Genomic DNA, 43,447 nt, shown 5'->3' with positions numbered 1-43,447 from the left:
GAAGTTAAGCTCTTCAGCGCCGATGGTAGTAGGGGGCTTCCCCCTGTGAGAGTAGGACGTCGCCGGGCAAAGGCCATTCCCTGTGGGGGATGGTTTTTTTATGTTTAACAATATAACCGAAGGTTAACTATCTGTCGTATCGGTTCCTGTCTCGAACATGGAAGTTAAGTTCTTCAGCGCCGATGGTAGTAAAGCGGCGTAGCCGCTTTGCGTAATTTACACCAACGGTGCAAATTACGCAGGGAACAGGCTTCCCCCTGTGAGAGTAGGACGTCGCCGGGCAAAGGCCATCCCCTGTGGGGGATGGTTTTTTTATGTTTAAATTAATTTTTAAATGTGCTCTAATTGTCATTAATTTTAAATGTGCTCTAATTGTCAAAGACATTTGGCGCGACTTGGCAAGTTTCAAGCCATGGTGTTTTCCGCGGTAATGGTGACCTATTTCGCGGAAGGATAATGTATTCCAAGATCATCTGATATGCGCGCCCAATCCTTTTGACAAATTAAAATAACGTCCACGTCCAAAGCAAGCCCACCCGCGCCCAAAGTGCCTCCCTTCACGCCCAAAGTAAGCCCTCCCGCGCCCAAAGTGTCCCCCTTCGCGGCCAAAGCAAGCCCACCCGCGCCCAAAGTGTCCCCCTTCGCGCCCAAAGCGCCACCATCTCGCCCAAAGAAATCCTTCCATAGTCCGTATTTCCACAAAAACCGCGTTTCTCCCGCTTAACCCGCCCTTCCTCAATAAAATTCCTGTTAATTACACTAAAATCCTCTAAATGTCCCATGGTTCCACAACAACAATTCCTTGTAATCCATTGCTTTGCACGATACGATGGAGGTCAACCTAGTATTGGGAGGTTTGATGAAGAATGAAAATGGTATTGATCATATTTGTCATTAACATTGTATATGTATCTTTCTTTACGATCCGGATGATTCTAACTTTGAAGGGCTATCGTTATTCTGCTGCCTTCGTGAGTATGATTGAGATTGTCATTTATATTGTAGGTCTCGGATTGGTATTGGATAATCTGAATGAAATACAAAATATAATTGCGTATGCGTTAGGATACGGCAGTGGAGTCATTATCGGGACGAAAATCGAGGAGAAGATGGCGCTCGGTTATATTACGGTGAATGTCATTACGGCTGGCATCGATTATGAGATGCCGAGGCTGTTGCGGGAAAAAGGCTATGGGGTGACGGATTGGTCTGCGCACGGCTTGGAAGGGAGTCGTTCAGCGATGCAGATTTTGACGCCCCGTAAAGATGAATTGAAGTTGTATGAGACGATCAAACAGATTGATCCGAAGGCTTTTATTGTTGCGTATGAGCCGAAGACGATTCACGGCGGATTTTGGGTGAAGACTGTTAGGAGAGGAAATTTGTTCAAATGAGTGCGAAGAAGAAAACGGTATGGTTTGAAGTTGAAGAAGGCGAGTCAATTGAGGAGTGCTTGGACCGATTGGCTGCGGCAGGTTATCGTGTAGCGGGCCGAATGGAGGAGCCGGTCTTCATTGAGAAAAATGGCGAATATGTCCCAATTCGTCAGCTCATTAAGTTTAAAGGGATTCTAGATGAATAAAACAACCTATTATACGAACGATGGACATGTGTGATTGTTCATTGTTCGTATTTTTTATTGACGTATTCGAATTCAGTTGTTACACTGATTGTAGTTAGATAACCCACATATATGCTGAAGGATTGGCTTCAGCGTTTCTACCAGGACACCGTAAATGTCCGGACTATGCGGGAAAGCGATTTTTAGGATTCAGCGAAGGGTGTGCCATATCTAATGGATACGTTCATCTTAACGCTTATTGAATATCCTTGAATGAACTGCTTTCCATGCATTTGGAAGGCGGCTTATTCAAGGGTTTTTTTATTGCAAAAGTAAGTAAGGAAAATTCTTAAGTAGTCTACAAAAGGAGCGATTGTCTATGGGACCGAAAGTCGGCGTGATCATGGGGAGTAAAAGTGATTGGGAAACGATGAAGCATACTTGCGACATATTGGACGAGTTGGGTGTTGCCTATGAAAAGAAGGTTGTTTCAGCGCACCGTACACCGGATTTCATGTTTGAGTATGCGGAACAGGCCCAGGACCGTGGGATTGAAGTGATTGTAGCCGGTGCAGGAGGCGCTGCCCATCTTCCCGGGATGGTGGCTGCGAAGACTCTATTGCCGGTCATCGGCGTTCCGGTTCAATCGAAGGCGTTGAATGGAATGGATTCATTGCTTTCAATCGTCCAGATGCCTGGAGGAGTTCCAGTCGCGACGGTGTCGATCGGCAAAGCTGGCGCTACGAATGCCGGATTGCTCGCTGCCCAGTTTTTAGCCGTCCACGATTCTACGTTGCGCAGCCGTCTCAAAGAACGTCGGGAACAAATGCGGGATGCGGCATTGGAAAGCAGTGGTGAGTTGCAATGAAGACAATTTTACCTGGACAGACGATTGGAATTATCGGCGGAGGGCAGCTAGGCCGGATGATGGGTCTTGCCGCAAAGGAAGCCGGATTCAAAATTGCGGTGCTCGATCCGACGATGGATTCGCCGTGCGGCCAGATTGCGGATATTCGCATCGTCGCTCCGTATGACGATGAGGCGGCACTCGAAGAGCTTGGGGAAGTGAGTGATGTCATCACGTACGAATTTGAAAACATCGATTTCGAAGGCCTCGAGAGACTCAGCCAAATCGCTTATGTCCCTCAAGGTGCCGAACTTGTACGGATCACTCAAAATCGGATTGCGGAAAAAGCGGAAATCAAAGCATCCGGTGCGCCGGTCGCAAACTATGTCGTTGCCGCGTCATTCAGTGAATTAATAAAGGAAATCGATAAGGTCGGCTTCCCATGTATCGTGAAAACTGCTTACGGCGGTTATGACGGTAAAGGGCAAGTGAAGCTTGAGTCGGCAAACGACCTCGAGCTAGCGGAATCGCTCTTCGCCCATTCAGCTTGCATTGCGGAAGCGTTCGTCCCTTTCAAGACGGAAATATCCGTCATCATCCAGCGTAATCCGGCGGGGGAGTCCTATTGCCTTCCGATTGCCGAAAATATTCACAAGAATCATATATTGCATGAATCAATCGTTCCAGCAAGAGTTGCGGATGCAGTCGTCGAGAAGGCGGAAGATGCGGCGAAAAGAATTGCAGATCATCTACAACTAGTCGGGACGCTTGCCGTTGAAATGTTCGTGCTGGAAAACGATGAAATTGTCATTAATGAGCTTGCCCCACGCCCGCATAATTCAGGTCACTACTCGATCGAGGCGTGCAACGTATCCCAGTTCCATCAGCATATCCGTGCGGTGTGCGGCTGGCCGCTGCGCAAGCCGAAGCTATGGGCACCATCGATTATGGTGAACGTGCTAGGGGAGCATGTCGTGCCTTTGAAGAAAGTGGTTATGAACTATCCTGATTGGTCGATCCATTTGTACGGGAAGGCCGAAGCGAAAGAAAAACGGAAAATGGGACATGTGACGATCATGACCGAAGATATAGAGAAGACATTGGAAGAAATCGATTCGACAGGCATCTGGTCTTGAAATTTGCAGCACCAATTCGATGACAAACTAACATCCATTCGGGAGGAAATTGACATGACAAAAGTGAACGTTTACGTAACATTACGCGAAAGTGTTGTTGATCCACAAGGAATTGCTGCACAGGAGGCCCTTCAAACATTGGGGTTCAATGAAGTCGAAAGCGTCCGCATCGGAAAGCTAATCGAGCTTGAGCTGTCAGGAACGGACAGTGAAATTGAAGCGCGTGTGAAAGAAATGTGCGATAAGCTTCTTGTCAATAAAGTGATCGAGGACTACAGCTTTGAAATCGGGGAGGTTGCGGGCAAATGAGGTTCGCTATTTTAAGTTTCCCCGGGTCCAGCTGTGACGTGGATATGTATCATGCCCTCTTGGATATCGTTGGAGTCGGTGCCGAAATCGTCAGCCATATGGATGCCGACTTACACAATTACGATGCTGTCGTCATTCCGACAGGAGCTTCCTACGGCGATTACTTACGCCCGGGCGCTCTTGCACAAAGCTCCAAATCGATTGACAGTTTGAAGGCATTCGCAGATTCCGGCAAGCCAGTGCTCGGCGTTGGTAACGGATTTCAAATCCTCGTTGAAGCCGGAATCCTTCCAGGCGCATTCTTGCGGAATAAAGGATTGAAATTCAGAAGCGGCAATGCGAAGCTCACGGTTCAAAATTCAAAATCTACTTTTACAAGCATTTATGAGCAAGGGCAGCAAATTACGCTTCCATTTGCTCATGAGTACGGCAATTATTTTGTCGAGACGGAAACAGCAGCGCTATTGAAAGAGCAGAACCGCATCGTGTTTGCTTACAATGACGGTAATCTTGATGGCAGTGTGGACGCAATTGCAGGTGTTTTGAATGAACAAGGGAATGTTCTCGGCATGATGCCGCTCCCTGAACGCGCGGTAGAGGAAATCATCGGGGGAACGGACGGTTTGCCTTTATTCCGATCAATTTTGAAGAACTGGAGTGAGAAGAATGCCAACCATGCATGAACCAACAGCTCAGCAAATCAAAGATGAAAAATTGTATCGTCAAATGGGAATGACGGATGAGGAGTTCGATCGTGCAGTCGAGATGATCGGACGTCTTCCGAATTACACGGAGACAGGATTGTTTTCGGCCATGTGGTCGGAGCATTGTTCTTATAAAAGTTCGAAGCCGGTATTGCGCAAATTCCCTACGGAAGGCGCACGTGTGTTGCAAGGTCCAGGGGAAGGTGCTGGAATCGTCGATATCGGGGATAACCAGGCGGCTGTCTTCAAAATGGAATCGCATAACTCCCCATCTGCTATCGAGCCGTTCATCGGTGCAGCGACAGGAGCGGGCGGTATTATCCGCGATGTCTTTTCAATGGGAGCTCGTCCAGTGGCACTTGTAAACTCGATGCGTTTCGGTGATTTGACGGATGAGCGCGACCGTTATTTATTTGAACAAGCAGTTGCAGGGATTGCGAGCTACGGAAATACGATCGGTATTCCGACGGTTGCGGGAGAAGTCCAGTTCGATAATTGCTATTCGAAACGTCCGCTCGTTAATGCGATGGCTGTCGGATTGTTGAATCACGAGGATATCCAGAAAGGTCTTGCTTCCGGAGTCGGTAATACGGTCTTGTATGTCGGCGCGAAGACAGGCAGGGACGGAATCCACGGCGCGACGATGTCTTCATCTGAAGTTGCGGTCGATAAAGAGGAAGAGCTGCCAGTCATGCAAGCGGGAGATCCGTATCTTGAGAAGCTGCTCATGGAAGCTTGCCTTGAATTAGTGAAGTCGGATGCATTGATCGGCATTCAAGACATGGGTGCAGCAGGACTTACTTCATCTTCAGCGGAAATGGCTTCGAAAGCTGGCTATGGCGTTGAGTTGAACTTGGATCTCGTTCCACAGCGCGAAGAAGGTATGACTGCTTATGAAATGATGCTTTCCGAGTCACAGGAGCGGATGCTCGTTGTCGTGAAGCAAGGACGTGATCAGGAAATCATCGACTTGTGCAAGAAATACGAGCTAGAAGCAGTGGCGATTGGGAAAGTGACGGACGACAAAATGCTTCGGCTTACACATAAAGGTGAAGTTGTCGCGGAAATCTTGGCAGATATTCTTGCTGAAGACGCACCTGTCTACCATAAGAAATCGGAAGAGCCTGCTTACTTCAGAGAATTCCAGGCAATGGACAATGAGGAGCCGGCTGTCGAAGATTTGAAAGGGACATTGTCAGCGTTATTACAACGCCCGACAATTGCATCGAAAGAGTGGGTATACAGCCAATTCGATACGCAGGCGCGTACGAATACGGTTGTAGCGCCAGGTTCATCAGCCGGTGTCATCCGTGTCCGCGGCACGAATAAAGGCCTTGCGATGACAGCGGATTGCAACTCCCGTTATATTTACCTCGACCCGGAAACGGGCGGGAAGATTGCGGTTGCGGAAGCGGCTCGTAACTTGATCTGTTCAGGCGCGGAGCCGATTGCGGCAACGGATTGCCTGAACTTCGGAAGTCCGGACAAGCCGGAAGTGTTCTGGCAAATCGAGAAATCGGCAGATGGCATTGCAGAAGCTTGCCGTACATTGAATTCACCAATCATCGGCGGGAACGTCTCGATGTCGAATGAAGTGAACGGGGTTCCGGTCTATCCAACTCCGACGATGGGCTTGGTTGGCCTCATACATGATTTGTCACAAGTGACGACGACGTCATTCAAACAAGCAGGCGACGCAATCTACTTGATTGGCGAAGCGGCAACAGAATTTGGCGGCAGCGAGCTTCAGCAAATGATCCATGGCAAAATTTTCGGGAAAGCGCCTGCGATTGATCTTGAAGTGGAGGCATCCCGACAACAATCGCTCCTAAAAGCGATCCAAAGCAAGCTCGTCCAATCGGCGACTGATTTGTCGGAAGGCGGATTCGCTATTGCACTTTGCGAGAAGGCATTCGATTCGGAAGGCCTTGGAGCAGATGTGACTGTAAAGGGATCAGCGGTGACGGCATTGTTCAGTGAAACACAATCTCGATTCCTAGTAACGGTGAAAGAAGAGCATACGACAGCTTTTGAAGCGCTCGTACAAGATGCAGTGAAAATCGGCACTGTAACCGATCAAGATAAAATCGTCATTACTGGCGATAACGATACAGTTCTAATCGACGGAACGGTGGAAGAATTCCGGTCCGCTTGGAAAGGGGCAATCCCATGCTTGCTGAACTCAGAGGCCTGAACGAAGAATGCGGAGTGTTCGGCATTTGGGGGCATGAAGATGCGGCGCAGCTGAGCTATTACGGCTTGCATGCGTTGCAGCACCGCGGGCAGGAAGGCGCAGGGATTGTCACGAAGAACGGCAAAGGACTTCATGTCGTGAAAGGCGAAGGCCTTGTGAATGACGTGTTTTCCGGTGACGCATTGAAAGGTTTGACGGGACATGCGGCAATCGGCCAAGTCCGCTACACGACGGAGGAAGGTCGGGGCGCGGAAAACGTGCAGCCGCTCGTCTTCCGTTCGATGACGGGAAGTTTGGCAATTGCGCATAACGGCAATCTGGTCAATGCGAAGGATTTGAAGGAAAGTCTTGAAAAGCAGGGCAGCATTTTTCAAACGCCGTCCGATACCGAAGTGCTCGCTCATTTGATTAAACGGAGCAGCGGCGGTTCATTGACACAGCGGGACCGTGTGAAAAAGGCGTTGTCGATGTTGAGAGGCGCGTTCGCATTCGTCATCTTGACGGAGGAAGGTTTGCTCGTCGCGCAAGACCCGAATGGTTTACGTCCATTGTCTCTCGGGAAATTGGGAGATGCTTGGGTAGTTGCATCTGAAACGTGTGCTTTCGACTTGATCGGTGCGGAAACGATCCGGTCGGTAGAGCCTGGCGAATTGATCGTCATCAACGATAAAGGACTGCATTCCTACCAGTTCGCGGAAGCTGCGGACCGGGCGATCTGCTCGATGGAGTATGTCTATTTTTCGAGGCCGGATTCGGACATCGACGGCATTAATATCCATATGGCACGGAAACGGTGCGGTAAGCAGCTTGCAAGGGAAGTAAAGATTGAAGCGGATGTCGTGACAGGCGTTCCGGATTCGAGCATCTCAGCAGCAATCGGATTTTCGGAAGAGAGCGGTATCCCGTATGAATTAGGTTTGATTAAAAACCGTTATGTAGGCAGGACGTTCATCCAACCGACGCAGGCGATGCGCGAGAGAGGCGTGAAGATGAAGCTTTCCCCAGTGCATCAGGTAGTCGAAGGGAAGCGTGTCGTAATGGTGGACGATTCGATTGTCCGCGGGACGACTTCAAGACGGATCGTCAACATGTTGAAGGAAGCCGGTGCGAAAGAGGTACACGTCGTCATCGCGGCGCCTCCGCTCGTGAGTCCTTGCTTTTATGGCGTCGACATTAGTACGGATTCCGAATTGATCGCAACAGGGCGTTCAGTGGATGAAGTGCGGGAATTGATCGGCGCGGATACACTGACGTTCCTATCGGCGGAAGGAATGCTTGCGGCGATCGGCAGACCGTCTGAAATGAAAAACTGCGGACAATGTCTTGCGTGCTTCACAGGTGAATATCCGACGGAAATCTATGCGGATACAGTATTGCCGCACGAAAAAGAAATCGGGCGATAAGGAGGAGTTCCCATGTCAAAGGCGTATGAAAAAGCGGGAGTGAATATCGAGGCGGGCTATGAATCGGTCGAACGGATGAAGTCGCATGTTGCGCGGACAGTACGTAAAGGCGTCACTGGCGCATTCGGCGGTTTCGGAGGTATGTTCGATCTATCTGAGCTGAATTATAAAGAACCTGTACTCATTTCCGGCACGGATGGCGTTGGCACAAAATTGAAGTTAGCGTTTATGGCTGACAAACATGACACAATCGGCATCGACTGTGTCGCGATGTGTGTGAATGATATTGTTGCGCAAGGCGCAGAGCCGCTTTATTTCTTGGATTATATTGCACTTGGAAAAGCAGTTCCTGAAAAGGTCGAGGCAATTGTTAAAGGAATAGCCGACGGTTGCGTACAGTCTGGAGCAGCGCTAATCGGCGGAGAGACGGCTGAAATGCCTGGATTATATGATGTAGAGGAATATGATTTAGCCGGATTTGCGGTCGGTGCTTGTGAAAAGAGCAACGTCGTAACTGGAGAAAAAGTTGTCGAAGGGGATGTGCTTGTCGGTATCGCTTCAAGCGGCATCCACTCGAACGGTTTCTCGCTCGTCCGTCATATCGTTCTCGAAGAGCAAGGGTATAAGCTGGATGAGTATATCGCAGGGTTCGAAGAGCTTGGCAAGGTAGGAACAGCTTTGCTTGAACCGACGAAAATCTATGCGAAGCCTGTCATGCAAATTCATGAGGAGCTCGACGTCCATTCGATGGGGCATATTACGGGCGGCGGTTTTTATGAAAACCTCCCAAGGATGTTCAGTGAAGGATTCGGCGTTGAAGTCGACCTCGGCTCATGGCCTGTGCTGCCTGTCTTCAAAATGCTGAAAGTGAAAGGTGAACTTTTGGATAAAGACCTGTACAGCGTCTTCAATATGGGAATCGGGTTCGTCATTGCCCTTCCTGCGGAACAAGCGAAGCGCGCCATTCAAATTGCTGCGGAGCACGGTGAAGAAGCTTATGAAATCGGTCGTGTCGTGCGCGGATCGGGAGTCATTTTCAAAGGAAGCCATGATGGGAGTTTGGCAGAATGAAGGAAAAAGCAAGAATCGCGGTATTCGCTTCCGGCAGCGGCAGCAACTTCGAAGCGCTTGAACAAGCATGCCGTGAAGGCGAGTTGGATGCAGAAATCGTCCTCGTCATGACGGACAAGCCAGCATCGTTCGTCATTGAACGGGCAAGGCAGACGGACATTCGGGTCGTCGCTTTGGAACCGAAAGCCTTTCCATCGAAGGAAGCGTATGAGGAAGCGGTGCTCGGCATATTACGTGAAGAGGACGTTGAATGGATTGTGCTTGCGGGATATATGCGGCTAATCGGAACGACTTTATTAGCCGCCTATCCTTCTCGCATCGTCAATATTCATCCATCCTTGCTCCCTTCATTTCCGGGCAAGGATGCAATCGGGCAGGCAATCGCTCATGGCGTAAAAGTGACGGGGGTCACTGTCCATCTTGTTGATGAAGGAATGGACACGGGTCCAATCCTCGCGCAAGCGGCGGTTCCCGTCGTTGAAGGCGATGCGGAAAAGACTGCACAAGCAATACATGAAGTGGAACATGTCATTTATAAAGAAACATTGCAGAAGCTGATCTTAACTAACGGAGGGGTTCATTCGTGAAAAAACGCGCATTGCTCAGCGTCTCGGACAAAAACGGAATTTTGGAGTTCGCACAAGCGCTTGTGAAATTGGACTATGAAATTCTGTCAACCGGTGGGACAATGAAACATCTGAAAGAAAACGGCGTCGCGGTGACGGCGGTCGACGAAGTGACAGGCTTCCCTGAAATTATGGAAGGCCGCGTCAAGACACTCAACCCGATGATCCATGGCGGACTGCTTGCAAAGCAGGACGATTCGGCACATCAAGCGCAAATGGCAGAACACGGCATCCAGCCGATCCATATTGTCTGCGTGAACCTTTACCCTTTCAAAGAAACGATTTCGAAACCTGACGTTGCCATCAACGACGCAATCGAAAACATCGATATCGGCGGACCTGCAATGCTTCGTGCATCTGCGAAAAACCACGCCTACGTGACGGTCATTGTCGACGCGGCGGATTACGGCCAAGTGCTTGAAGAGTTGCAGACGGAAGGGCAGACGACACTTGAAACACGCCGTCGCCTTGCAGCGAAAGTTTTCCGCCATACAGCTGCGTATGACGCGCTCATCTCTGGATACTTGACTGATCTTGCAGATGAAGAATTCCCTGAGCAAGTGACGTTTACATATGAGTTGAAACAGCCGCTCCGCTACGGCGAAAATCCACATCAGAAAGCGGCGTTCTACAGCCGTCCGCTCGGTTCGGATTTCTCGATTGCGAACGCGGAGCAATTGCACGGGAAAGAGCTTTCCTATAACAATATCCAAGATGCAAACGCAGCGATTCAAATCGTCAAGGAATTCAACCAACCGGCTGCAGTGGCAGTGAAGCATATGAACCCTTGCGGCGTCGGTACTGGCGAGACAATTGCGGAGGCGTTCAATAAAGCATACGAGGCTGACCCGGTTTCCATCTTTGGAGGCATCATCGCCTTGAACCGTGAAGTGGATGCAGAAACGGCGGAGAAGCTTTCGGGAATCTTCCTCGAAATCGTCATCGCGCCGTCGTTTACGGAAGAAGCGATCGCTTCATTGACGAAGAAGAAAAATATCCGACTGTTGACGATTCCGTTTGGTCAACAAAAAAAGGACAGTTGGAACACGGTGTCTGTTGAAGGTGGCCTTCTTCTTCAACAGCCTGACACATTCGGATACGAAGATGCCGACATCCGTGTTGCAACGGACCGGGAGCCGACAGAGGCGGAATGGGAAGCGCTCAAACTCGGCTGGGCAGTCGTGAAGCATGTGAAATCGAACGCAATCGTCGTTGCGGATTCGCATATGACGCTCGGTGTCGGAGCAGGGCAAATGAACCGAGTCGGAGCTGCTGCGATTGCATTGACACAAGCAGGCGAACGAGCAAATGGTGCGGCAATGGCTTCTGACGCATTCTTCCCGATGGACGATACCGTGGAAGCTGCAGCGAAAGCGGGCATTACGGCAATCATCCAGCCTGGGGGATCCGTAAAGGACGAGGATTCCATCAAGAAGGCGAATGAATACGGAATTGCAATGGTATTCACAGGCGTACGTCATTTCAAACATTGATCGAAGGAGAAGATACAGATGAAAGTACTCGTGATCGGCAGTGGTGGCCGGGAGCATGCGATTGCACGGCAGTTCAACGATTCACCGTCCATTTCAAAAGTGTATGTCGCCCCCGGGAACGACGGAATGAGAAACGATGCGGAATGTATCGGGATTGATGCGACTGATTTCGATGCGCTCGCTTCATTCGCTATCGAACAAGGGATTGACTTGACATTTGTAGGTCCTGAGCAACCATTAGCCGAAGGAATCGTCGATTTTTTCTCTGACAAAGGTTTGAGGATCTTTGGACCAACGAAGGCTGCTGCTCAAATCGAAGGCAGTAAGTCATTCGCAAAAGACTTGATGAGTAAATACGCAATCCCTACGGCTTCTTATGGCACGTTCACGGACGCGGAGGAAGCGAAGGCATTCATTCGACAGCAAGGAGCACCGATCGTTGTGAAAGCGGACGGGCTTGCAGCAGGAAAAGGTGTCATCGTCGCGATGACTATTGAAGAGGCGCTTCATGCGGTTGACGACATGATCGGCAATCAACGGTTCGGCGAATCTTCTTCCCGCGTCGTCATCGAGGAATTCCTTGACGGGGAAGAGTTCTCGTATATGTCGTTTGTGCATGACGGTCAAATTTATCCGATGGTCATCGCGCAAGACCATAAGCGGGCGTATGACGGCGATAGAGGGCCGAACACAGGCGGGATGGGCGCCTACTCCCCGGTTCCGCATATTCCGGAACACGTTATCAAAGAAGCGTACGAGAAAGTCGTCGTTCCGACAGTCCAAGCAATGACTGACGAAGGGACGCCGTTTACTGGTATCCTGTATGCAGGACTTATTTTGACAAATGAAGGACCGAAAGTGATCGAATTCAACGCTCGCTTCGGGGATCCGGAAACACAAGTTGTCCTACCTCGGATGCAATCCGATTTCGGGGAATTCATGATGGCGCTTATGGATAAGAAGCCATATGAATTGAAGTGGCACGAAGATGCAATGTTCGGCGTTGTCATCGCATCGGACCGCTATCCGGGGGACGTTGTGAAAGGGGCAAAATTGCCTGATCTCAATCAGTTGGTAGGGCTCGATGTATTCCATGCAGGCACAAAGGCAGAAGGAGATCACTTCATCGGCAACGGCGGCAGAGTATTGCTCGCTGCGGCGAAAGCAAAAACGTTGGAAGTGGCAAAGACTCAAGTATACAACAAGCTGAATCAAGCCGAATGGAATGGGTTTTTCTACCGGACGGATATCGGCTGGCGGGCATTCCAAGGCAAATAAGTACAGACCACACATCTACTTGTGTGGTCTGTTTTCATTCTACCGCTCCGGTGCTTTTCAGTTTTATATTCACTTTTACATTAAATTTGATTTCTGGATAAATACGATCCCATTCATCCATGATATCCTTTCGCGATAATCTCGTCGCCCGATAACGGAGCCCGAAACCAAATGGGTCGACATTGTTTTCTTGAAGGTGTGTCAACAGGTCAGTAATTGTCTTTTCGATATTTTTTGCCGCAATTTTATCGTATTTTTTCAAATGCTTATTGTCCAGACGCTTATTGGATTCGCCAACGAAACCGATCATCGTAACATTCATATCGACTCGCGGACCGCCATCATTAACGATTATTTTATAATTCATTCTGATTTCATTAAAACCCAATACTACGACAAGATCATCTTCTTCAATTTTATAACTGAATCCGTAAGCTTTATGCACGAGGGAATTGAAATACTTTGTTTCCTCTGGTGTCAATTCCAAATTTTGTTCTTTGTTTTTGAGGACGATTGATTTGTTAATCTTATATTCCTTGTTTTCTTCGTCAATCCCAATAATCGGCATAATTGTATCAATCCCTTTACCTAGTACCTCTCGCCTGAACTCATACAAAAATGTTGTTGTGACGAAAGGGCTCTCCGTTCCTGTGTTATCAAAATAGTTATACAAAGCAATTGATGCAGCAGATTCAATATCCGGTTCATAGGAGATGATCTCTTCGGCAGTCTTATCGGCTACAGCGACATAGGAAATCATTTGGATATCCCCACGCCGCGTGAAGAAATCCATGAACGTTTCTATATCTTTGTTTAGCAAATCTTTGTGTAGAATAATAATACGGTTATGCCCGAGGTCCAATACTTTATCGACACGTGTTTCCAAGTCATGGATTGCTACTGCTACGGAGTCGGCATCATGGGTTAAATAGGAATAGGTCGGAGCAGATTCTTGTTTGACGTTACCGATCGGTTTTGCTAACTTCAATGTCACCCTGAATCCGTTACTCACTTTTTCTGAAGGATCAATGCCGATTGCAACGACAAATATCCTTTTGTCGATGTCTTTGAATGCGCATCCCGATTCAAGGAGCATTGCGAGAAAAATGACTGCGGCGAGACATCCTTTCATCATTTTTTGTTTGCCCGCCATTTGGATGCAGCACCTTTCTTCGCGAATAATAAACAACCGACCAGCAGAATTAGCAAGACTGGCACGACAACGTCATCATACATTTTGACAATTCCAAAAAGGCCATTCGTTGTAAGCCGTTTCGTCATGATCATAGCAACAATCCAAAAGATGACGATGAATAGAGGTGTAGTCAAATTGACCGATTTCAATGTAAACCGTTTAAAATAAATAACGCTTGAAAGCAATTGCATTGAAATATGCCAATGCATGACCATACTAACGACGCCGAGCGCCAAAAAGGCACCGATAAAAATGAAAACAATCCTTTCAATGACTCCGTATTTCATGCGCATGGAATCACTTGTCATGATCCAAGGAAACAGAGAGTTTTTAAGAGCATCGAAACCTCCAAAGCCGATTGGAAGTAAATACGTGGTTGCAAGGACAAACGTGAAAATAGCCGTAAGAAGAACCATTCCTTTAGCTGACGGCTTTTTCAGGTTTGTAAATACACGATTGAAAATAACTAAATTTGCAGTCCCTACGACGATAAAGAGCGAAGACGTAAAAGCACTATAATCCGGCAGGTGATTCACATGCGTGAGAGCAACGCGTATATAATCCCAACCAAGCGTAGGGTCACTATATCCTTTTATTTGTACGAATATGATAAAAGGGACAACGAGAATAAAAATGATTTCACCCATATATAAAATATTTTTTGTCATCATCAAAACTCCATACGTGACGACAATGGCAAACGTCAACACAACAATATAGATTGACGTTTCAGGCGTTAAAAATCGAATGATGATAAACGTGTATATGATCAATGTGAAAAGGCCTGCGAAATACCACGTAACCGCCATAAATAGAAGAACTGGGGTTGCAACCCATTTAGGGGCGGTCGCTCGCAAAATTTCAGGCAAGCCTTGTCCAGGAAAACGGCTAAATAGATTTACGAGTAAATAAGTCAACGCAACTCCGACAATTATTACGAGAACTAATGAGAGAATTGTACCGCTATCACTTCCTAATATGAGGAGCCTCGGTGTTATGGATACCATATTTGTCAGCATATTTATGAGGATTAAATAGAGTAGGAAACGGTTCATCTCTTGTTCATCCCCAATTCACTATTCTTACCCTTCCATGGAATCCGCATATACGGTTCACCTAAGCTATCCTTGTTCGCCAAAAACATAATCATTCCGATGAAACCGAGCAACAATCCGACCAATCCGAAAAGTGTCGTGTAAATAATTAATAGAAACCTTACAACACGAACCGCAAAGCTCATTTCATTAATGGGAATGACGAATGTGGAAATGGCGACAGCTGAAATGATGATGACCATAATTGTTGAAGTGAGTGCTGCTTCCGTCGCTGCCGTCCCTAATATGAGCCCGCCGACAGTCGTTGCAGTCCCGCTGACCGCTTTCGGCAAGCGCATGCTAGCCTCCGTCAATAATTCCATGAAAAAGACCATGAAAATAACTTCGATAAATGAAGGGTAGGGCACACCGATCCTACTTCCTGCAACGGTAAGAGCCAGTTCGATTCTTAGGATTTCCGGGTTATATGATGTCATCGCAACATATAAACTCGGAAGTATAATACATGTGATCAAACCTAAATACCTCAGCATTATCGTAAACCCTGAAATGGCAGAGATGTGGTAATTGTCTTCCATCGATGACATGAAATCGAAGAAGACAATAGGCGCAACGATGACATTCGGGCTGCCGTCTATTGCAATAATGACTTTGCCGGCTACCAAATTATAGACGATGCGATCAGGACGTTCTGTTACCATCGTCGTAGGGAAGAAGGTGAATTTACTTCTATTAAGGAAATGTTGGAGTTCTCCCCCTGATTGGAATAGGGGCGTGTTGAGATTGCCAAGCTGCTCTTTTATTTTTTTCAAAACTTTTGGATTGACACTGTCACCATCATAAATTAAAGCGACGGCGGTATTGGTGACATCATCGGTAACGAAATCCTCAACTTTTAAAGTCGCTTTATGATACCGTTGCCTAATTAGGTTGATTGTCGTTTCAATATCCTCGCTTAAACCTAACTGCGGTCCATGGATCGTCGGTTCCATTGTCGTTTCCTGTACTGCATTGTTCTTAACGGTCCTGAGATCGAGTAGATACAATTGATCCCCAACGGCAACTACTACAGATCCGGAGCTAATACTAATAAGCAGTTTGTTTTTATCGGGTACTTCTGTTTGATTCGGCAATGATTTGATATAGGAAGCAAAATCTTCTTCGGACGCCATTTCAAAGAACGGTCTAATGACAGTCTGTTGTAGCTTATCTCCATCCACAACTGATTTCACATAGAATAGGAATGCGTAGTTGTCTTGCATTTGGAGAGGCGTTTGAATGATATCGCTCGACGGACTAAATTGTTTCGACAGTTCATCGTATAAAGGAGGGGCTTGTTCTTTACTCATATGACAACACTCCCTTCAAGTGAAGGTGAAAAAAAGTTTGTCCTTAGCGTTCCCGCAATAGCTAAAATAATACATAGATGGCCACTCGTTCCAAGGCGACTGAAATTTCATTCAAATGATGCAAACCCTCTATATTTCAAATGGATGCTATGCTACGATAAAATAATAAATAGAAAAATCTTCAAAAGGGGTTTATTGAAATGTGGGAACAACATGAAATTCAGCAACAGATCGGGGTCATCAACGGGAAAATAGCGCCGGATCTCATCATACAAAATGCAACGTATCTCCATTCCATCTTCAAAAAGTGGGTGACGGGCAATATTTGGATCAAAGGCGATCGGATCGTCTATGTGGGCGGAAGAATGCCGGCTATGACGGAAGGCGCGGAAATCGTCGATGCGACTGACAAAAAGATCGTACCGGGCTACATCGAGGCGCATGTCCACCCGTTCCAGCTATACAATCCTGAAACATTCGCTGACTATGCGGGCAAGCTTGGAACGACGACATTCCTATCGGATAACTTGACGTTCTTCCTGCTTCTCGGAAATGAAAGGGCATTTAAACTGATCGACCAATTGAATGAGCTGCCATTTTCATTTTATTGGTGGGCTAGGTTTGATTCCCAAACGGTCTTGCAAAATGAGCAGGAAGTTTTCAATTTAGATGCGATTGGTGAATGGCTGAAGCGCAAAGACGTCCTGATGGGCGGAGAGCTGACAGGATGGCCGCGCCTCATGAACGGCGATCCGGATTTGACGGCGGCTGTCGCCCGTGCGAAACAAGAAGGGAAAAAGATTGAAGGCCATTTCCCGGGCGCTTCCGAGCGGACGCTTGCAAGGATGAAGCTGCTAGGGGTGGATGGCGATCATGAAGCGATGACGACCGAAGAAGTGGAAACACGCTTATTGCAAGGATATGCCGTGACACTTCGCCATTCATCGATCCGTCCTGATTTGCCGGATTTATTGAAAGGTGTACTCGACAAAGAGTTGGACGTATTCGACCATCTTATGATGACGACGGACGGCTCGACGCCTTCTTTCCATATCGATGGTGTCATGGACAAATGCATTCAAGTGGCGCTCGATGCGGGAGTAGAGCCGATCGACGCGTATTTGATGGCATCTTATAATGTTGCGCGCTACTACGGAGTCGATGATAAGCATGGTATCATTGCGACAGGAAGATACGCGACGCTCAATTTCCTCGAGAGAGAAACAAATCCTGTGCCGTCGGATGTCCTGTCGAAAGGCAAATGGCTGAAACGTGAAAACGCGTCGACAGCACGATTCAAGCAAGTCGATTGGTCGCTTGTTCCGGACTTCGACCCGGACTTCGATTTGGATGAAAAGGAGTTTGATTTCAAAGATGCAGTTGGCATTGAAATGGTGAATGACGTCATTACGAAGCCGTATGAAGTGACGCTTGACGCATCTATGGACAAGCTTTCATATGAGCATGATGAAAGCTTCCTCATGCTTATCGACAGAAATGGAAAATGGCGGGTAAATACGTTCATTAAAGGTTTTGCAGATCGAGTTCAAGGTTTTGCATCCTCCTATTCCAACACAGGCGATATCATTCTCATCGGGAAGGACAAAAAGGCGATGCTTCTCGCCTTCCGGGAAATGAAGAGGCTGAAGGGCGGCATGGTGCTCATTGAAGATGGGGGAGTTGCCGCATCCATACCGCTTCCAATCGGCGGGGGGCTATCGGCGGAGCATATGGATGTTTTGATTGAACAGGAGAGCGCTCTTAAAAGAGCGTTGGCGGAACGGGGATACAAGTATGGCGATGCGGTCTATACATTCCTCTTTCTGCAGTCGACCCATTTGCCATACATACGGGCGACACAAGTTGGGCTTTATCAAGTAATGAAAAATGAAGTAATCATTCCGGCGACGGAAAGATAGGAGGAACGAATGAAAGGGAAAAAGAGAGGATGGCTGCTAGCCTTAGCCATCATGTTGCTGTTGCTGTCAGCGTGTTCAAAAAAAGAGAAAGCCGGCGCGGAAGAGATTGTACCGGAGCCGGAAGAGATAGAAGAAATCGAAGTTGAAGAGCCCGTAGAAGAGCCTGAGGAAGGGGGAGCGCTCCTTTACCGGGCGCCGTTCACCGGCGTGTCGACCGAGGAGGAGAACTGGGCAAGGCCTGTACTCGCCACAATCAACAACCACCCACATGCAAGGCCGCAATCAGGGATCAGTCAGGCGGATATTGTCTATGAATTCATGGCGGAAGGGAATGTCACGAGGTTTTTAGCGTTGTTCCAGAGTGAGCTGCCGGAGACGGTCGGCCCGATCCGAAGCGCGCGTGACTATTTTATTCATCTTTCAAAAGGGATGGATGCATTTTACGTAGCGCACGGCTATAGCCCTGATGCGCAGAAGCTGTTGGCGAACAGATATGTCGACAATGTGAATGGCATGCAATATGACGGAACTTTATTCAAACGATCCACTGATCGTAAAGCTCCCCATAATTCGTATATAACCGGTGAGAACATAATGGCTGCGATGGAGAAGGTCGGTGCATCCGACGAAATCGCGAAGGTTCCTCCATTTACTTTCCATGAATCGGTTGAGGATGCTAAAATAGAGGATAGCGCATCGATGATCGTCGTCCGTTTCAGCTCAAACAAAGATTTCATCAACACGTTTTCCTATGATCCGGGAACGGATACGTACAATCGGATGGTGAATGGAATCCTTACGATGGATAAAGCGAATGGAGAACAAGTCGGACTGTCCAACCTCATCGTCATGGAAGCGAACCACCGTACGATCGACAGCGTCGGAAGACAATCTGTCGATATTGAAAGCGGTGGAAAGGCAATTTTGTTCCAAGCGGGCTCTGTGAAAGAGCTGGAGTGGAAAAATGTCGATGGATTCCTCGTACCGATGGAAAATGGAGCTCCCGCAAAATTGGTTCCCGGCAAAACGTGGATTCATATCATTCCTACGAATTCCGGGATTTCAAAGTCTGTAACATACACACCTTAATACAGTGCTGAAAGAAAGAGGGGGAACTATGCAAATCGATAAAATCCGAAGTGAACAAACGGATCAGCTGTTCAAAGCCATTTTGGAATTAAAGGACTTGGAAGAATGCTATATGTTCTTCGATGACCTTGCGACGATGAGCGAGCTGCAATCGTTGGCTCAGCGTTTGGAAGTCGCGCATGCATTGAGGCAGAAAAAAACATATGACCGGATTCAAAATGAAACCGGCGCGAGCACTGCGACAATTTCAAGAGTAAGACGTTGTGTCGATTACGGATCCGGCGGCTACAACACCGTGTTGGACCGCCTCTATCCGGAGCTTGCTAATAATAATGAAAAGAAGTGATCGGGCGGAGAATCATCTGCCCGGTTCAGCCTGTTGACAAACGCTCGCATCCGTTGTTGCTCGTGTCGCTCGTCCGCTCATGAACTTTAGTTCTATTCGCGTCTTCGCTCCACTTCGCGCCTAGGCTGACAAGCGTTTTCAATCAGGCTGAGGAAATCCCTATATTATGGTTCAGTTCAACTAGATAGAGTGTAAACAAAGTCAAAAAACGACTTTGTTTACACTCTGGAACGGGCGGAGAAATCCGTCCGTTTTTTTGGTATACTGGTGAATAGCAGTCGCTCAAATAGTATCGAGCGCATTTAATAAGCAATCGATGAATTAGGTGGTAGACAAAATGGATTATAAAAATTGGCGCCACGCCTTTAAAGTGGACCCTGCAAAACAATTGACGGACGAAGAGCTCGAACAGCTTGCAGAATCAGGAACGGACGGCATTATTATCGGCGGCACGGATGGCGTAACTCTTGAAAACGTCCTCGACCTGTTGGCACGCATCAGACGGTACTCGGTGCCGGTGGCGCTTGAAGTGTCGACTGTTGAGTCGGTGTCGATGGGATTCGATTTTTATTTCATCCCGACGGTCCTGAATTCGACAGATGTTAAATGGGTGAACGGAACCCATCATGCCGCATTGAAGGAATACGGCCATATGATGGATTGGGATGAAGTCGTCGCGGAAGGCTATGTAATCGTCAACACTGATTGCAAAGCGGCGCATCTTACCGGCGTCAAGGAAGCTCCAGGTGAAGAGGATGTCATCGCCTATGCACGGATGGCGGAGCATCTGTTCAAGCTGCCGGTATTTTATTTGGAATATAGCGGAATGCTCGGGGATCCGGCCATTGTGAAGGCGGCCGCGCGTGTTCTTGACAATACACGGTTATTTTACGGCGGCGGAATCCGCAACGCGGAAGACGCAACAATGATGGCAAAGCTTGCGGATACAGTTATCGTCGGCAATATTATTTACGAAGATTTGAAAGCTGCCCTTTCAACGGTCGAAGCAGTGAAATCAGTATCCCATTGACATAGGTTTAGGTTATAATGAAGAACAAACGTTCTTTGAAAGGCGGTATGAAGTATGAAGGAAATCGCGCAAAATCTGCTTGTAGGCATGAATCCTGAACAAGCCCGCGCAGTGAAAAAGACGGAAGGGCCGCTGCTGATCATGGCAGGCGCAGGTTCCGGAAAGACGAGGGTGCTTACCCACCGGATCGCCTATTTGATCGTTGAAAAAGGCGTATACCCATCCAAAGTATTAGCGATTACATTTACGAACAAGGCAGCACGTGAAATGCGGGACAGAATCGACGGTCTGCTCGGACCAGGTACCGGCGAACGGATGTGGGTTTCGACATTCCACTCGATGTGCGTCCGCATCTTACGGAGGGATATCGACCGTATCGGAATTTCGAAAAACTTTACGATCCTCGATTCCTCCGACCAATTGACGGTCATTAAAAATGTGCTGAAAGAGCGCAATCTCGATCCGAAGCAGTACGATCCACGGTCAATGCTCGGGGCAATCAGCTCGGCGAAAAACGAATGCATCGACGCGGAAACGTATTCTGCGCAAATCAATCCGCATAATCCTTATGAAAAGACGATTGCAGGTATCTATGAAAGCTATACGAAAAAGCTAAGACAAAACCAATCGCTCGATTTTGACGACCTCATCATGATGACTCTCAAATTATTTGAACGCGTCCCTGAAGTCCTCGAGTTTTATCAAAATAAATTCCAATATATCCATGTCGATGAATATCAGGATACGAACAATGCACAATACCGCCTCGTTAAAATGCTCGCCGCGAAGTTCCGCAACCTTTGCGTCGTCGGCGATTCCGATCAATCGATCTACAGATGGCGCGGCGCGGACATTGGCAACATCCTTTCATTCGAAAAGGATTATAAAGATGCAACCGTCATATTACTCGAGCAAAATTACCGTTCGACAAAAACGATTTTGCAGGCGGCGAACGACGTCATCCAAAACAACCGGAGCCGCTATGACAAGAAGCTCCGTACGGAAAATGACGAGGGAGATTCGATCGTTGTGTATAAAGCGAACGATGAGAAGGATGAATCCCAGTTTATCGTTCAGCAAATCATCGAGCTGAAAGAACGCGAAAACTTGACGCTTGACCAGTTCGCGATTCTTTACCGCACGAACGCCCAATCCCGTGTCATCGAGGAATATCTCGTGAAATCCAATCTGGATTATACGATTGTCGGCGGCACGAAGTTCTATGACCGGAAAGAAATCAAAGACTTGCTCGCTTATTTGAGGCTCATAGCGAATAATGATGACGACTTGGCGTTGGCACGGGTCATCAACGAGCCGAAACGGAGCATCGGCGCGACCTCTTTCGAGAGGATGGCGCAATTCGCGATTGAAAATGAGCGGTCAGTTTTCGATGCATTGCAGGAAGTCCATTTCATGGGGCTGACAGCAAGAGCCGCGAACGAAGCGGTGAAGTTCAGGGATATGATCAACGGCTTCACGCAAATGCAAGAATACTTGTCCGTATCCGAGCTTGTGGAGCAAGTGTTGGAAAAGACGGGTTACCGTGACATGCTCTTACGCGAGAAAACGATTGAATCGGAAAGCAGGCTGGAAAACATCGAGGAATTCCTCTCCGTTACGGAAGCTTTCGAAAAGAGGGCTGAGGAAGAGGAAGGCGACCGTTCGCTCGTCGCGTTCCTGACAGACCTTGCTCTAATTGCCGATATCGATTCGTTGGATAAAGAAGAGAACCAATCGACGGAAAAAATCGTCCTAATGACAATGCATGCCGCAAAAGGACTCGAATTCCCGGTCGTATTCGTCATCGGCATGGAAGAGAACATCTTCCCGCACGCAAGGTCGATCGGTGACGACGAAGAAATGGAAGAAGAGCGCCGTCTTGCTTATGTGGCGATCACCCGTGCGGAGCGCAGGCTCTATTTGACGTGCGCATCGTACAGGACATTGTTCGGCCGCTCAAGTATTAATAATCCTTCCCGTTTCTTAAACGAGATTTCAGATGACATCATTGAAGTGACATCGAATCAACGTCAAGGATTTTCCTATGGCGGATTCGGATGGGAGAACAAACCTGTGCGACCAGCTGTGAAAAGGCCGGCTTATAATGCGAGCGGCGGAGAGAAGTTGGGCTGGAAGGCGGGCGACAAAGCGACCCACAAATCGTGGGGGACAGGCATGGTCGTGAGCGTCAAAGGGAAAGAAGACGATCTTGAGCTTGATATCGCCTTCCCGGAACCGGTCGGCATCAAGCGGCTCCTTGCCAAATTCGCACCGATAGAAAAAGCGTAGGGAGAGGAAAGAATGGATCGAAACATAGATCGAAAAGCAGTTGAAAAACGTGTACAGGAGCTCAATGATCTGCTCAAAGAGTATGGACATGCCTATTATGTGCTGGACCGGCCGATTGTGCCCGATTCCGTCTATGACAGCCTCATGCAGGAATTGCTCTCGATTGAGGCCGAAAATCCGGACTTGATCTACCCCGATTCACCTACACAGCGGGTTGGCGGGGAAATCCTCGAAAGCTTCAGCAAGGTAGTCCACGAATATCCGATGCTAAGCTTGTCGAACGCGTTCAATGAAGAAGACATCCGCGATTTCGACAGACGGGTGCAAGCGGGGACGGGAAAAGCCTCATATATTTGTGAACTGAAGATCGACGGGCTTGCCGTTTCATTGAAATATGAAAATGGGACGTTCGTCCAAGGTTCGACGCGAGGGGACGGAACGGTCGGTGAGGACATCACCGCGAATTTGAAGACGATCCGTACAATTCCGCTAAAGCTTTCCGAACCGGTTACAATCGAAGTCCGCGGGGAAGCGTACATGCCGAAGAAATCTTTCATGAGATTAAATGAAGCGCGGGATGAAAACGGGGAAGAGCCGTTTGCGAACCCACGGAATGCAGCAGCAGGATCACTCCGGCAGCTGGATCCGAAAATAGCCGCGAGCCGTAATCTTGCCGTATTCATTTATGGAATCGGCGGGGATGGCACGGCTTACGGACAGGATAGCCATTCCGATTCTCTCGATTATCTTGCGTCGATCGGCTTCGAGACGAATAAGAATAGCAAGCGGTGTAAAACGATCGAGGAAGTGCTCGAATATATAGAGTCTTGGCAGGAACGCAGACAGGACCTGGATTATGAAATCGACGGAATCGTCATTAAAGTGGACAGCTATGAAGATCAGGAGCAACTCGGCTTCACAGCGAAAAGTCCGCGTTGGGCGACTGCCTATAAATTCCCTGCGGAAGAAGTGCATACGAAGCTGCTCGACATTGAATTGAGCGTCGGCAGGACGGGGGTTGTCACACCGACTGCCATTTTGGAACCGGTCCGTGTTGCTGGAACGACGGTTGCAAGGGCTTCCCTCCATAATGAGGACCTCATCCGCGAAAAGGATATCCGGATCGGAGATGCAGTTGTCATCCGTAAGGCGGGGGATATCATTCCCGAAGTCGTCTCTGTATTGATCGAACAGCGACAAGGGGATGAAGAGCCGTATCATATGCCCGACAATTGCCCAGTTTGCGATTCTGAACTCGTCAGGATCGAAGGGGAAGTGGCGCTCCGTTGCGTCAATCCGCAATGCCCTGCACAGATGAAGGAAGCGCTCATCCATTTCGTTTCGCGGAATGCAATGAATATTGAAGGAATCGGCGAGCGTGTCGTCGATCAGTTGTATACATCCGGGCTTGTTCATGATGTGTCAGACCTTTACTGTTTGACGAAGGAACAGCTGTTGACGCTTGAGCGGATGGGAGAGAAGTCCGCAACGAATTTATTGACAGCCATTGAAGCATCCAAGGCCAACTCGTTGGAGAAGCTGCTGTTCGGCCTTGGCATCCGACATGTCGGAGAAAAGGCGGCACACATCTTGTCTGAGGAATTCGGAACAATGGATGAAATCGCAAAAGCGGATACAGAAAGACTAACATCTATACATGAAATCGGCGACAAAGTGGCAGATGCGGTCATTACGTTCTTCAACAATGAAGATGTGTTGGAAGTGATCGGCAAACTGAAGACGTACGGCGTCAATATGGATTACAAAGGAAGGACGCGCCAGGAGCTTCCGACTGAAGGTCCTTTCGCTGGGAAAACGATTGTGTTGACAGGCAAGCTATCGATACTGACGCGCAATGAAGCGAAAGAGCGGATCGAAGCGCTTGGCGGTAAAGTGAGCGGAAGCGTCAGCAAAAAGACGGATCTCGTCATTGCCGGGGAAGATGCCGGATCGAAGCTTGCGAAGGCGGAGGAACTCGGAATCACGGTATGGAACGAAACAGAGTTGGTCGACGCGCTCGGCGAAAAGGAGTAATTTTTAATGAAAAGGCTATTTGTATTATCCATCATCTCAGCCGTCCTTTTGTTGGGCGGCTGTCTACCGTCAATCGGGCCCGAAAAAGAGGAAGTCATCCAGGAAAATGAGGAACAAATCGAAGAAACCGTCATGATTCCCGATGTCCAATTGAATGACGATTTTTACAAGGTGCTCACCCCCCTCAAAAAAAGCGCTACCCGTGGTCTTGTCGTGAGCAATATATATACAAAATACGACATCCAGGAAGCTGAAGAAGGGCTGATCCGTTTATCCGCCCAGCATTTCGACACGAAAAACTATCTCTTCCAGGAAGGCCAGTATATTGACACAGCTACGGCGCGCGCATGGCTTTCCAGAAGCTCAACAAATAAAGAGGGCTTGAATCCACCTGAAGGTGAAGGGGAAGATGAAGAAGCGAACCCGATCTATTTGGCGCATATTATCGAGCAAAACTATTTGACGTTGACTGACGAGAAGAAAGTGCGTTTATCCGGAATATCAATCGGGCTTGCCTTGAATTCCGTCTATTATGAAAGAGGCGGGAAAGAGACGACGATATCTGACAAGGAACTTGAAAAGCAAGGCATCGCAATGGCGGACAAAATCGTCAGCAGGATGCGTGCGAAAGAGGGATTCCAAGATATTCCGATCGTAGTCGGCCTGTTTAAACAGGAAAAGAGGAATGCAATCGTCCCGGGCACGTATTTCGCAACTGCATTTGCCGACAAAGGAAAATCGACGCCGTCCGGATGGAAAGAAGTGAATGAGCGGTATGTATTGTTTCCCGCTCCTGCAGATATCGACAATTACCGTGAAATCAATACGACTTTCAGCAATTTCAAACAAGATATTGATGAATATTTCCCGAGCTTCGTCAATGTGATCGGGAAAGGTTTTTTCAAAGACAACCGTATGCAATCCATTTCTATCGACATACCGATTCAATTTTTTGGGAAGAGTGAAGTCATCGGTTTCACACAATTTTTGACTTCGCACATCATCAAGTATTTTCCGAATATCGATGTCGAAGTGAGCATCACTTCGGTGAACGGCCCCGAGGCGTTGATCGTCAAGGAAGCCGGGGACGATGAACCGTTTGTCCATATTTATGGATATTGAAGAAAGATGTCAAAAAGGCGACCGCGTCGATGCGCAATCGATGCGCAGTTGCTTTTCAACATACCTGTTAGGTGTTATGATTAGTCGTACAATTGCAATTGGGGAGGAAATCAAATGACGAAATTTACGACAGAAGATGTACAATACTTCGCGAATTTTGCAAGAATCGCCTTTTCGGATCAAGAGGCGGAGGAGTTTTCTGAAATCATTTCCGAACTTGTAGAATTTGGAGATGTATTGGAAGAAGTGGATACAACTAATGTTGAGCCGATGACTCATCCGTTGCAGCTTTTCAATGTGCTCCGAGAAGATGTCCCGCAAGACATCCTGGATCGGGACGAAATGTTGGCAAGCGTAAAAGAGCATGAAGACGGAATGATCAAAGTTCCAAATATCCTGTGATAACGGTTTTTAGGAGGAAGTAAGATGACGTTAATGAAAAAAACGGCAGCAGAACTTCAAGCACTTTTACATAACAGGGAAGTCTCTGTCAAAGAAGTGACCGAAGATTCATTCAAGCAGATTGCTGCATTGGATGGTCAAGTGCAAGCGTTCCTGGCGTTGACGGAAGAAGAGGCGTTAGCGAAAGCGGAACAGTTGGACAACGCACCGAAAGAAGGACGCGGACCGCTGTTCGGATTGCCGATCGGTATTAAAGACAATATCGTCACAAAAGGCACTGCTACAACTTGCGCAAGCAAAATGCTGGAGAATTTCGTTCCAGTCTATGACGCGACAGTCGTAGAAAAAGTGAATGAAGCCGGCATGATCAGCGTAGGTAAATTGAATATGGACGAGTTTGCCATGGGTTCCACAACTGAACGTTCGGCTTTCCGGACGACGCGCAATCCATGGAACTTGAACCGTGTACCTGGTGGTTCTTCGGGCGGTTCCGCAGCTGCAGTTGCAGCGGGCGAAGTTCCATTCTCATTAGGTACAGATACAGGAGGATCGGTTCGCCAGCCAGCTGCGTTCTGCGGAGTCGTCGGAATGAAGCCGACATACGGAAGAGTATCCCGAAGCGGTCTCGTCGCGTTTGCTTCCTCTTTGGATCAAATCGGCCCGATCACTCGGACAGTTGAGGATAATGCACTGTTATTGAACGCCATTTCAGGTGTCGATCATAGAGATTCCTCGTCTTCACCGCAGCAAGTACCTAATTTCCAAGCTGCTTTGACGGGCGATATTAAAGGATTGCGAATCGCCGTTCCAAAGGAATATTTAGGTGAAGGCATCGCAGAAGATGTAAAAGATAAGGTCCGCGCATCGTTGAAAGTGCTTGAATCACTAGGCGCAACTATAGGGGAAGTGACACTTCCACATTCCAAATATGCATCGCCGACATATTATGCGATTGCAACGGCAGAAGCTTCTTCCAACCTCGCGAGATTCGACGGAATTCGTTACGGATACCGCTCAGAGAATGCTAAAAATCTGGATGAGCTCTATACGCGTTCACGTGCGGAAGGGTTCGGAACAGAAGTGAAAAAACGTATTCTCTATGGCACATATGCACTAAGTGCAGATCAACATGAAGAGTTGTACGTTAAAGCGATGAAAGTCCGTACGCTTATCGCTCAAGACTTTGCATCCGTATTTGAAAATTACGATGTCATCGTCGGACCAACAAGTGCAACAACTGCATACGAAATCGGCGGTGTCGCGCAAAACCAATTAACATTGTATGCGAACGACGTTTTGACAGTGTCTGTTAACTTGGCTGGTATTCCTGCCATTTCAATTCCGTGCGGCTTTTCGAATGGAATGCCAGTCGGTCTCCAAATCATCGGGAAACATTTCGATGAAGCGATCATTTATAGAGTGGCACATGCATTTGAACAAGCGACCGATTTCCATAAAAGCACTCCATCTTTAGGGGAGGGTACTAACTAATGAACTTTGAAACGATTGTTGGACTTGAAGTCCACGTTGAATTAAAAACCGATACGAAAATCTTTTCACCGGCGCCATCCCATTACGGTGCAGAGCCGAATATGAATATCCATGTGTACGACTTGGCATACCCGGGAACATTGCCTACGTTGAACAAACGTGCAGTGGACTTCGGAATGAAAGCTTCACTCGCATTGAACTGTGAAGTGGCAAAGGTCATGAACTTCGACCGTAAGCACTATTTCTATCCGGATAACCCGAGCGCCTATCAAACTTCGCAGGACAAGCGTCCAGTTGGCCAAAACGGCTGGATTGAAATCGAAGTCGAAGGCAAAAAGAAGAAAATCCGCATCGAACGCGTCCATCTTGAAGAAGATGCAGGCAAATTGACGCATTCCGACAACGGTTATTCACTTGTCGACTTGAATAGACAAGGCACGCCGTTAATTGAAATCGTAACGGAAGCCGATATCCGCTCTCCGGAAGAGGCATATGCATTCCTTGAAAAGCTAAAAGCAATTATCCAATATACAGGTGTTTCTGATGTTCGTATGGAGGAAGGTTCGCTTCGTTGTGACGCTAACATTTCATTGCGCCCATTCGGTCAAAAGGAATTCGGAACGAAAACCGAATTGAAAAACTTGAACTCCTTCAACTTTGTTCGTAGAGGAATTGCGAATGAAGTCGAGCGCCAGGAGAAAATCCTTCTGTCAGGTGGAGAAATTCAGCAAGAAACACGCCGTTACGACGAAGCAACGGGTCAAACCGTGCTTATGCGTGTAAAAGGCAGCGCGAATGATTACCGTTTCATCAACGACCCGGACTTGCCGGAAATCCATATCGATCAAGAGTGGGTCGATCGGGTACGTGCCGAGATTCCGGAGTTACCAGATGCTCGTAAAGCAAGGTATGTCAATGAGCTCGACCTGCCGGAATATGACGCGCACGTCTTGACGTTGACGAAAGAGATGTCCGACTTCTTCGATGCAACAATTGCTGCTGGGGCAGATGCGAAACTCGCTTCCAACTGGTTGATGGGGGAAGTGTCCGCTTACTTGAATGCTGAACAGAAAGAGCTTCATGACACAGCGTTGACGCCGGAAGGACTATCGAGCATGATCAAATTGATTTCGGATGGCACGATTTCATCCAAAATCGCTAAGAAAGTGTTCAAAGAACTAATTGAAAACGGCGGAAATGCCGCAGACATCGTAAAAGAAAAAGGCCTCGTCCAAATTTCCGACGAAGGCACACTCCGCGCAATCGTGACGGAAGTGCTGGACGCGAACGAACAATCGATCGAGGACTACAAAAACGGCAAGGACCGCGCAGTCGGCTTCCTCGTCGGACAAGTGATGAAAGCGACAAAAGGACAAGCGAACCCGCCAATGGTGAATAAAATCCTCCTTGAGGAAATCAACAAGCGATAAGTCCAAACATGAATCGTCCTATACGGGTCTTGCGAAAGTCTCCCGTATAGGGCTTTTTAATTTGTTTCTACGTCCAGCTCCGGGCGCTAGCTGCTCGGGTCATAAGTCAAAGTTACTGCGTGGCAAAGAACGCCTCTCCGTACCTTTGCCTTATGCCTGTCGCAGCTGATCAAGCGCCCTCCGCTTTTGTTTGGCATCCTATTTGATTCGGACAACGAATAGCCTTACACTTAAGGAAAAGGTAATGTAAAAAGGAAGGTGTCGGAATGAAAACTGAAAAACAGTATTTTGATGAGGCGATTTCACTCGCGGACTACATGGATCGTATGGAGAAGCATAAAGAAAACAGCTTCGGCATTTACGAAAAGTTCGACGTGCCCCAAGACGACGCATTCATCGAAATAGCAAAAGCGAAAAAGCCCAATATACTAGTCATAACGGAAGATTGGTGCGGGGACGCGATGATGAACAATCCGATCCTGCGCCGAATTGCAGAAGCGGCGGACTTGGACGTGCGGACAGTCTATCGTGACGAAGATACCGATTTGATCGACAGGCACCTGACGAATGGCGGCCGTTCGATCCCGATTTACTTGCTTCTCGATAAAGATGGCGAAGTGCTGGCGAAATGGGGTCCTCGCGCCGCGGCGATCCAGGAAGATGTAATGGAGCGCCGTAAGCAGCTTCCAGCAAAAGACGCGCCAGATTTCGAAGAAAAGCAGCGGGAATTCATCGCTGAATTGATGAAGGAATATACGACTCAGCCCGAATTATGGCTCACCGTTTACGAAGACATCCGTAAAACATTCATGCCTGCATTGCAACAGACGAACTAATAAGCAGTTGCAGTCTGTAATACCAGCCGGCGCATGAACGATTTGGCGGATACGCAAAGCGTGCCAAGGAACTTTATAGCATGATGGATAGTCAAAGTAAGCGTCTATTCTTGGAACAGACGCAAGCTAGCGTTGCATTTTGTATGAATTGAGAGGGAACATGTATGAAGCGTGCAAGAATCATTTATAACCCGACAGCAGGACGTGAAATATTCCGGAAGCATCTCGCTGAAGTTCTGGAAAAGCTTGAGATAGCCGGCTATGAAACATCCGTACATGCGACCACAGGAGAGGGCGATGCGCAAGAAGCGGCGAAAAAAGCTGTGGAACGTGGCTTTGACGTCATCATCGCATCTGGCGGAGATGGAACATTGAACGAAGTCGTCGCCGGAGTCTCCCCTTTTGAAAAACGACCGACAATCGGACTCATTCCGACCGGGACGACGAACGACTTTGCTCGTGCGTTGCGTATCCCGCGGGATATTGAAGAAGCGATCGACATTATCGTCCGCGGAGAGACGATTCCGGTGGACGTCGGCCTCATGAACGACCGTCATTTCATCAATATCGCAGGCGGCGGAAGAATGACTGAGCTGACGTATGAAGTACCGAGCAAGCTGAAGACGGTTCTCGGCCAGCTCGCCTATTACTTGAAAGGGATCGAGATGCTCCCTTCCATTCATTCGAGTGAAGTGAAAATCGAGTACGACGATGAAGTGTTCGAAGGGGAAGTGATGCTCTTCCTCGTCGGCTTGACCAATTCCGTCGGCGGTCTGGAAAAATTGGCGCCGAACTCAAGCATTAACGATGGCAAATTCACGCTATTAGTATTGAAAAAATGTAATATGGCTGAATTCATCAGAATCGTCACGTTGGCACTGCGCGGAGAGCATTTGGATGACCCGCTCGTCATTTCCGCAAAGCCGAAAAAAGTGAAGATCACTTCATCTGAAGAAGTGCTTCTGAACTTGGACGGGGAATACGGCGGAACCCTTCCCGCCACTTTTGAAAACCGCTACCGTCATATCGAAATGTTCGCTCCGCTCGACCAATTGAGGGAGCAGGACCGGATCGACAATGAAAATGACAATGAAAATGACGATGAAAATGAAGAAGCTGCATTGGATTAAACATCCATGCAGCTTTTTATTTTTGACGAATTATAAGCTTCAATGAATCTCCCATGGCTTCCTAAAGAGGCCTTCTCAAATAATAAAATCTATCAGCTCGTCTTGTCCTGCAGCGAGCGCGGGCAAGTCATTCACTGGCATCCAGCGACAATGGAAAATCATGCCGTTATCTTTTCCGGTACTATTCACGCAAGTATCCCATTCATTTTCATCCTCACCGATATACGTGAGATGGAAGACATTCCGCTCATGAATGACATTTTTCCGATTTTCAGGAAAGTAATTCTTCTTATCCACTTTGCCATTCAACTGAAGCTGGTCGCGACGGATGCCGGTTTCTTCTTCAATTTCCCTGTAGAGCGCATCGATGAGAAGTTCGTCTTCTTCAATCGTTCCGCCTGGCACTTGCAAGCCTGCTTCCGGATTCCCTTCTTGCTCGAACACAAGGATTTTTCGTCCGGCATGATCATCCTTCGTAATATAAGCTAAAACTTTTCTTTTTATTTCCATTGTGCTCACCTCTCTTTAATCTCTTCATTATACATAACATTCTAAATTCTCTCAAGAGCAAAATTCCGGTTGAAAACATTTCACATTACTTGTGACAATCCTGTTATTTCGAACGTAAAAAGGGAAAAGTATAGAACAGTTATCTTATGATAGGGAAGAGAGATGAAATCCAAAGGCGGAGGAGGGCTCCCGTGTATAAGAAACAAGAGAAATGGCTCATGTGGCTTGTCTTTATCGTGGCGGGAATCATGTTGTTTTCCATTTTAGGAAGAATTTTTGGAAGTTAAGGAGGAAAAATAGATGGTAAATGAAGAAGCCGTATTTTATTCGCGTGTCTTGACGGAACTGACATTATCGTTCCATATCCTTTACGCGACAATCGGCGTCGGCGTCCCGCTCATGATCATGATTGCGCAATGGGTGGGAATACGGAAAAACGATGAACATTATATTTTGCTTGCCAGGCGGTGGGCGAGAGGATTTGTTATTACAGTGGCTGTCGGTGTCGTTACTGGGACGGCTATCGGCCTGCAATTGTCTTTGTTATGGCCGAATTTCATGGAGTTTGCAGGAAATGTCATCGCGCTTCCATTATTCATGGAAACGTTCGCTTTCTTTTTTGAAGCTATTTTCCTAGGGATTTATTTATATACGTGGGATCGATTCGAAAACCAGAAAAAGCATTTGCTGCTATTAGTGCCGGTTGCGATCGGCGCTTCGTTCTCAGCAGTTTTCATTACAATGGTGAATGCATTCATGAACGCTCCCCAAGGCTTCGATATTGTCGATGGGGAACTCGTTAACATCAACCCGATCATTGCGATGTTCAACCCGGCGATGCCGACCAAAGTAGCGCATGTCGTCATTACGGCGTATATGACGGCGGCATTCGTACTGGCAGCGATTGCGGCGTTCAGGTTGTTGAAAGGATCCAATCATATTTATCATAAGAAAGCCTTGCATCTGACAATGAAACTTGGACTTGTCTTTGCCATTGCAACCGCAGTGATAGGGGATTTCTCCGGTAAATATTTAGCAGAATACCAGCCTGAAAAACTGGCTGCGGCAGAGTGGCATTTTGAAACGCAGGAAAATGCGCCGCTCGTCTTGCTCGGCATAATGAAAGATGGGGAAGTGAAGTATGCAATAGAAGTCCCATTCGGCCTTTCTTTATTGGCGTACAGCAACCCGAGTGCGGAAGTGATCGGATTGGATCAATTCCCGGAAGATGAAATTCCGCCGCTCTATATCCACTATCTATTCAACATCATGGTATTGATCGGCATGTGGATGGTATTCCTTGCTGCCTGGTACTGGATCGGCATGAAACGTGGCTGGAGAAGCGTGACGACAAAATGGTTCCGCTGGCTCATCGTCCTTGGAGCTCCGCTAACCTTCATCGCCATTGAATCAGGTTGGTGGCTTGCGGAAGTCGGAAGGCAGCCGTGGATTCTCCGAAAGATCATGCGTGTCGAGGACGCAGCGACGACGAGCGGCCAAGTCGACCTAATGCTAATGATGTTCGCAGGGCTGTACATCATCCTCGGCATCGGAAGTGTCGTCGTCTTACGACGGATGTTCCGCAACAACCCGGTCGAGCGTGAACTGGAAGATCGGCATATGGAAAAGGGCGGTGATGTGCAATGAACTTGGAGATACTAGGAATTTCGGTTCTTTGGACGTTCCTCTTCGGTTATATTGTCGTCGGAGCCATTGATTTCGGTGCCGGTTTTTTCAATGCGTATAGTTTGCTGACGGGGAAACAGCGGATTTTGACAAAGGTCATCCAGCGGTATTTGTCCCCGGTATGGGAAGTGACGAACGTATTTCTCGTTTTCTTCTTTGTGGGAATTATTGGGTTCTTCCCGAAGACCGCTTTTTATTACGGTACGACATTATTGGTTCCCGTCAGCATAGGTGTCATTCTGCTCGCGATTCGCGGTTCGTATTATGCGTTTGAAACATACGGTGCCCGGGGCCATAAAGGCTATTCATTCATGTATGGGCTCGCGGGCCTGTTGATTCCCGCGTCGTTATCGATTGTTCTGACGATTTCGGAAGGCGGCTTCATCGAAATGGTCGATGGAGCTCCGGTGCTCGACTACTGGGTTTTATTCACGAGCCCGTTGACGTGGTCGATCGTCCTCCTCAGCATTGCGGCAACACTTTACATTTCGGCTGTCTTCCTGACGTGGTATGCGAATAAAGCGGGCGACAAGGAAGCGACCGATCTGCTCCGGAAATATGCGCTCATCTGGTCGTTGCCTACGATCATTACAGCAGGCGGCATCATTTTCGAGCTTCGGAAGCATAATTTCGATCATTATTCCAATATCCAAACGTTTTGGCCGATGTTCCTCATATCGTTCCTATTATTTGTCGGAACGGTTTGGCTGCTCTGGAAACGTCGTAGCTACGGTTGGGCATTCGGATATCTCATGGGCCAATTCGCCTTTGCGTTTTTCGGGTACGGTGCGTCCCATTATCCTTACTTGCTCTATCCGCATTTGACGATATACGACAGTTTCACGAACCCGGCGATGGCGATTTCTCTCATTGTCGCTTTCATTCTTGGACTTTGCCTATTGATACCGTCGCTTGTGCTGCTCATGCGACTGTTCCTGTTCAATAAAAACTATGTCCGTGGAAAAGAGGACTACCATGCGTAAAGGGGGATTATGGCATGCATGAATTCATTATTTTCTATGCTCCTTTCATCATCTTAATTGTGGCGATTGTCGTCGCGTTTCTCATCGCGCCGATGGACGGTTCAGTGACGGATAAAGAAGAGTAACAAATAGCAGACGTCTTATGGCGTCTGTTTTTTCGTTTAATCGCGAAAAAAATGCTAAACTTGTTACATACGAAATTTGGAGGAAAAATCATGTCTTTTATTGTAAATCAAAACGATCGTCTCTCTGTCTACGTTGAGGATTTGACGCATGATGGTTCAGGCGTTGCGAAAGTGGAAGGATATCCACTGTTCATTCCCGGAGCTTTGCCTGGGGAAGAAGTGGAGGTCCAGGTCGGGAAAACGTTGAAGAACTACGGATTCGCACGTCTGCTCAAAGTGACGAAGCCATCCCCGGATCGAATAGAACCGCCATGTCACGTATTTTGGGAATGCGGCGGCTGCCAGCTGCAACATTTATCGTACGAGGCACAGCTTATCCAAAAGCAAAAACAGGTCCGCGACGTCATCGATCGCATCGCGAAGTTGCCGGACGTGCCTGTCCATCCAGTTAAAGGGATGGAAGACCCGTGGCGCTATCGCAATAAATCCCAGATCCCCTTCAGCGAACGGGACGGCAAAGTCGTGTCTGGATTTTATCGGTCGCGCACCCATCATATCGTCGACACGGACGTCTGCATCATCCAAAGCGAAGAGGCGGATGAACTGATGTCCACGTTGAAGCATGAAATGCATGCGCTTGGTCTCGAAGCATACAACGAAAAGACCCATCGCGGCATGCTCCGGCATCTAGTCGTCCGTAAAGGGAAGGCGACAGGGGAAATCATGGTCGTTCTCGTGACGCTCAAGAAGAGGTTCCCGCAGAAAGAGGCAGTCGTCGAACTCATTAAACGGGTCGTGCCGGAAGTGACATCAATCATGCAGAACGTCAACAGTGAAAAGACGAACGTCATCTTCGGGAATGAAACGCTTCCTCTATATGGCAAGTCGTTCATCATCGACAAGATCGGTGACATCGAGTTTGAAATTTCGGCGCGCTCCTTCTATCAAGTGAACCCAGCCCAAACCGAAGTGCTCTATAAGCAAGCACTCGATTATGCACAGTTGACAGGCGATGAAATGGTCATTGACGCCTATTGCGGGATCGGGACGATTTCATTGTTCCTTGCTCAAAAAGCGAAGGAAGTGTACGGCGTTGAAATTGTTCCACAAGCAATTGAGGACGCCAAACGCAACGCCGAACTGAATGGTATTACAAATGCCTATTTTGAAGCAGGTGCCGCGGAAAACGTCATCCCGAGATGGTACGAGGAAGGCAAACGATTCGATGTCTTAGTCGTCGATCCCCCGCGTAAAGGATGCGACGAAAAACTGTTGCAGACGATTTTGGAGTATAAACCGAAACGTGTTGTGTACGTATCATGCAACCCTGGGACGTTGGCACGCGACTTGCGGATCTTGGAGGACGGCGGCTATCGGACGAAGGAAGTGCAGCCAGTCGACATGTTCCCGCAAAGCAGCCATGTGGAATCAGTTGCTTGGCTGGAGATCTAATTGTAACCACACAATAAAGTCACCCCCTTTAAAACAAAGTCGGGGCCAATCCAGCGCTCCCCCTGGCTCTTGCTCCCCGTCTTTTCAATGTTTTTAAAAAAGCAGGGAAGCCAAGACTTTATTCGAAATTGCAAAAAACGTGAGCAAAAAGCAGGGGGAAATGAGGGTTCATGCCAAAACTTTATTGTAAACGTGACTGTGGAATGCGGGTTGGCGTGGGGTAAAGTAGGGGGAGACTTTATTTTAAGCGGACAGGTTTGTAACCACACAATAAAGTTCCACCCTTAAAAATAAAGTTCAAGGGCGCCGCCACGCCCTTAATACCCCAATTGAACTCCTCCATATATTTGAAGTTGTTGGGCTAATTGTTAGACTTTAATACATATGTAAAAAATCCTGCTATGAAATCTCCCTTTTGTCTACAAAAAGATATTATAGAATTAGAAGAAAAGTTCGTGAGTAAAAAATAGGAAAATACACCTATTACAAGTCTTTTAAAAAATGCGATATAAAAAGAGTAGCCCTTTCCCAGTAAAGAGCACTCTTTTTTTGTAGGAATTTAGCATGTGCTTTAAAAAGTTTTATATCAAGACGTTCATAAAGTATTTTAATCTATGAAATTCTATATATAGTAGAGGAGAGAAATTATGAAAGAATTAAACAAAAAAGGTAAATCGAAAATGATCATCGCAACAGCTCTTACGTTAGGACTTGCAATGAATATGTTGGCAACCTCTGCAAATGCTGAACAACTGAGTGATACGGACAAAGAGTATGTTGTCGTGTACAAGAATAATAGCGGAAAAGACGCTGTTATCAAAGGAAGCAAAAAGGTGAAAACGCAATTCAAGTCCATCAATGCTCTTGCGGTAAAAGCAAGCCCTAAAGCAATGAAGGCATTGGAAAAGAATCCAAATATCGCTTCCGTAGAAGAAAACATCAAGTTTTCTTTAGTAGGCAATAAAAATGAAGTACAAGTATTGAACAAGGTAGAGGCTAAATCTACTGGAACTACTGTACCCGCAGAAGAATCCCAATGGGACATTCAAGCGATGAAAGTATCAAATGCTTGGAATGAAGGATGGACTGGCAAGGGAATTAAAGTGGCTGTTGTCGATTCAGGGGTTGCAAACCATCCAGACCTTCTAATTAAAGGTGGAGTTTCCACTGTAGATTACACTACTTCTTACAATGACGACAATGGTCATGGTACACACGTTGCAGGGAGCATTGGAGCAAGTAGAGATGGTAAAGGCTTAGTAGGGGTAGCACCTGACGCTGATTTATATGCCGTAAAGGTAATGGATCAAGATGGCAGCGGTTTTCTTATCGACATCTTGGAAGGACTTGACTGGTCGATTGCAAATAAAATGGATGTCGTCAACATGTCTCTTGGAACAAGTGCAGATAGTAAAGCATTTCGTGACATGGTTGCTAAAGCACAGACTAGCGGAATTGTATTAGTAGGAGCTAATGGTAATGATGGAGTAGGAACTCCTGTAAACTACCCTGCAAAGTACAATGAAGTAATTGCTGTATCTGCGGTGGATCAACTTTTGAAAATCGGCAGCTTCTCTTCTACGGGTGCGGAAACAGAATTCTCTTCACCAGGCGTAGCGATTGTCAGCACCTATTTGAATGGAAGTTATGCACGTTTAGATGGAACGTCAATGGCTTCTCCTCACGTTGCAGGATTTGTTGCTCTATTGAAGCAAAAGAACCCTACAATGACAAATGCACAGCTTCGTGCTGAACTGCAAAAATATACAACTGATTTAGGTGATGCAGGAAGAGACTCATTATTCGGTTATGGATTCTTAACGTATGAATCCGTTAAAGCACCAACAACACCGCCTGCACCAGTTGTAGACACTACGGCTCCCGCTGTGGTTAAAAACGTTAAATTAACTGCTACAACATCTACAAGTGCTTCATTCTCATGGACAAATCCAACGGACGCCGACTTTGCAAAAACAAATATCTATCTAAACGGTAGATTGATCGGTTCTGTTGCTAAAGGCACTCAAGCAGTTAATGTCACTGGTTTAACAAGAAACACATCTTACACCGTCATGTTCAAAACAGTAGACACTACAGGAAATGAGTCTGCGGGTGTAAGTCTGAAATTTACTACAAAACAATAATCGTTTGCATTGAAAAGCCCTTTCCTTATGGAAGGGTTTTTCTTGTGGACTTAAACAGACAAATATCTTAAGACAAATGATAAAAATGAATAGAAGGAGGAGAAGGAATGATAGCGATGGGCGTTTATTAAAATAAATTTAAGTTGACAGGGAAATCCCCCTATCCAAAACGTTTTAGTAATACTTAATCTATTTTTAGCGTATAGTTAGGACAAGTAGTTAAATGTTCAAATGATTCAAAAAACACTACCGAAGGAGGATAGGGGTATTTGTTTATTATGTTAACAATATGTCAGGGGGATTAAAATCAGATGATTAGGAAAATAATTTTTGTTCTAGTGGTAATGTCAATATTTATGAGTAGTGCAATTGTATTTGGTCAAAAAACAGACGATATTAAATGGGTTAAGGAACCGACTATAATCGACTCTGAAGGTAAGAAAATAGACATTCTAGGAGCTTTAGAAGTACCGAAAAGTTACAAAGGAAATACAAAAGTAAGTTTAGAGATTAATGGCTTTAATGTAAACCTGGATAAAGATGGATATTTTACAAAATCAATTTTAAAATCATCTGAAATAAATATAAAAGTGTATAGCGGAAAAAATGAAATCGTAGAACTAGCAAAAAAAATAAAGTATGTAATGGATAAGAGCCGTGTTAATGAGGCGGTCAAACTAATAGATGAGCTGCCAGCTGTAAATGAATTAGCATTAGGGGATAAAGAAACAGTACAAACAGCAAGAAAATTTTATGAAGCATTGACACCTGAAGAAAAAGAATTAGTGACCAATTTGAACAAATTAGAGGAACTAGAAAATAGATTAAAAGAATTAGCACATGTATTTTTACTTGATCTGATTCAGGAGGCAGAAGAAGCAATAAAATCTTTGCCATCACTTGAAGATATAAGAATAAAGGATAAGGATGCGGTAATAGCTGCAAAAACCAAGGTGGAAAAAGTTAAAGAAATAGATTCTGACGCTACTATTGTAGGCGAAGAAGTATTAGAGGCGTTATTTGAAAAAATACAATATCTAGAGAAAGAGGCTGCCAATAATTATTTCTTCCCATCAATATATATGGATTCCCCAACACCACTAAAAACTTTTGCGTATTCTGATATTTTATTCGAAGGTTATGTAACAAATGTAAAATATCTTGAAAAGATCCTCATCCAAGGTCAAGAAGCGGATGTTGTATATGTAGCGAATGCAGAAGTAAAAAGCGGAGGGCAGGTTGTTTATAAAGGACCCGCGTACAAATTCAGAAAAATACTTACATTAGAAGATAATTCGTATGCCATTAATGTAAATGTTATTTCACAATCAGGAAAAAGTGGAAGTATTGCTAGAAGATTCTATGTTGATACGACGCCTCCAGAATTAAATATTGTGGTTAAAGAAAGAGAAGCTACTTCAGAGAAAGCCCAACTCGAGATTAATATGAAGGATAGGTTCAGCTATCTAGACCTGTATGAATTTGATAGTCATATTAAGCAATACGAAGGGAACTATAGTTCTGCGATTGATAAAACTTTAGAATGGACTGTAGACTTAGAAGTTGGTGAAAATGTCTTTACTTATACACTAGTAGACGGAGCAGGAAACACAACCGTTAAAGAAATAACGATTGTAAGAGAGAAACCAGCACCAATAGTAAAAGGTAAAGTACAAATAAGTCTATATAAAGACTCTACTTCTAGTAGCAATAAAATACCATTTGAAAATATTAAAGAATCTTTCTACCTTAAGAATAAAGTAACAGGGAAAGAGTATACAGTAGGGAGTACCCCTAGTAATGTTAAAGAACGTTTCGATATGACGGATATTCCAGTAGGAGAATATACAATCCACTTTGATGCACCTGAAGGAATGTATACACATGAGATATTACTTGGTGACTCCTATAGAGAAACATTATATGGCGAAGATATCAACCCATTAAATGTAGTTGATAGAGGCACTACAGCGAATTATGTAAAAATTGTAATTAAAGCAGATGAAACGTTAAAAGAAATTAAACCACTGGAACCACTCTATGTCTCAAAAGATATTACTTTGGAAGAGTTTAAGGCCGCATTACCTAATAAAGTAACCATTGTTGATTCTGCAGATAGAGAGCATGAGGTAGCAGTAAAATGGGACATAAGACCATTTACTTTTGATTCATGGAAAAAGCCAGGTGGATATACTCTTTATAGTGAATTTTTCACTCTACCAATAAATGTTTCTAATACTGATCCTGCAACAAGATTGGAAGTAAAGCTAAATGTTAACTTTCAGTAGACCCTTATAAATATCTTAAATTAGTTAGTTCTAAATTCGGCTTAGGCGTACCCTTTCGCTGGGTACGCTTTTTACAATTCTAAAATCATCTACATTTAAAAATTAATTACTAAGTTAAAAAGAAATGACGAAGACAAAGGTGCCTGTGCATCACCCATTTATGACAATTCAATAATTTGTATATCTATTCATGAAGGTAGGCAACCAAAGCTTGACATGGTTGCCTACCTTTTTGAATTTATACAATTGTAGTGTATTGTCTGAATTGTGTTGGTGCATGTGTGAGGTGCATTCGGATCTTGGAGGACGGCGGCTATCGGACGAAGGAAGTGCAGCCAGTCGACATGTTCCCGCAAAGCAGCCATGTGGAATCAGTTGCTTGGCTGGAGATCTAATTGTTCAACTAAAATAAATATCCGATTCAGACCCGGTTTTCGTGAAAATAAATATTTCCGATTTCCGGGTCTTTTTCATATGCCAAATCCTTTGTCCAATCTCGAGTTATCCGTGTTTCCCTTCATGGTGGCGGCCATTTTGAAATGTTCCATGCTGAACGATAAAAAATAGGCATTGAAATCAGTAGCATTACCCACCTATCGTTCATAAGTTGGTAAGGAGTGTGTATATGGACTATTTATGATTGTGCTTCCCCATTCATGTTCATAGCACATCTTGATAATATAATTGGAGGTGCAAGGATGAATAATTTCCATAACGAACTCCAGATGTTGAATCTTGGCGAGTTCAATACGAGTGAGGCAGTTAATTGGGACCCAAATAATTCACTTTCAAATCAAACTGCGAAGATCGGTACTTTCGGTACTTTCGGTAGCTGTGCCCGTTGTACTAGTTGCTTTAGCTGCTTTAGCTGCTTTAACTGTTTTAACGTTTTCCCTATCTTCACTTGTTTCCGCTGCTCAAACTGTTTCCGTTGCTCAAACTGTTTCCGTTGCGGTGGCCGTTGCCACGGCTAATGATTCTAAAATTCCCACAAAAACCATGATTGCCAAGGTCCCTGCAGTTGTTGCAGGGACTTTTCTATATAAGGTTAAACATATGAGCCAAGTTACGGTACATAGGATTAGAGTGTACGTCATAATTTCGGTTTAGAAGGAGGAGCGGAATGTCAAACTTGACCCCTTTGATGCGTCTGAAAGTGAAAAGAGACACATCTTTTCTCCCCGATTCAAATAGCAGTGTGTATTTTAGGAATAATAAAAGTTCATTTCGTGTGGAAGGAACTGGAATCGTTCAGTGGATTGAAAAACTGGTACCGATGTTCAACGGGAAGTATACGCTGGGGGAATTGACAGAAGGATTGTCTGTTCCATATCGGAATCGTGTCTATGAAATTGCGGAAGTGCTCTACCGAAATGAGTATGCTCGGGATGTGAGTAACGATCTTCCACATCAATTGACCGATCAGGTTCTTACTAAGTATGCTTCCCAAATTGAATTTCTGGACAGTTTCGGTGACTCGAGTGCGTTCCAATTTCAAACTTATCGTCAGGCGAGAGTGTTGGCAGTTGGTGCTGGTCCTTTTTTTGTTTCATTGGTTTCTTCATTACTTGAATCTGGATTGCCCAAGTTCCATATGCTCATCACGGACACGGAGTCGACCAATAGAGAGCGATTGATGGAACTCGTGGCACATGCCCGTGAAACAGACACCGAGGTAGCGGTAGAAGAAGTCAGCTTGCAGAAGGGTGGCGAACGTTGTTGGCGGGAAATTGTTCAACCGTTTGATTCGATTTTGTATGTGTCCCAGGAAGGCGATATAGAGGAACTCCGAGTTCTTCATAAGGTTTGTAGGGAAGAGAAGAAGGTGTTTCTCCCTGCTATATGCCACCAGCATGTAGGTCTTGCGGGTCCGCTCGTGCATCCAGACTCTGAGAGGAGTTGGGAGTCTGCGTGGAGGCGCATGCATCGAACTGTACTTTCCAAAGAGCAGCCGTTCAGTGCTTTCTCTGCAACAGCAGGGGCAATGTTAGCCAATGTAATCACATTTGAATTGTTTAAAGAGATTACGGGAGTGACCGAATCCGAACCGAGGAACCTATTCTATTTGCTTGATCTAGACACATTAGAAGGAAGTTGGCATTCGTTTTTGCCACATCCGTTGGTGGATGGACACGTGTCTAGTGAATGGGTAACAGATTTGGATATGCGTCTTGAACGAAGCGAAAGCAAAGATGAACCGAATCGATTGTTACTTTACTTCAGCCAGTTGACATCGGAAGTATCAGGGGTTTTTCATATTTGGGAGGAAGGAGATCTCAGGCAGCTGCCTTTAGCTCAGTGCCGCGTTCAGGCGGTTGATATCTTATCAGAGGGACCTGCTGACCTTTTACCAGCGATTGTTTGTGCAGATTTGACGCATGAGGAAGCGCGGAGGAAAGCCGGATTGGCTGGAATAGAATCGTATGTGTCACGAGTGGTTGAGCCACTCGTTGCGACCCTGCCTTCAAGCGAGGAAAATGGGGAGAACGGGATGGAAATAAATGAAATCATCGGAGTTGGAGCGGGAGAAACGGTTGCGGAAGGTATATGCCGGGGATTGCAAAAGTGTTTGGACAAAGAGCTAAGCATGCAGCTCGAAAATAAAAAAATCCATGTTGCTCCGTTGCAAGTGGATACTGTAGAAGATGAACACTGTAGGTTTTATTTAGAGGCACTAACCACGATGCAAGGCGCACCGACGATTGGCTTGGGAGAGGAAGTGAACGGGTTCCCTGTCATCTGGGTCGGAACGAATGACGGCTGGTATAGTGCTGTAGATTTAAATAATACATTAGCTTTGCGAAAGGCGTTACTACAGGCGCTTACCACCCAGGTTCAAGCGCAGCAAGTTTCGTCTGTCCAACTGGAAGATACGGTACCCTTCAGTCTTGTTATCTCTGCTTGTGATGAGAAGAGGCAG

The 43,447-nt window shown here is 46.5% G+C and carries 37 protein-coding genes, 1 rRNA gene, 1 pseudogene and 1 riboswitch (1 of these 40 running past the window's edge); of the genes and pseudogenes, 34 read left to right on the top strand and 5 right to left on the bottom strand.

All coding sequences use genetic code 11. The features are described from left to right. Positions 1–68, top strand: a 5S ribosomal RNA gene (gene rrf / locus AB1K89_RS18290); the annotation flags it as partial. A gap of 370 nt (positions 69–438) precedes the next feature. Here rrf and AB1K89_RS14420 read toward each other — a convergent pair. After that, positions 439–702 carry a hypothetical protein gene (locus AB1K89_RS14420; RefSeq protein WP_413055412.1) on the bottom strand — a complete coding sequence of 88 codons (264 nt, stop codon included), beginning with the start codon at positions 700–702 and terminating at the stop codon, positions 439–441. A 164-nt stretch (positions 703–866) separates the two neighbouring features. Here AB1K89_RS14420 and AB1K89_RS14415 point away from each other — a divergent pair, with 164 nt between their 5' ends. The 12 genes from AB1K89_RS14415 (at position 867) to purD (ending at position 12,622) form a co-directional block, all read left to right on the top strand. Then, positions 867–1,394 carry a DUF2179 domain-containing protein gene (locus AB1K89_RS14415; protein WP_252504265.1) on the top strand — a complete coding sequence of 176 codons (528 nt, stop codon included), beginning with the start codon at positions 867–869 and terminating at the stop codon, positions 1,392–1,394. Then, positions 1,391–1,582, top strand: coding sequence for an NETI motif-containing protein (locus AB1K89_RS14410; RefSeq protein ID WP_413055411.1), 192 nt, complete (start codon positions 1,391–1,393; stop codon positions 1,580–1,582). The genes AB1K89_RS14415 and AB1K89_RS14410 overlap by 4 nt, the downstream gene beginning before the upstream one ends. A gap of 85 nt (positions 1,583–1,667) precedes the next feature. After that, a riboswitch (purine riboswitch) is annotated at positions 1,668–1,768 on the top strand. A 172-nt stretch (positions 1,769–1,940) separates the two neighbouring features. Next, the gene (gene purE, locus AB1K89_RS14405; protein WP_413055410.1) at positions 1,941–2,429 is read left to right on the top strand and encodes a 5-(carboxyamino)imidazole ribonucleotide mutase; all 489 of its coding nucleotides are present in this window, start codon (positions 1,941–1,943) and stop codon (positions 2,427–2,429) included. Next, positions 2,426–3,544, top strand: a complete 1,119-nt coding sequence (gene purK, locus AB1K89_RS14400) for a 5-(carboxyamino)imidazole ribonucleotide synthase (RefSeq protein ID WP_413055409.1) — start codon at positions 2,426–2,428, stop codon at positions 3,542–3,544. Before purE ends, purK begins: the two co-directional genes overlap by 4 nt. Positions 3,545–3,598: 54 nt before the next feature. After that, entirely contained in the window at positions 3,599–3,853 is a 255-nt protein-coding gene (gene purS / locus AB1K89_RS14395; protein WP_252504261.1) for a phosphoribosylformylglycinamidine synthase subunit PurS, read from the top strand. After that, entirely contained in the window at positions 3,850–4,536 is a 687-nt protein-coding gene (gene purQ, locus AB1K89_RS14390; RefSeq protein WP_413055408.1) for a phosphoribosylformylglycinamidine synthase subunit PurQ, read from the top strand. Before purS ends, purQ begins: the two co-directional genes overlap by 4 nt. Next, positions 4,520–6,751, top strand: coding sequence for a phosphoribosylformylglycinamidine synthase subunit PurL (gene purL, locus AB1K89_RS14385; protein ID WP_413055407.1), 2,232 nt, complete (start codon positions 4,520–4,522; stop codon positions 6,749–6,751). Before purQ ends, purL begins: the two co-directional genes overlap by 17 nt. Then, the gene (purF, locus tag AB1K89_RS14380; protein WP_413055406.1) at positions 6,727–8,154 is read left to right on the top strand and encodes an amidophosphoribosyltransferase; all 1,428 of its coding nucleotides are present in this window, start codon (positions 6,727–6,729) and stop codon (positions 8,152–8,154) included. The genes purL and purF overlap by 25 nt, the downstream gene beginning before the upstream one ends. A 12-nt stretch (positions 8,155–8,166) precedes the next feature. Beyond that, positions 8,167–9,225 carry a phosphoribosylformylglycinamidine cyclo-ligase gene (purM, locus tag AB1K89_RS14375; protein ID WP_413055405.1) on the top strand — a complete coding sequence of 353 codons (1,059 nt, stop codon included), beginning with the start codon at positions 8,167–8,169 and terminating at the stop codon, positions 9,223–9,225. Continuing rightward, positions 9,222–9,812 carry a phosphoribosylglycinamide formyltransferase gene (purN, locus tag AB1K89_RS14370; protein ID WP_413055404.1) on the top strand — a complete coding sequence of 197 codons (591 nt, stop codon included), beginning with the start codon at positions 9,222–9,224 and terminating at the stop codon, positions 9,810–9,812. Before purM ends, purN begins: the two co-directional genes overlap by 4 nt. Continuing rightward, positions 9,809–11,344, top strand: a complete 1,536-nt coding sequence (gene purH / locus AB1K89_RS14365) for a bifunctional phosphoribosylaminoimidazolecarboxamide formyltransferase/IMP cyclohydrolase (protein WP_413055403.1) — start codon at positions 9,809–9,811, stop codon at positions 11,342–11,344. The genes purN and purH overlap by 4 nt, the downstream gene beginning before the upstream one ends. 18 nt (positions 11,345–11,362) lie before the next feature. Beyond that, positions 11,363–12,622, top strand: a complete 1,260-nt coding sequence (purD, locus tag AB1K89_RS14360) for a phosphoribosylamine--glycine ligase (RefSeq protein ID WP_413055402.1) — start codon at positions 11,363–11,365, stop codon at positions 12,620–12,622. 34 nt (positions 12,623–12,656) lie between these two features. Here the strand turns inward: purD and AB1K89_RS14355 are convergent, their stop codons facing one another. Genes AB1K89_RS14355 through AB1K89_RS14345 form a run of 3 tightly spaced genes read right to left on the bottom strand, consistent with a single transcriptional unit; the run spans position 12,657 to position 16,221 of the window. Continuing rightward, a complete protein-coding gene (locus AB1K89_RS14355) occupies positions 12,657–13,775 on the bottom strand; it encodes a Ger(x)C family spore germination protein (RefSeq protein ID WP_413055401.1) in 1,119 nt (372 codons plus the stop codon). Then, positions 13,754–14,872 (bottom strand): GerAB/ArcD/ProY family transporter, encoded by a 1,119-nt coding sequence (locus AB1K89_RS14350; RefSeq protein WP_413055400.1) that lies wholly within the window; start codon positions 14,870–14,872, stop codon positions 13,754–13,756. Before AB1K89_RS14350 ends, AB1K89_RS14355 begins: the two co-directional genes overlap by 22 nt. After that, a complete protein-coding gene (locus AB1K89_RS14345) occupies positions 14,869–16,221 on the bottom strand; it encodes a spore germination protein (RefSeq protein ID WP_413055399.1) in 1,353 nt (450 codons plus the stop codon). The genes AB1K89_RS14350 and AB1K89_RS14345 overlap by 4 nt, the downstream gene beginning before the upstream one ends. A 200-nt stretch (positions 16,222–16,421) precedes the next feature. Here AB1K89_RS14345 and AB1K89_RS14340 point away from each other — a divergent pair, with 200 nt between their 5' ends. The 12 genes from AB1K89_RS14340 to AB1K89_RS14285 all read left to right on the top strand — a co-directional run bounded on the left by AB1K89_RS14340 (position 16,422) and on the right by AB1K89_RS14285 (position 31,339). Continuing rightward, positions 16,422–18,140, top strand: coding sequence for an adenine deaminase C-terminal domain-containing protein (locus AB1K89_RS14340; protein ID WP_413055398.1), 1,719 nt, complete (start codon positions 16,422–16,424; stop codon positions 18,138–18,140). Positions 18,141–18,149: 9 nt separating this feature from the next. Beyond that, positions 18,150–19,229 (top strand): DUF3048 domain-containing protein, encoded by a 1,080-nt coding sequence (locus AB1K89_RS14335; RefSeq protein ID WP_413055397.1) that lies wholly within the window; start codon positions 18,150–18,152, stop codon positions 19,227–19,229. Between the two features lie 28 nt (positions 19,230–19,257). After that, positions 19,258–19,575, top strand: a complete 318-nt coding sequence (locus AB1K89_RS14330; RefSeq protein WP_413055396.1) for a YerC/YecD family TrpR-related protein — start codon at positions 19,258–19,260, stop codon at positions 19,573–19,575. A 337-nt stretch (positions 19,576–19,912) separates the two neighbouring features. After that, positions 19,913–20,605, top strand: a complete 693-nt coding sequence (gene pcrB / locus AB1K89_RS14325; protein WP_413055395.1) for a heptaprenylglyceryl phosphate synthase — start codon at positions 19,913–19,915, stop codon at positions 20,603–20,605. A 54-nt stretch (positions 20,606–20,659) separates the two neighbouring features. Next, entirely contained in the window at positions 20,660–22,894 is a 2,235-nt protein-coding gene (gene pcrA / locus AB1K89_RS14320) for a DNA helicase PcrA (RefSeq protein ID WP_413055394.1), read from the top strand. Positions 22,895–22,906: 12 nt separating this feature from the next. Next, a complete protein-coding gene (gene ligA, locus AB1K89_RS14315; RefSeq protein WP_413055393.1) occupies positions 22,907–24,928 on the top strand; it encodes an NAD-dependent DNA ligase LigA in 2,022 nt (673 codons plus the stop codon). Between the two features lie 6 nt (positions 24,929–24,934). Continuing rightward, a complete protein-coding gene (locus tag AB1K89_RS14310; RefSeq protein ID WP_413055392.1) occupies positions 24,935–26,050 on the top strand; it encodes a CamS family sex pheromone protein in 1,116 nt (371 codons plus the stop codon). Positions 26,051–26,164: 114 nt separating this feature from the next. Next, positions 26,165–26,452 (top strand): Asp-tRNA(Asn)/Glu-tRNA(Gln) amidotransferase subunit GatC, encoded by a 288-nt coding sequence (gene gatC / locus AB1K89_RS14305; protein WP_413055391.1) that lies wholly within the window; start codon positions 26,165–26,167, stop codon positions 26,450–26,452. Between the two features lie 24 nt (positions 26,453–26,476). Continuing rightward, the gene (gene gatA, locus AB1K89_RS14300; RefSeq protein ID WP_413055390.1) at positions 26,477–27,943 is read left to right on the top strand and encodes an Asp-tRNA(Asn)/Glu-tRNA(Gln) amidotransferase subunit GatA; all 1,467 of its coding nucleotides are present in this window, start codon (positions 26,477–26,479) and stop codon (positions 27,941–27,943) included. After that, positions 27,943–29,373, top strand: coding sequence for an Asp-tRNA(Asn)/Glu-tRNA(Gln) amidotransferase subunit GatB (gene gatB, locus AB1K89_RS14295; RefSeq protein ID WP_413055389.1), 1,431 nt, complete (start codon positions 27,943–27,945; stop codon positions 29,371–29,373). Before gatA ends, gatB begins: the two co-directional genes overlap by 1 nt. A 266-nt stretch (positions 29,374–29,639) precedes the next feature. After that, the gene (locus AB1K89_RS14290) at positions 29,640–30,209 is read left to right on the top strand and encodes a thioredoxin family protein (RefSeq protein ID WP_413055388.1); all 570 of its coding nucleotides are present in this window, start codon (positions 29,640–29,642) and stop codon (positions 30,207–30,209) included. Between the two features lie 164 nt (positions 30,210–30,373). Then, positions 30,374–31,339 (top strand): diacylglycerol kinase, encoded by a 966-nt coding sequence (locus AB1K89_RS14285; protein WP_413055387.1) that lies wholly within the window; start codon positions 30,374–30,376, stop codon positions 31,337–31,339. Positions 31,340–31,414: 75 nt separating this feature from the next. Here the strand turns inward: AB1K89_RS14285 and AB1K89_RS14280 are convergent, their stop codons facing one another. Further along, positions 31,415–31,849: an NUDIX hydrolase gene (locus AB1K89_RS14280; RefSeq protein WP_413055386.1), complete on the bottom strand. Its 435-nt coding sequence runs from the start codon at positions 31,847–31,849 to the stop codon at positions 31,415–31,417. 300 nt (positions 31,850–32,149) lie between these two features. Between AB1K89_RS14280 and AB1K89_RS14275 the strand changes: the two genes are divergently transcribed. From AB1K89_RS14275 to AB1K89_RS14235, 9 genes and pseudogenes are all read left to right on the top strand, one after another. After that, a complete protein-coding gene (locus tag AB1K89_RS14275; protein ID WP_413055385.1) occupies positions 32,150–33,496 on the top strand; it encodes a cytochrome ubiquinol oxidase subunit I in 1,347 nt (448 codons plus the stop codon). Further along, on the top strand, positions 33,493–34,518 hold the full coding sequence (locus AB1K89_RS14270) for a cytochrome d ubiquinol oxidase subunit II (RefSeq protein ID WP_413055384.1): 1,026 nt from the start codon (positions 33,493–33,495) through the stop codon (positions 34,516–34,518). The genes AB1K89_RS14275 and AB1K89_RS14270 overlap by 4 nt, the downstream gene beginning before the upstream one ends. A gap of 14 nt (positions 34,519–34,532) precedes the next feature. After that, positions 34,533–34,643 carry a cytochrome bd oxidase small subunit CydS family protein gene (cydS, locus tag AB1K89_RS14265; RefSeq protein WP_413055383.1) on the top strand — a complete coding sequence of 37 codons (111 nt, stop codon included), beginning with the start codon at positions 34,533–34,535 and terminating at the stop codon, positions 34,641–34,643. 90 nt (positions 34,644–34,733) lie between these two features. Continuing rightward, positions 34,734–36,095: a 23S rRNA (uracil(1939)-C(5))-methyltransferase RlmD gene (rlmD, locus tag AB1K89_RS14260; protein WP_413055382.1), complete on the top strand. Its 1,362-nt coding sequence runs from the start codon at positions 34,734–34,736 to the stop codon at positions 36,093–36,095. Between the two features lie 647 nt (positions 36,096–36,742). Further along, a complete protein-coding gene (locus AB1K89_RS14255) occupies positions 36,743–38,239 on the top strand; it encodes a S8 family peptidase (protein WP_413055381.1) in 1,497 nt (498 codons plus the stop codon). Between the two features lie 311 nt (positions 38,240–38,550). Beyond that, on the top strand, positions 38,551–40,527 hold the full coding sequence (locus AB1K89_RS14250; RefSeq protein ID WP_413055380.1) for a hypothetical protein: 1,977 nt from the start codon (positions 38,551–38,553) through the stop codon (positions 40,525–40,527). 284 nt (positions 40,528–40,811) lie between these two features. Continuing rightward, a pseudogene (locus AB1K89_RS14245) lies at positions 40,812–40,922 on the top strand (class I SAM-dependent RNA methyltransferase); the annotation flags it as partial. Positions 40,923–41,183: 261 nt separating this feature from the next. Continuing rightward, positions 41,184–41,501 (top strand): heterocycloanthracin/sonorensin family bacteriocin, encoded by a 318-nt coding sequence (locus tag AB1K89_RS14240; RefSeq protein WP_413055379.1) that lies wholly within the window; start codon positions 41,184–41,186, stop codon positions 41,499–41,501. 149 nt (positions 41,502–41,650) lie between these two features. Continuing rightward, on the top strand, positions 41,651–43,447 hold the 5' portion of the coding sequence (locus AB1K89_RS14235; protein WP_413055378.1) for a putative thiazole-containing bacteriocin maturation protein. Its footprint extends 147 nt past the window's final position; only the first 1,797 of its 1,944 coding nucleotides appear in the window; it begins with the start codon at positions 41,651–41,653; its stop codon lies beyond the right edge, outside the window.

This window comes from Sporosarcina pasadenensis, assembly GCF_047228845.1.
Taxonomy (GTDB): Bacteria; Bacillota; Bacilli; order Bacillales_A; family Planococcaceae; genus Sporosarcina.
The sequence above is the reverse complement of the archived record's forward strand: the minus strand, read 5'-3'. Positions and strand labels throughout refer to the sequence as shown.

What these genes read in the sequence shown, in the direction of transcription:
- AB1K89_RS14240 (WP_413055379.1), top strand. Translation starts at nt 41,184, where the DNA reads ATGTTCATAGCACATCTTGATAATATAATTGGAGGTGCAAGGATGAAT.
- AB1K89_RS14345 (WP_413055399.1), bottom strand. Translation starts at nt 16,221, where the DNA reads ATGAGTAAAGAACAAGCCCCTCCTTTATACGATGAACTGTCGAAACAA.
- AB1K89_RS14280 (WP_413055386.1), bottom strand. Translation starts at nt 31,849, where the DNA reads ATGGAAATAAAAAGAAAAGTTTTAGCTTATATTACGAAGGATGATCAT.
- AB1K89_RS14255 (WP_413055381.1), top strand. Translation starts at nt 36,743, where the DNA reads ATGAAAGAATTAAACAAAAAAGGTAAATCGAAAATGATCATCGCAACA.
- purD (WP_413055402.1), top strand. Translation starts at nt 11,363, where the DNA reads ATGAAAGTACTCGTGATCGGCAGTGGTGGCCGGGAGCATGCGATTGCA.
- purM (WP_413055405.1), top strand. Translation starts at nt 8,167, where the DNA reads ATGTCAAAGGCGTATGAAAAAGCGGGAGTGAATATCGAGGCGGGCTAT.
- purL (WP_413055407.1), top strand. Translation starts at nt 4,520, where the DNA reads ATGCCAACCATGCATGAACCAACAGCTCAGCAAATCAAAGATGAAAAA.
- AB1K89_RS14310 (WP_413055392.1), top strand. Translation starts at nt 24,935, where the DNA reads ATGAAAAGGCTATTTGTATTATCCATCATCTCAGCCGTCCTTTTGTTG.
- purN (WP_413055404.1), top strand. Translation starts at nt 9,222, where the DNA reads ATGAAGGAAAAAGCAAGAATCGCGGTATTCGCTTCCGGCAGCGGCAGC.
- ligA (WP_413055393.1), top strand. Translation starts at nt 22,907, where the DNA reads ATGGATCGAAACATAGATCGAAAAGCAGTTGAAAAACGTGTACAGGAG.
- AB1K89_RS14270 (WP_413055384.1), top strand. Translation starts at nt 33,493, where the DNA reads ATGAACTTGGAGATACTAGGAATTTCGGTTCTTTGGACGTTCCTCTTC.
- purK (WP_413055409.1), top strand. Translation starts at nt 2,426, where the DNA reads ATGAAGACAATTTTACCTGGACAGACGATTGGAATTATCGGCGGAGGG.
- AB1K89_RS14355 (WP_413055401.1), bottom strand. Translation starts at nt 13,775, where the DNA reads ATGGCGGGCAAACAAAAAATGATGAAAGGATGTCTCGCCGCAGTCATT.
- AB1K89_RS14340 (WP_413055398.1), top strand. Translation starts at nt 16,422, where the DNA reads ATGTGGGAACAACATGAAATTCAGCAACAGATCGGGGTCATCAACGGG.
- AB1K89_RS14350 (WP_413055400.1), bottom strand. Translation starts at nt 14,872, where the DNA reads ATGAACCGTTTCCTACTCTATTTAATCCTCATAAATATGCTGACAAAT.
- gatC (WP_413055391.1), top strand. Translation starts at nt 26,165, where the DNA reads ATGACGAAATTTACGACAGAAGATGTACAATACTTCGCGAATTTTGCA.
- rlmD (WP_413055382.1), top strand. Translation starts at nt 34,734, where the DNA reads ATGTCTTTTATTGTAAATCAAAACGATCGTCTCTCTGTCTACGTTGAG.
- purE (WP_413055410.1), top strand. Translation starts at nt 1,941, where the DNA reads ATGGGACCGAAAGTCGGCGTGATCATGGGGAGTAAAAGTGATTGGGAA.
- pcrB (WP_413055395.1), top strand. Translation starts at nt 19,913, where the DNA reads ATGGATTATAAAAATTGGCGCCACGCCTTTAAAGTGGACCCTGCAAAA.
- AB1K89_RS14335 (WP_413055397.1), top strand. Translation starts at nt 18,150, where the DNA reads ATGAAAGGGAAAAAGAGAGGATGGCTGCTAGCCTTAGCCATCATGTTG.
- AB1K89_RS14250 (WP_413055380.1), top strand. Translation starts at nt 38,551, where the DNA reads ATGATTAGGAAAATAATTTTTGTTCTAGTGGTAATGTCAATATTTATG.
- AB1K89_RS14415 (WP_252504265.1), top strand. Translation starts at nt 867, where the DNA reads ATGAAAATGGTATTGATCATATTTGTCATTAACATTGTATATGTATCT.
- AB1K89_RS14275 (WP_413055385.1), top strand. Translation starts at nt 32,150, where the DNA reads ATGGTAAATGAAGAAGCCGTATTTTATTCGCGTGTCTTGACGGAACTG.
- gatB (WP_413055389.1), top strand. Translation starts at nt 27,943, where the DNA reads ATGAACTTTGAAACGATTGTTGGACTTGAAGTCCACGTTGAATTAAAA.
- purF (WP_413055406.1), top strand. Translation starts at nt 6,727, where the DNA reads ATGCTTGCTGAACTCAGAGGCCTGAACGAAGAATGCGGAGTGTTCGGC.
- cydS (WP_413055383.1), top strand. Translation starts at nt 34,533, where the DNA reads ATGCATGAATTCATTATTTTCTATGCTCCTTTCATCATCTTAATTGTG.
- AB1K89_RS14330 (WP_413055396.1), top strand. Translation starts at nt 19,258, where the DNA reads ATGCAAATCGATAAAATCCGAAGTGAACAAACGGATCAGCTGTTCAAA.
- AB1K89_RS14285 (WP_413055387.1), top strand. Translation starts at nt 30,374, where the DNA reads ATGAAGCGTGCAAGAATCATTTATAACCCGACAGCAGGACGTGAAATA.
- purQ (WP_413055408.1), top strand. Translation starts at nt 3,850, where the DNA reads ATGAGGTTCGCTATTTTAAGTTTCCCCGGGTCCAGCTGTGACGTGGAT.
- purS (WP_252504261.1), top strand. Translation starts at nt 3,599, where the DNA reads ATGACAAAAGTGAACGTTTACGTAACATTACGCGAAAGTGTTGTTGAT.
- pcrA (WP_413055394.1), top strand. Translation starts at nt 20,660, where the DNA reads ATGAAGGAAATCGCGCAAAATCTGCTTGTAGGCATGAATCCTGAACAA.
- AB1K89_RS14290 (WP_413055388.1), top strand. Translation starts at nt 29,640, where the DNA reads ATGAAAACTGAAAAACAGTATTTTGATGAGGCGATTTCACTCGCGGAC.
- gatA (WP_413055390.1), top strand. Translation starts at nt 26,477, where the DNA reads ATGACGTTAATGAAAAAAACGGCAGCAGAACTTCAAGCACTTTTACAT.
- AB1K89_RS14410 (WP_413055411.1), top strand. Translation starts at nt 1,391, where the DNA reads ATGAGTGCGAAGAAGAAAACGGTATGGTTTGAAGTTGAAGAAGGCGAG.